Source organism: Streptomyces sp. NRRL S-340, assembly GCF_000720185.1.
Taxonomy (GTDB): domain Bacteria; phylum Actinomycetota; class Actinomycetes; order Streptomycetales; family Streptomycetaceae; genus Streptomyces.
This window is the reverse complement of the sequence record NZ_JOIY01000011.1, coordinates 114,128-161,242: the sequence shown is the minus strand read 5'-3', so window position 1 is coordinate 161,242 and position 47,115 is coordinate 114,128. Positions and strand designations below refer to the sequence as shown.

The 47,115-nt window shown below is 73.7% G+C and carries 39 protein-coding genes and 1 pseudogene (1 of these 40 running past the window's edge); 16 read left to right on the top strand and 24 right to left on the bottom strand.

Annotated features, from left to right (window positions below; translation table 11 throughout):
- Positions 1–359: 359 nt before the first annotated feature.
- The 5 genes from IG64_RS11665 to IG64_RS11645 form a co-directional block, all read right to left on the bottom strand.
- Positions 360–599: a DUF6213 family protein gene (locus IG64_RS11665; RefSeq protein WP_028423261.1), complete on the bottom strand. Its 240-nt coding sequence runs from the start codon at positions 597–599 to the stop codon at positions 360–362.
- Positions 600–624: 25 nt separating this feature from the next.
- Complete coding sequence (locus tag IG64_RS11660) at positions 625–2,010, bottom strand: NADP-dependent succinic semialdehyde dehydrogenase (protein WP_037854767.1); 1,386 nt, start codon at positions 2,008–2,010, stop codon at positions 625–627.
- Positions 2,011–2,086: 76 nt separating this feature from the next.
- Complete coding sequence (locus IG64_RS11655; RefSeq protein ID WP_037854766.1) at positions 2,087–2,635, bottom strand: NUDIX domain-containing protein; 549 nt, start codon at positions 2,633–2,635, stop codon at positions 2,087–2,089.
- Positions 2,632–4,170 carry an ATP-dependent DNA ligase gene (locus tag IG64_RS11650; protein WP_037854763.1) on the bottom strand — a complete coding sequence of 513 codons (1,539 nt, stop codon included), beginning with the start codon at positions 4,168–4,170 and terminating at the stop codon, positions 2,632–2,634. The genes IG64_RS11655 and IG64_RS11650 overlap by 4 nt, the downstream gene beginning before the upstream one ends.
- 191 nt (positions 4,171–4,361) lie before the next feature.
- Positions 4,362–5,384, bottom strand: a complete 1,023-nt coding sequence (locus tag IG64_RS11645) for an NAD(P)/FAD-dependent oxidoreductase (RefSeq protein WP_051812695.1) — start codon at positions 5,382–5,384, stop codon at positions 4,362–4,364.
- A gap of 83 nt (positions 5,385–5,467) precedes the next feature.
- On the opposite strand from IG64_RS11645, the gene IG64_RS11640 reads away from it, so the two are divergent.
- The 6 genes from IG64_RS11640 to IG64_RS38665 all read left to right on the top strand — a co-directional run bounded on the left by IG64_RS11640 (position 5,468) and on the right by IG64_RS38665 (position 11,012).
- Positions 5,468–6,061, top strand: a complete 594-nt coding sequence (locus tag IG64_RS11640) for a helix-turn-helix domain-containing protein (RefSeq protein WP_037854761.1) — start codon at positions 5,468–5,470, stop codon at positions 6,059–6,061.
- 249 nt (positions 6,062–6,310) lie between these two features.
- Positions 6,311–7,288 (top strand): NADPH:quinone oxidoreductase family protein, encoded by a 978-nt coding sequence (locus IG64_RS11635; RefSeq protein ID WP_037854818.1) that lies wholly within the window; start codon positions 6,311–6,313, stop codon positions 7,286–7,288.
- Positions 7,285–8,481 carry an acyl-CoA dehydrogenase family protein gene (locus tag IG64_RS11630; RefSeq protein WP_037854759.1) on the top strand — a complete coding sequence of 399 codons (1,197 nt, stop codon included), beginning with the start codon at positions 7,285–7,287 and terminating at the stop codon, positions 8,479–8,481. Before IG64_RS11635 ends, IG64_RS11630 begins: the two co-directional genes overlap by 4 nt.
- Entirely contained in the window at positions 8,478–9,584 is a 1,107-nt protein-coding gene (locus IG64_RS11625; protein WP_037854758.1) for an acyl-CoA dehydrogenase family protein, read from the top strand. Before IG64_RS11630 ends, IG64_RS11625 begins: the two co-directional genes overlap by 4 nt.
- 233 nt (positions 9,585–9,817) lie before the next feature.
- A complete protein-coding gene (locus IG64_RS11620; protein WP_037854757.1) occupies positions 9,818–10,693 on the top strand; it encodes a phosphatidylinositol-specific phospholipase C/glycerophosphodiester phosphodiesterase family protein in 876 nt (291 codons plus the stop codon).
- Positions 10,694–10,817: 124 nt separating this feature from the next.
- Positions 10,818–11,012, top strand: coding sequence for a hypothetical protein (locus IG64_RS38665; RefSeq protein ID WP_078883938.1), 195 nt, complete (start codon positions 10,818–10,820; stop codon positions 11,010–11,012).
- Between the two features lie 230 nt (positions 11,013–11,242).
- Here the strand turns inward: IG64_RS38665 and IG64_RS11610 are convergent, their stop codons facing one another.
- From IG64_RS11610 to xylB, 6 genes are all read right to left on the bottom strand, one after another.
- The gene (locus IG64_RS11610; RefSeq protein WP_420709910.1) at positions 11,243–12,349 is read right to left on the bottom strand and encodes a phosphodiester glycosidase family protein; all 1,107 of its coding nucleotides are present in this window, start codon (positions 12,347–12,349) and stop codon (positions 11,243–11,245) included.
- A 342-nt stretch (positions 12,350–12,691) separates the two neighbouring features.
- Positions 12,692–13,039, bottom strand: a complete 348-nt coding sequence (locus IG64_RS11605; RefSeq protein WP_037854749.1) for a VOC family protein — start codon at positions 13,037–13,039, stop codon at positions 12,692–12,694.
- 110 nt (positions 13,040–13,149) lie between these two features.
- Entirely contained in the window at positions 13,150–15,234 is a 2,085-nt protein-coding gene (locus IG64_RS11600; RefSeq protein WP_037854747.1) for a SpoIIE family protein phosphatase, read from the bottom strand.
- Positions 15,235–15,410: 176 nt separating this feature from the next.
- On the bottom strand, positions 15,411–16,016 hold the full coding sequence (locus tag IG64_RS11595) for an N-acetylmuramoyl-L-alanine amidase (protein ID WP_037854745.1): 606 nt from the start codon (positions 16,014–16,016) through the stop codon (positions 15,411–15,413).
- A 381-nt stretch (positions 16,017–16,397) separates the two neighbouring features.
- Positions 16,398–17,606: an ROK family transcriptional regulator gene (locus IG64_RS11590; protein ID WP_037854743.1), complete on the bottom strand. Its 1,209-nt coding sequence runs from the start codon at positions 17,604–17,606 to the stop codon at positions 16,398–16,400.
- Positions 17,607–17,680: 74 nt separating this feature from the next.
- Positions 17,681–19,129, bottom strand: a complete 1,449-nt coding sequence (xylB, locus tag IG64_RS11585) for a xylulokinase (protein WP_037854742.1) — start codon at positions 19,127–19,129, stop codon at positions 17,681–17,683.
- Positions 19,130–19,310: 181 nt separating this feature from the next.
- On the opposite strand from xylB, the gene xylA reads away from it, so the two are divergent.
- On the top strand, positions 19,311–20,477 hold the full coding sequence (xylA, locus tag IG64_RS11580; protein ID WP_037854740.1) for a xylose isomerase: 1,167 nt from the start codon (positions 19,311–19,313) through the stop codon (positions 20,475–20,477).
- 55 nt (positions 20,478–20,532) lie between these two features.
- Here xylA and IG64_RS11575 read toward each other — a convergent pair whose 3' ends face one another.
- From IG64_RS11575 to IG64_RS11565, 3 genes are all read right to left on the bottom strand, one after another.
- Complete coding sequence (locus IG64_RS11575) at positions 20,533–21,906, bottom strand: esterase-like activity of phytase family protein (protein WP_037854738.1); 1,374 nt, start codon at positions 21,904–21,906, stop codon at positions 20,533–20,535.
- 289 nt (positions 21,907–22,195) lie between these two features.
- Positions 22,196–23,554, bottom strand: coding sequence for an SWF or SNF family helicase (locus IG64_RS11570; protein ID WP_078883937.1), 1,359 nt, complete (start codon positions 23,552–23,554; stop codon positions 22,196–22,198).
- Complete coding sequence (locus tag IG64_RS11565) at positions 23,551–26,415, bottom strand: DEAD/DEAH box helicase (RefSeq protein WP_037854737.1); 2,865 nt, start codon at positions 26,413–26,415, stop codon at positions 23,551–23,553. Before IG64_RS11565 ends, IG64_RS11570 begins: the two co-directional genes overlap by 4 nt.
- A 262-nt stretch (positions 26,416–26,677) precedes the next feature.
- On the opposite strand from IG64_RS11565, the gene IG64_RS11560 reads away from it, so the two are divergent.
- Positions 26,678–27,736, top strand: coding sequence for a fatty acid desaturase family protein (locus tag IG64_RS11560; RefSeq protein WP_037854735.1), 1,059 nt, complete (start codon positions 26,678–26,680; stop codon positions 27,734–27,736).
- A 205-nt stretch (positions 27,737–27,941) separates the two neighbouring features.
- Positions 27,942–28,124: a hypothetical protein gene (locus tag IG64_RS11555; RefSeq protein ID WP_037854733.1), complete on the top strand. Its 183-nt coding sequence runs from the start codon at positions 27,942–27,944 to the stop codon at positions 28,122–28,124.
- Between the two features lie 130 nt (positions 28,125–28,254).
- Here IG64_RS11555 and IG64_RS11550 read toward each other — a convergent pair whose 3' ends face one another.
- Positions 28,255–29,217, bottom strand: a complete 963-nt coding sequence (locus IG64_RS11550) for a hypothetical protein (RefSeq protein WP_037854732.1) — start codon at positions 29,215–29,217, stop codon at positions 28,255–28,257.
- A gap of 266 nt (positions 29,218–29,483) precedes the next feature.
- Between IG64_RS11550 and IG64_RS11545 the strand changes: the two genes are divergently transcribed.
- Both IG64_RS11545 and IG64_RS38660 read left to right on the top strand, forming a co-directional pair.
- Positions 29,484–30,356 (top strand): oxygenase MpaB family protein, encoded by an 873-nt coding sequence (locus IG64_RS11545; RefSeq protein WP_051812691.1) that lies wholly within the window; start codon positions 29,484–29,486, stop codon positions 30,354–30,356.
- Between the two features lie 237 nt (positions 30,357–30,593).
- Positions 30,594–30,838 (top strand): annotated as a pseudogene (locus IG64_RS38660) (hypothetical protein); the annotation flags it as partial.
- A 53-nt stretch (positions 30,839–30,891) separates the two neighbouring features.
- Here IG64_RS38660 and IG64_RS11540 read toward each other — a convergent pair.
- The gene (locus IG64_RS11540; protein WP_037854816.1) at positions 30,892–31,491 is read right to left on the bottom strand and encodes a class I SAM-dependent methyltransferase; all 600 of its coding nucleotides are present in this window, start codon (positions 31,489–31,491) and stop codon (positions 30,892–30,894) included.
- Between the two features lie 225 nt (positions 31,492–31,716).
- Entirely contained in the window at positions 31,717–32,145 is a 429-nt protein-coding gene (locus tag IG64_RS11535) for a PPOX class F420-dependent oxidoreductase (protein WP_037854729.1), read from the bottom strand.
- A gap of 93 nt (positions 32,146–32,238) precedes the next feature.
- On the opposite strand from IG64_RS11535, the gene IG64_RS11530 reads away from it, so the two are divergent.
- A complete protein-coding gene (locus IG64_RS11530) occupies positions 32,239–32,652 on the top strand; it encodes a roadblock/LC7 domain-containing protein (protein ID WP_037854727.1) in 414 nt (137 codons plus the stop codon).
- Positions 32,653–32,774: 122 nt separating this feature from the next.
- Positions 32,775–33,719 carry a DUF6397 family protein gene (locus IG64_RS11525; RefSeq protein ID WP_037854726.1) on the top strand — a complete coding sequence of 315 codons (945 nt, stop codon included), beginning with the start codon at positions 32,775–32,777 and terminating at the stop codon, positions 33,717–33,719.
- A 74-nt stretch (positions 33,720–33,793) separates the two neighbouring features.
- Here IG64_RS11525 and IG64_RS11520 read toward each other — a convergent pair whose 3' ends face one another.
- Positions 33,794–34,660, bottom strand: coding sequence for an acyl-CoA thioesterase (locus IG64_RS11520; protein ID WP_037854725.1), 867 nt, complete (start codon positions 34,658–34,660; stop codon positions 33,794–33,796).
- A 61-nt stretch (positions 34,661–34,721) separates the two neighbouring features.
- Positions 34,722–37,235 carry a DEAD/DEAH box helicase gene (locus tag IG64_RS11515; RefSeq protein ID WP_037854723.1) on the bottom strand — a complete coding sequence of 838 codons (2,514 nt, stop codon included), beginning with the start codon at positions 37,233–37,235 and terminating at the stop codon, positions 34,722–34,724.
- Between the two features lie 145 nt (positions 37,236–37,380).
- On the opposite strand from IG64_RS11515, the gene IG64_RS11510 reads away from it, so the two are divergent.
- Positions 37,381–38,175, top strand: coding sequence for a metal-dependent hydrolase (locus IG64_RS11510; RefSeq protein WP_037854721.1), 795 nt, complete (start codon positions 37,381–37,383; stop codon positions 38,173–38,175).
- Between the two features lie 80 nt (positions 38,176–38,255).
- Here the strand turns inward: IG64_RS11510 and IG64_RS11505 are convergent, their stop codons facing one another.
- The 4 genes from IG64_RS11505 to IG64_RS11490 all read right to left on the bottom strand — a co-directional run bounded on the left by IG64_RS11505 (position 38,256) and on the right by IG64_RS11490 (position 43,117).
- Positions 38,256–38,525, bottom strand: coding sequence for a type B 50S ribosomal protein L31 (locus IG64_RS11505; protein WP_037854720.1), 270 nt, complete (start codon positions 38,523–38,525; stop codon positions 38,256–38,258).
- A 60-nt stretch (positions 38,526–38,585) separates the two neighbouring features.
- Positions 38,586–39,059, bottom strand: coding sequence for a DUF5709 domain-containing protein (locus IG64_RS11500; protein WP_037854719.1), 474 nt, complete (start codon positions 39,057–39,059; stop codon positions 38,586–38,588).
- Positions 39,060–39,371: 312 nt separating this feature from the next.
- Positions 39,372–41,153: an ABC transporter ATP-binding protein gene (locus IG64_RS11495; protein ID WP_037854718.1), complete on the bottom strand. Its 1,782-nt coding sequence runs from the start codon at positions 41,151–41,153 to the stop codon at positions 39,372–39,374.
- Positions 41,150–43,117, bottom strand: coding sequence for an ABC transporter transmembrane domain-containing protein (locus IG64_RS11490; protein ID WP_037854717.1), 1,968 nt, complete (start codon positions 43,115–43,117; stop codon positions 41,150–41,152). Before IG64_RS11490 ends, IG64_RS11495 begins: the two co-directional genes overlap by 4 nt.
- Positions 43,118–43,816: 699 nt before the next feature.
- Between IG64_RS11490 and IG64_RS11485 the strand changes: the two genes are divergently transcribed.
- On the top strand, positions 43,817–44,566 hold the full coding sequence (locus tag IG64_RS11485) for a L,D-transpeptidase family protein (protein ID WP_037854716.1): 750 nt from the start codon (positions 43,817–43,819) through the stop codon (positions 44,564–44,566).
- Between the two features lie 379 nt (positions 44,567–44,945).
- Here the strand turns inward: IG64_RS11485 and IG64_RS11480 are convergent, their stop codons facing one another.
- Entirely contained in the window at positions 44,946–45,401 is a 456-nt protein-coding gene (locus tag IG64_RS11480; RefSeq protein WP_037854715.1) for a MarR family winged helix-turn-helix transcriptional regulator, read from the bottom strand.
- 125 nt (positions 45,402–45,526) lie between these two features.
- On the opposite strand from IG64_RS11480, the gene IG64_RS11475 reads away from it, so the two are divergent.
- Positions 45,527–47,115, top strand: partial view of an ABC transporter ATP-binding protein gene (locus IG64_RS11475; RefSeq protein ID WP_037854714.1) — the 5' portion only. It continues 322 nt past the right edge of the window; only the first 1,589 of its 1,911 coding nucleotides appear in the window; the start codon lies at positions 45,527–45,529; its stop codon lies beyond the right edge, outside the window.

Genomic DNA, 47,115 nt, shown 5'->3' with positions numbered 1-47,115 from the left:
GGGTGGGGCCGGGGTCGCGGGGAGGGGAGGGCGCGGTGTGGCCGGCGAGGCGGCCGGCAGGCGCGGTGTGCGCGGCGCCCGGCGGTGCGGCTGTGGGCCCGGGGGGGGGCGGTGCGGCCGACGAGGCCGGCCGGGGGCGATGCGCCGGGCGGTTCGGTGCGGTGGGGCCGCGAGGCCGGCCGGGGGGGGCGCGGGGCGGTGCGGTGCGGTCGGCGTGGCGGCCGGGGCGCGACGCCCCGGGAAGTGCGGTGCGGTGCCCCGCCAGGTGCGGTCGCGCCGCCGGGCGTTGCGGGGGCCGCGCCGCCCGTCCGACGGCCGTGGTGAGGTCGCCCGCCCCGGTGCCGCCCGCGTCGCGCGCCTCAGCCCGAAGCCGCTCCGCTGCTGTGCGCGATGCACGCCACGTCGATACGGTCGGCCAGCTTGGCCAGTTCGATGGTCAGGGCGGCCACCGTGTCCTCGTCGAGCCCCTCCTGCCCGGCCTCCACCAGCCGCAGCCACCGGCCGCCCACCGTCCGCAGCAGCTTGCTCACGTCGGCCGCGGCCACCTGCAAGGTACCGCGGTCGTCGACGATCAGAGGGAGTGTCACTTCGCGGTTCACAAAGGCGATCGTAGCCGCGGAAGCCTCACGCTCCGTGCCACACCGTGGTGATGTTGCAGAACTCGCGGATTCCGTGCCCGGACAGCTCACGTCCGTACCCCGAGCGCTTCACCCCGCCGAACGGGAAAGCCGGGTGCGAGGCGGTCATCCCGTTCACGTACACCCCGCCCGCCTCCAGGTCCCGTACGAACCGGTCCACGTCGGCCTCGTCCCGCGTCCACACATTGGAACTCAGGCCGAACGGCGAGTCGTTGGCGATCAGCACCGCCTCGTCCAGGTCGGCGGCGCGGTACAGCGTGGCGACCGGGCCGAAGGCCTCCTCGCGGTGGATGCGCATCTCCCGGGTGATGCCGGCCAGTACGGTCGGCGGGTAGTACCAGCCGGGGCCGGCGGGCCGTTCGCCGCCGCACAGGACGGCCGCCCCGCCGCGACGGGCGTCGTCGACCAGTTCCTCCAGGTCGGCCCGGCCCCGCTCGCTGGCGAGCGGCCCGACCTCGGTGTCCTCCCGCATCGGGTCGCCCGTCCGCAGAGCCCGCATGCCGGCCACGAACCGCTCGGCGAAGGCGTCGTGGACGTCCGTGTGCACGATGAACCGCTTGGCGGCGATGCACGACTGCCCGTTGTTCTGCACCCGCGCGGTCACCGCGACCTGGGCGGCCCGGTCGATGTCGGCGGACGGCATCACGACGAACGGGTCGCTGCCGCCCAGCTCCAGCACCGTCTTCTTGATCATCTCCCCGGCGGTGGACGCCACCGCCCGGCCCGCCGGTTCGCTGCCGGTCAGGGTCGCCGCCCTCACCCGCTCGTCGCGCAGGATGTCGTCGACCGCACCGGAGCCGATCAGCAGCGTCTGGAAGCAGCCCTCGGGGAAGCCCGCCCGGTGGAACAGGTCCTCCAGGTACAGGGCGGTCTGCGGCACGTTCGAGGCGTGCTTGAGCAGGCCCACGTTCCCGGCCATCAGCGCGGGGGCCGCGAACCGCACCACCTGCCACAGCGGGAAGTTCCAGGGCATCACCGCGAGCACCGGCCCCAGCGGCCGGTAGCGCACCAGGGCGCGCGAGGCCCCGGAGTCCTCGACGTCGGCGGCGGCCGGTTCCTCGTCGGCGAGCAGTTCCTCGGCGTGCTCGGCGTACCAGCGCATCGCCTTCGCGCACTTGGCGGCCTCCGCACGCGCCTGCTTGACCGGCTTGCCCATCTCGGTGGTCATGACCCGGCCGATCTCCTGCTGGTCCTCGTCGAGCAGCTCGGCGGCCCGGTTCATCAAAGCGGCCCGTTCGGCGAAGGACGTCGTCCGGTACGTACGGAAGGTGGCCTCGGCGAGCTGGAGCCGGCGCTCGGTCTCCTCCTCGTCCATGGCCTCGTACGTCTTGATCGTCTCGCCGGTGGCCGGGTTCACCGTGGCGATGGACATGGCTGACCTCCCTGCAAGCGGGCTGTGCTTCGACCTTCGCGCGCCGCGCTGCCCGCCGCAACGCGTGCGGCCCTCCTCAGCGCGAGTGCTCCGCCAGCCGGTCGAGAAACGCGCTCTGTGCGGTGACGATCACCGCACGGGCACGGTCGAGGCCGAGCCACGCCACCCGGTCCAGCTCCGGGAACTCCCGCGTCCGCCCGGAGCGCGGCGGCCACTCCATCGTGAAGGTGCCGGGGACGACCTCCGCCGGGTCGAGATCGCCCTCGACCGCCCAGACGGTCACCGTCTTGCCGCCCGCCTGCCGGACCTCGCCCAGCGGCAGCGCCGGGCCGTCGGGCGGCGCCACGCCCAGCTCCTCGCGGAACTCGCGCCGGGCGGCCGACAGCGCGGGTTCGTCCGGCGCGTACTCGCCCTTGGGCACGGTCCAGGCGCCCGCCTCGCGGCGGGACCAGAACGGGCCGCCCATGTGGCCGAGCAGCACCTCCAGGCCGCCGTCTTCCGCGCCGGTGCGCCGGGCGCCGTCCCTCCCGCCGCACCGCAGGTCTTCCGCTCCGGTGCGCCGGAAGAGGAGCAGCCCGGCGCTCCGCCTGCTCCGCCGGTCCCCTCCGCCCCGTGCCTCGGTCACGGCCGTACCTCCGGGTGCGCGGCCAGCAGCGTCTGCACGGTGTCCGCGTCCTCGGGGCGCTTGTCCTCGCGGTAGCGCACGACCCGGGCGAAGCGCAGGGTGACGCCCGCCGGGTAGCGGGTGGAGCGCTGCAGGCCGTCGTAGGCGATCTCGACGACCAGTTCGGGGCGTACGACCACGCCCCACGCCTTCTCCTCGACGGCCAGCTCCCGGAGCCGCCCGGTCTGCCAGGCCAGCAGGGCGTCGGTCATGCCCTTGAACGTCTTGCCGAGCATCGCGAAGCCGCCGTCGGCGGTCCGGGCGCCCAGGTGCAGGTTGGACAGCCTGCCGGTGCGGCGGCCGTGCCCCCACTCGGCGGCCAGCACCACGAGGTCCAGCGTGTGCACCGGCTTCACCTTCAGCCAGGAAGCGCCGCGCCGGCCCGCGCTGTAAGGCGCGTCGAGCGCCTTGACGACCACGCCCTCGTGACCGCGCCCGAGGGTGTCCGCCAGGAAGTCCTCCGCCCGGCCGACGTCCTCGGGCCCGGCCACCAGCATCCGTCTGACCCGCATCGGCTCGGGGACCAGCCGGGCCAGCTCGGCGTGCCGCTCGGCGAACGGCAGGTCGAGGAGGTCACGGTCGCCGACCGACAGGGCGTCGAAGAAGACCGGCGAGACGGGAACCGCCCCGGCGGCCGTGGTCACGTCCAGCCGGGAGCCGACGCGTCCGGCGGTCTCCTGGAAGGAGCGCGGCCGGCCGTCGGCGGTGAAGGAGAGCACCTCGCCGTCCAGGACGAACCGCTCGCCCGGCAGCTCCAGGGCGGCCGCGCTCACCTCGGGCAGCCGGTCGGTGATGTCGTCCAGCGTGCGGGTGTGGATCCGGACGGTGCCGCCGTCGCGGTGCACCTGGACCCGGATCCCGTCCAGTTTCTCCTCCACGGCGCAGGCGCCCAGCTTCTCCACGGCCTCCGCGACCGAGGAGGCGCTGTGCGCCAGCATCGGCAGCACCGGACGGCCCACGGTGAGCCGGAAGCGCTCCAGCGCCGGCGGGCCCTGGGCCAGCAGCGCCTGCGCCACCGTCTGCAAGGACCCCGCCAGCATCACCGCCCGCCGTACGTCCGCCGCCGGGGCGCCCGTCGCCGCCGCCAGCCCCTCCGTCGCGACCGCGTCCAGCGCGCCCTGACGGACCTCACCGGTCAGCAGCCCCCGCAGGAACCGCTGCTCGTCCTGCGTCGCCGCGCCCATCAGCCCGGCCACCAGCCGGGCGCGTTCGCTGTGCGCACCGGCCCCGGAGACCTTGCCCAGCTCGCTGAGCCGGGCGTCCACCTCCCGCACGGTGAGGGACGGTTCGGCGGCCGGCGGCACCGGGCGGCCGAGCGCCTTCCACCCGACGCCGATCCGCCCCTGCGGGAGCCTGCCGGCCAGGTACGGGATGACGATCGGCACGTCCTGCGCCGACGCCTCCCGGAACAGCTCCGCGAGCAGGGCGGTCTTGCGGGACCGTGCGGAGGCGGCGGCGACCTCCTGGGAAACCTGTGCGAGCCGGGCGAGCAACATGCAGTAAGGGTGCACCGCGGGACGCGCTCCTACACCCCCGCGCCGGTGTGTGGTGCGGGGGCGTGTGCGCGGGGGACGGGCCGGGCGGGCCGGTGGCGCGCCCTCCCGGCGCCGCTGTCCCGCGCGCGGCGGGAGCGGGCCGCTGTCCCGGGCGCGGACGTGGGGGGCGTGCCGGCGCCCCAGGGCGCGGGCTACGCCTTCGCGGGCCGCTCCGCCTCCGCGGCCCCCGGTGCCCCGATCGCCGCGTCCAGGTCGGCGAAGAGCAGTTCGCCGTTGATCGCCGTGCCGGCGCGGTAGCCACGGCTGGCCGCGTTGATCACCTGCTCGGCGAAACCGCTGGCGTTGCCCGCCGCCCACAGACCCGGAACGGTGGTCAGGCCCCGTTCGTCGATCACCGGGTAGGCGCCGAACGGTGTCTCGCGCAGTTCCGCGCCCAGCCGCAGCAGCAGGTCGTTGCGCGGGACCGCGCGCGGCGCGACGAACAGGACGTCGCGGGGGTGCGTCGCCCCGTCCGCGAGCCGGACCCCGGTGAGCCGCCCGGATCCGCTGACGACCTCCGTCACCTCGCCCGGAACGACCTTCACGCCCGCCGCCGCGAGCCTGCGCAGGTCGGTGTCGGACAGTTCGTCCTCGCCGACCTGGTGCAGGAACAGGACCACGTCCTTGGACCACTGGCTCACCATCAGCGCCTGGTGCACGCTCAGCGGGGTGGTGGCGAGCACGCCGAAGGCCCGGTCGCGCACCTCCCATCCGTGGCAGTAGGGGCAGTGGAGCACGTCCTGGCCGAACCGCTCGGCCAGGCCCGCGATCCCGGGCAGTTCGTCCCGCAGCCCGGTGGCGAGGACCAGGTGCCGGGCGTGGACGGTGCGTCCGCTCGCCAGGGTCACGTCGAACTCGCCGTCCGCGTCCCGTACGGCGTCGACCGCCCGGTCCCGGACCAGAGCGACCCCGTACCGTGCGATCTCCTCCCGGCCGACGGCCAGGAACTCGGCCGGTGACATCCCGTCCCGGGTCAGGAAACCCTGCATGTGCGCGGCAGGCGCGTTGCGCGGCTCGCCCGCGTCGACGACCAGCGTGCGCCGCCGTGCCCTGCCGAGCACCAGCGCGGCGGACAGCCCGGCCGCGCCGCCCCCGACGACGACGACTTCGTGTCCCTCGGCCCCGGCGGCGACTCCGTGTCCCTGGGCCCCGGCGGCGTTCTCGGTCTCGGTCATGGTGACCACCTCCCTCTCCCGCACGACAGTCGCGCGAAGGCTGCGGGATTGACAAACGCGTTTGCCGAACCTGCAATGGCTGGATGACGACGGACGACGTACTGGCGGGTGTGGGACCGAGACTGCGGCGGATCCGCAGGGAGCGGGAGGTGACCCTGGCGGCCCTGTCGGAGACGACCGGAATCTCCGTCAGCACCCTCTCGCGGCTGGAGTCCGGCCTGCGCAAGCCCAGCCTGGAACTGCTGCTGCCGATCGCGCAGGCCCATCAGGTGCCGCTCGACGAACTGGTCGGCGCGCCCCCGGTCGGGGACCCCCGGGTGCGTGCCAAGCCGATCGTGCGCGGCGGGCGCACGCACTGGCCGCTGACCCGGCAGCCCGGCGGTCTGCAGGCGTACAAGGTGCTCGAACCGCAGCGCAAGGAGGAACCGGTCCCGCGCTCCCACGAGGGCTATGAGTGGCTGTACGTGCTGTCCGGGAGGCTGCGGATCGTGCTGGGGGACCACGACGTGGTGCTCGCGGCGGGGGAGGCCGCCGAGTTCGACACACGCGTGCCGCACTGGTTCGGTTCGACGGGGGAGGGTCCGGTGGAGTTCCTGAGCCTGTTCGGCCCGCAGGGGGAGCGGATGCACGTACGGGCGCGGCCGTCGCGGCGCGGCTCCGGCGGCGAGGACGACTGAGGGGGCTCGCCCCCTGGGGGTTCTTCCGGCGGGCCTGTCGGTTCCCGGCGGCCCGGCCCGACCGGGGAGACCGCGCGGAAGGCGGTCCGTCCCGCGCCCGAGCGCGGCGTGCGCGCCCGGGTGCCCCGTGCCGGGCCGGGTTCCGTGTCCGCCCGGGAAGCCTGTTCCCCTGAGAGCAAGCGACCGCTTAGTATGCCGTCGACCGGACGGACGACGCGGTTCCTGACCCAGTACCTGTGGAGGCGGCGCATGCGGGCATGGCGAGTGCACGAGAACGGCGAGCCGGGCGAGGTGATGCGCCTGGAGGAGACCGGCCGGCCCACGCCGGGCGAGGGCCAGGTCCTGCTCGCGGTGCGGGCGGCCAACATCAACTTCCCGGACGCGCTGCTGTGCCGGGGGCAGTACCAGGTCCGGCCGCCGCTGCCCTTCACCCCGGGCGTGGAGATCTGCGCGGAGACCGAGGACGGCCGCAGGGTCCTCGCCACCCCGGCGCTGCCCCACGGCGGTTTCGCCGAGTACGCCGTCGCCGACGCGGCCGCCCTGCTGCCCGCCCCCCGGTCGCTCGACGACGCCGAGGCCGCGGCCCTGCACATCGGCTACCAGACGGGCTGGTTCGGCCTGCACCGCCGGGCCCGCATCGAGGCCGGGGAGACGCTGCTCGTGCACGCAGCGGCCGGCGGCGTCGGCAGCGCGGCCGTCCAGCTCGGCAAGGCGGCCGGTGCCACCGTCATCGGTGTCGTCGGCGGCCCCGCCAAGGCGGCCGTGGCCCGTGAGCTGGGCTGCGACGTCGTCGTCGACCGGCGCGGCGAGGACGTCGTCGCCGCCGTCAAGGAGGCCACCGGCGGCCGGGGCGCCGACGTGGTCTACGACCCGGTCGGCGGCGAGGCGTACGCCCAGTCCGCCAAGGCCGTCGCCTTCGAGGGCAGGATCGTCGTCGTGGGCTTCGCCGGCGGGACCGTCCCCAGTCCGGCCCTGAACCACGCCCTCGTCAAGAACTACTCGATCCTCGGCCTGCACTGGGGCCTGTACAACACCAGGAATCCTCAGCTCGTCCGGCACTGCCACGACCAGCTCACCGAACTGGCCGCCCGGGGCGCGATCAAGCCGCTGGTGAGCGAGCGGGTGCCGCTGGACGGCGCCGCGGACGCCGTGCAGCGGGTCGCCGACGGTGTCACCACCGGACGGATCGCCGTGGTGCCCGCACCGGAGAAAGGAGCCGCCGCATGAGTGGCAACCCCCTCGACGCGGACGGACTGCGCCGCCGCACACGCGAACTGCTCGCCGCGCATCCGCCGCGCGGCACCGACCGCCTCGACTTCCTCCGTGCCCGCTTCGACGCGGGCCTGGCCTGGGTGCACTTCCCCGAAGGCCTCGGCGGCCTCGGCGCCCCGCGCCCCCTGCAGGCCGTCGTGGACGCCGAACTGGAGGCGGCGGGCGCCCCCGACAACGACCCCCGGCGCATCGGCATCGGCCTCGGCATGGCCGCCCCGACCATCCTGCGCTACGGCACCGACGAGCAGAAACAGCGCTTCCTGCGGCCGCTGTGGACCGGTGAGGAGGTCTGGTGCCAGCTCTTCAGCGAGCCCGGCGCCGGATCCGACCTGGCCGCGCTCGGCACCCGCGCCGTCCGCGACGGCGCGGGGGACTGGGTGGTCGACGGGCAGAAGGTGTGGACCTCCAGCGCCCACCTGGCCCGCTGGGCCATCCTCATCGCCCGCACCGACCCCGGGCTGCCCAAACACCAGGGCATCACCTACTTCCTGTGCGACATGACCGACCCCGGCGTGGAGGTCAGGCCGCTGCGCCAGATCACCGGCGAGGCCGAGTTCAACGAGGTCTTCCTGACCGGCGTCCGCATCCCCGACTCGCACCGCCTCGGGGAAGTCGGCGACGGCTGGCGGGTCGCGCAGACCACGCTGATGAACGAGCGCGTCTCCATCGGCGGCATGCGCCTGCCCCGCGAAGGCGGCATGATCGGCCCGGTCGCCCGCACGTGGCGCGAACGTCCCGGTCTGCGCACCCACGACCTGCACCAGCGGCTGCTGAAGCTGTGGGTGGAGGCGGAGGTGGCCCGCCTCACCGGTGAGCGGCTGCGCCAGCAGCTCGCCGCTGGACAGCCCGGCCCCGAGGGCTCCGGCATGAAGCTCGCCTTCGCCCGCCTCAACCAGGAGATCAGCGGCCTGGAAGTGGAACTGCGCGGCGAGGAGGGGCTGTTGTACGACGACTGGACCATGCGCCGTCCCGAACTCGTCGACTTCACCGGTCGCGACGCCGGCTACCGCTACCTGCGGTCCAAGGGCAACAGCATCGAGGGCGGGACCAGCGAGATCCTGCTGAACATCGTCGCCGAACGCGTGCTGGGCCTGCCCGCCGAACCGCGCACCGACAAGGGCGTCGCCTGGAAGGACCTGGCCCGATGAGCACCCAGCCGGACCTCCTCCATTCCGAGGAGGAAGAGGCGCTGCGCGCCGCCGTACGCGACCTGCTCACCGATCACTGCCGGCCGGCGGACGTGATCGCGCGGGCGGAGTCGGACACCCCGCACGACCTCCCCCTGTGGAAGACGCTCGCCGACGGCATGGGCCTCGCGGGCCTGCTGGTGCCCGAGGAACTGGGCGGCCAGGGTGCCACCCACCGGGAAGCCGCCGTCGTGGTGGAGGAACTCGGCCGCGCGGTGGCGCCCGTGCCCTATCTGACGAGCGCCGTCGTGGCCACCGAGGCGCTGCTGGCGTGCGGGGCGGACGACCTCCTCGCCGAGCTGGCGTCGGCCGCGTCGATCGGTGCGCTCGCCGTCGGCCTGCACACGGCTCCGGGCGCCCCCTGCGCCGTCGTACGGCGGGGCAACGGCCTCCTGACCGGGGAGGTGACCGCCGTCGCCGACGCGGCGGTCGCCGACGTGCTGCTGGTGCCCGCCGACGACGGAGGCCTGTACGCGGTGGAGGCCCCGGCCGCGACCGTCACCGCACAGGTGTCCCTGGACCTGACCCGCCCGGTGGCACGCGTGCGGCTGGACGGGGCCGAGGGCCGCCGGCTGGGCGATGCCGGACCCGCCGTGCGCCGTGCCCTGCGGGCCGGTGCCGGACTGCTCGCCTCCGAACAACTCGGCCTGGCCGACTGGGCCTTGACGGAGACCGTGCGTCACCTCAAGGAGCGCAAGCAGTTCAACCGGCCGGTCGGCGGCTTCCAGGCGCTCAAGCACCGGCTCGCCCAGCTGTGGCTGGAAACCGTCAACCTGCGCGCCGCCGCACGCAACGCGGCCGACGCGCTCGCCCGCGGCGAGGACGCCGACGTGGCGGTCGCCGTCGCCCAGGCCTACGCGGCGACCGTCGCCGTGCACGCCGCCGAAGAGGCCCTTCAACTGCACGGCGGCATCGGCATGACCTGGGAACACCCGGTCCACCTGTACCTGAAGCGGGCCAAGGCCGACTCGATCGCCTACGGCACCGCGGGCGCCCACCGCGAAGCGCTGGCCTCCCTCGTCGACCTCCCAGGGCCGCCCGCCGCGCACGAACCGGCGCCCTGACCGGCGCCCCGGCAGCCGCCGCGCACGGGCAGGCTCCCTGATCGGTGCCCCGACAGGCCCGTCCCCCTCGTCCGCCGTGGGGACGGGCCTTCGCGGCGCCCGCCGCCGACGGGTGAACGGACGCGTACCATCCGGCCAACTCCTCACCGGCGCCCGCCGATCGCGCACCCGCGCCCCGCATACTCCCCGGAGGTCCCGTACGTCCCCCGTACGCTCCCCAAGGGAGGCAGAGCATGGCCCTCACCACCCGTCGCAGAGCCCTCACCACCCTCGGCGCCGCCCTCGCGGGCACCGTGGCGCTGCCCGCCGCGCACGCCGCCGCAGGTGAAGGGCGGCGCGGCCCGCATCCGCTGTGGCACGCCCACGCCCACAACGACTACGCACACCCGCGGCCCCTGCTGGACGCCCTCGACCACCGCTTCAACAGCGTCGAGGCCGACGTCTACCTCGTCGACGGCGAGCTTCTGGTCGCCCACGACCCGGCCGGCCTCGACCCCCGGCGCACCCTCGCATCCCTCTACCTCGACCCGCTGGCCGCCCGCGTCAGGGCCAACCACGGCTGGGTCCACCGGGGATGGCCCAGGCCCCTGCAACTACTGATCGACATCAAGACGGAGGGCGCCGCCACCTACCTCGCACTCGACCGTCACCTGACGCGCCACCGGCACCTGTTCACCACGTACGCGCACGGGCGCGTCCGCCCCGGCCCCGTCACCGCCGTGATCTCCGGCGACCGCGCGGCCCGCGCGCCCATGGAGGCGCAGACGGTACGCCGGGCCTTCTACGACGGCCGGCTCACCGACCTCGGCGGCCCGGCACCCGCTTCCTTCGTCCCGCTGATCAGCGACAACTGGACGTCGACCTTCACCTGGCTGGGCTCCGGCCCCTTCCCGCAGGCCGAGCGGCGCACGCTGCGCGGCATCGTCGGCCAGGCGCACGCCCGCGGACAGAAGGTGCGGTTCTGGGCCACCCCGGACGAGGCCGGTCCGGCCCGCGACGCGCTCTGGGCCGAACTCCTCTCCGCCGGCGTCGACCACCTCAACACCGACGACCTGGCCGGCCTGGAATCCTTCCTGGACGCGCGCGAGGGCCGGAAGACGTGGCGGTGAGCCGGCCGTAGTCCGGCCGCAGAACCACACGTTCGGCGGACACGTCAGCCGCCCGGACGAACCCTCCGCTACGCCACACTTGCGGCCGAAAGCCGCGAAGTGGGCGTGGCGGAGGAGGTTGACGGTGGCCATTTCCATCTCTGTGGTGCTGTTGCTCGCGATCCTGGCGATCATCTTCGTGCGCAACTGCTCGCTGAAGTTCTCGCACGCCCTCGTCTGCGGTCTGCTCGGCTTCTTCCTCGCCGGCTCCAGCATGGCCCCCACCATCCACGACTGCCTGGTGGTCACCGCCGAGATGGTCAGCAGCCTGCGGCCCTGAGAACTGCGGACGAAAGTGGGTTCCGGTCAGCGGGCGGTGTCCGGTGCGTGCGGTCGCAAGGCGCCGGAAGGTCCTTGTGGCGGAGCTGCCAGGTGCCTTCCGGCAACGCGGCGAGGGCGCGTGCCGGGCGCCGGGGCCCAGTGTTGTCCGCAGCTCCAAGACCCTCGGCCCCGGCCGGCCCGGGGCCCGTTCCCCTGCTCCGAGCGCACCCCTCAGCCGGGGGGTGCGCCTCACGCGCCGGGGAACACCCCGACCCCGTTCGCGACCGCTCGTTCGGCGCCCCCGCTGGGATGGTTGAGGACGCTGACCGCCCCCGCGCCCGCTTTCCGGGCGACCAGCGTGCTGGAGCCGCCGCCGTCCAGGTTGAACCCCTCCGTCGCCCCCAGGTCCCGCAGGGTGGAGGCGACTTCCGCGACGGTCAGGCCGGCGCGGTACTCGGACGCGCCGTCCAGCGCCATGAGCAGCAGCCGGTGCCCTCCGTCCGCGATTCCCGCGGCGGTGCGCACGGCCGACGTCGTGCCGTCGAGCCCCGGCAGCGCGGCGCCCCCGCGCAGGACCGGGAACCCCCCGATCGCGAAGGTGTACGCCCGGCCGGAGGCCGCCGTCAGGCGGTGCCCGACGCTCACCGACTCGCCCTTCGACAGCTTGCGCAGCCGCTGCGCGCCCGCCTCCCTGCCCACCAGGACCGTGGTGCCCGGGGAAATGCCGCCGCTGCCGGGTCTGCCGGCCGTCGCGACGACCCGCCCGTCCCTGACCGTCACCTCGTAGGTGTCCGTGCTGCACGGAGCGCCGCGGTCCCCGTCCGTGCCGCACACGGCCCGTTCCCGGGAGAGACCGCCCCAGTCGGAGGTGTACGCGCCGATCGAACCGACCGGCAGCGCGTACTGGTTGAACCCGCCGAGCCCCAGCTCCGCCTCGGGCGTGGTCACCGAGCCCGACAGGGCCAGCCGGTCGAGGCGGGCCGTACGGTCCGTGCCGACGCCGAGCACGTCCTCGGTGGTGGTGCCGGACGGCAGGGCGGGCCCGAAGCGCTGCCCGCGCGGCACGGCGGCTTTGAGTGCCTTCCCGTCCGCGATCTCCGGGCCGACCGAGGAACCGGTCGCCGGGACGCCCGGGTGCTGGGTCTCGGTGATGTCGAAGAAGTCGCCGTTGACGCCGGCGAGTGCTCCCTGGGAGTCGGCGAGCCGGGACACGGTGCTCCGCGCCGCCACGGCGCCCGGGTGCAGCAGGCCGACGCGGACGTGCTTGTTGTCCAGATCGACGCTGACCAGGTGCGCGCGGGCCTTCCCGTGGGCCCCGGAAAGGTCGATCTCGCGGTACTCCACACCCGGTGCGATCTCCTCGGCGCGGTGCGTGCCACCGGTCCGTCCCGCCGAGCCCGCGAGGCCCGCTCCCGGCCCGCCCTGTGCCGTTCCCGCGTGGGCCGTTCCCGCGTGGGCCGTTCCCGTCAGTGCGCCGCCGGCGAGGAGAACGGTCACCACCGCCGCGAACCGCCCGGCGCGGCGCCTCACCACACGTCCCGCTGTGCTCACCCTGCCCCCTGATGCCTCGTCAACTCCGTTTGGACTCAGGGAAGTGCAGCAGAAGCCGGCGGCCCGGGCGGTGACCGGCGGCCGACGGCACGGCGACGGACGGGAAAACGCACTCCTTCGGGTGTCTTCGCGTGTCCCCGGCTGCCGTCAGCGGTGTCCCAGCACGTTGACGACGCGGCCGTTGGGATCCCGGACGAAGAACCGGCGTACACCCCACTCCTCGTCGGTGAGCGGGTGCACGATCTCCGCGCCGCGCTCCCGCAGCGCGGCGTGCGCCGCGTCGACGTCGTCGACCTCGATGCTCAGGTCGGGCGTGACGGGAGCCGTCCGGTCCTCACCCATGAAGCTGATCTGCGCGGCCGGGTTCACCGCGGAGGCGAGCGTCCGGATCCAGCCGTGGTTCATGACCTCCTCGAAGCCCAGGAGTCCGTAGAAGTCCGCACTCTCCTCCAGGGCCTCGGAACGGACGTTGGGGACGACACGACGGACCTGCATCGGGCGGCTCCGGAGATCGCCGGCGGGCCGCGTACCGCGATGCGGTGGCCCCGGAAGGGCACCGCAGGCGCGCACGCGGAGGGGCGCGGTCAGCGTAGCGGAGCGGCGCGTCAGTGGTCGTCGTCCGGCAGGGACTGCTCGGTCCACACGGTCTTGCCCGCCGCCGTGTACCGCACGCCCCAGGCCCGGGCCAGCCGGGCGGCGACGAACAGGCCGCGTCCGCCCTCGTCGGCGGTCCGGGCGTGGCGCAGGTGCGGAGCGGCCTGGCCCGCGTCGCGCACCTCGCAGGTGAGCGTACGGTCGTGGATCAGCCGGAGTTCGATCGGCGCGCTCCCGTACCGCAGCGCGTTGGTGACGAGTTCGCTGACGATGACCTGCGTCTGGTAGGCGGTCTCCTCGTCCACGCCCCACTCGGCGAGCTGGGCGCGGGCGCGGGCGCGGGCGGTCGCCACCGACGCACGGTCGTCGTCGAGCCGCCAGTCGGCGAACGCGCCGGGCGGGAAGGGCCGGGTGCGGGCGACGATCACCGCGGCGTCCCCCGCACCGAGGCTGTCCGGCAGGGCGTAGACGAGGGCGTCGCACAGGTCCTGCAACGGCCGCTCGGCATAGTCCGAGAAGGCCCGCAGCCGCCGGCAGGAATCGGCGAGGTAGGCCGTGACCAGGGGGTGGCTGGTGAACACCAGCACGCTCCCGGCGGGCACGTCGATCTCGGTGGTCGCGAACGGTGAGTCCTCCGCCACGCCCAGGGGCGGTCCGGCCGGTGTGTCGGGGACGCTGACGGTGCGGTCGGGACGGATCACGAGGGGCGCCAGCTCACCGGCCGCAGCCATCACGCAGGTACCGGTCAGCGGATCATGGACCGCGTACACGCAGTTCGCCGTGAGCGCCTCCCGGCGCAGGGGATCACCCGGCGGCAGACTCGCCCGTTCCCGGGCCAGATGGGCCGCCGTGTCGTGCAGCCGGGCCAGCAGCTCGTCGGGAGGCAGGTCGAACGCCGACAGCGACCTCAGCACCGTGCGCAGCTGGCCCATGCCGGCCGCCGCGTTCAGCCCCCGTCCCGAGACGTTCCCCACCACCAGCGCGGTACGGGCGCCGGACAGGGCGATGGTGTCGTACCAGGCGCCGGGATCGGCGCCGGTGACCGACAGGTAGGCGGTCTCCAGTGACGCGTGGGACTCGGGGCGGCGGGGCAGCAGCCGGCGCTGGACCGTGGCGGCGATGGTGTGTTCGCGGATGAAGCGCCGGGCGTTGTCGACGCACAGGGCGGTGTGCGCGGCCACCTCGACCGCGAGCCGCCGGTCACCCGTGTCGAACGGCGGCGAGTCACCCGACCGGTACAGGCTGACCAGGCCCAGGACCGTGTCCCGCAGGGCCAGCGGCACCACCAGCAGCGTATGGGTGTCCGCGGAGCGCATGGCGTGCGTGCGCGGCGGGTCGGCGGGCATCCACTCGGCCCCCGGGTGCAGCGGGACGATCCGGGGGCGCAGGTCGGTCAGGGCCTGGGTGAAGGGCGTGGGCGCCGGCAGCCGCCGCACGTCGCCGACCGGGTGCGCCTGCGGCGGGTGCGCGGTGCGGCTGCGGAAGGCGGTGCGCATCAGCGGTGTGCCCGGCGGCAGCGGGGCCGGCGGCGGCTCGTCGCCCCGGATCACCGATTCCACCACCTCCACGACCGCGATGTCCGCGAACTGCGGGACCACGGCCTCCACCAGCTCCTCACCGGTCACCACCGGGTCCAGCGTCCGCCCCACCCGGCGCCGTACGGCGTCGAGGACCCTGGTGCGGGCTCGTCCCCGTTCGCGTTCGGTGACGTCGACCGCGGTGACCGCCACACCCAGTACCTCCCCTCGCCGGCTCTCCAGACGCATGGCGGTCGTCTCGAAGCAGCGCTCCTCGGGCGGATCCCCTTCGACACGCGCCCGCACCAGCCGCTGCCGCAGGGGCTCGCCGGTCTTCAGCACCTCACGCAGCGCGGCCTCCATGCCGTTGTCCTCGACCATGCGGTAGACCTCGCGCATCGGCCGCCCGGTCGGATCACCGGCGGACTTTCCCCGCACGGCGGTCGCCCCGGTGGTCAGCCGCACCACCCGCAGCTCGGGGTCCAGCAGATGGAGTCCGACCGGTGAGCCGGTGAAGAGCGCCTCCAGCATGGCTGCCGAGGTCTCGTCCACGGTCCGTCCGGGATCGCCGTGCGCCACTGGGACCTCCTTCGGCCGCGCCGGTCCGTCCGCTCGCGCCGCACGCCGGCGGCATGCCCCGAGGGTGCGGGCTTCCAGCGTGCTCCGCCCGGGGGCCCGCCGCACGCGCAGCGCGCGGGTGGCCCGGCGCGGCCGCGCGCGGGCCGGGCGCCGCGCGGGCGGGCGGACGGCCCCGGTCAGTCGAAGTTGACCATTCTCAGGTAACGGACCCAGTCCCAGTTCGGCCCGGGATCGGTGTGGTCCGTGCCCGGCACCTCGTAGTGCCCGATGATGTGCGTGCGGTCCTTGGGGATCCCGTACCGGTCGCAGATCGCCGAGGTGAGCCGGGCCGACTGCTCGTAGAGTGCGTCGGTGAAGTACGCCGGTCTGTCCACCCACCCTTCGTGTTCGATGCCGATGCTGTGGGTGTTGTAGTCCCAGTTGCCCGCGTGCCAGGCGATGTCCGATTCGCGGACGCACTGGGCGATGTGTCCGTCGGCGGACCGGACCAGGTAGTGCGCGGACACCTTCTTCTGCGGGTTCTGGAAGATGGCCAGGGTGTTGGCGTAGGTCTCCTGGGTGACGTGGATGATCACCCGGTCGAGGGAGTAGCTGGTGGGCCGGTCGGACGCCGTGTAGTTGGAACTCGAGGCGGGCTGCCAGTCGGTGGGCGGGTAGTCGGCGGCCAGGGGACGGGGGCGCGCGGTGGCGCGGGCGGCGGGGAGCAGGGCGGCGGGGACGGCGGCGAGGGCGGCGCCCTTCAGGAGGCGCCGTCGGCTGGGCTGGGATCCTGCCCGGTCCATGGGCGACGACCTTTCTCGTGTGGGGGGAGTCCCGCTTGTCTCGGGGGCTCGTTCTTCGTGGAGGTCCGTGTTCCGAGGAGGTTCGCGTTCCGTAGAAGTCCGTGCGGTTTCGTGGGGGTGTGTCCGCCGGTGGCGGTGAGTCTCGCGCACAGCCGGGCGCTCCGTGCGGAGCCCGGCCGCGTGTCCGGTTGGTGTCGCACACCTCGGTGGCGGTGGTGCGACCGGGTGGGTGCGGGTCGCCGTCGTGTGCCCGCGGGCGGCGCCTCGCGTGAATCACGGTACGGCGCGCAGGGGTTGGGCAGAAGAGCCCGGCAAGGATCCGTGGACGGGAGGTGAATTGTGGACAACGCCACCACTCGGACGAGTGAACTGCGCCGGGTTTCAGGCGCGTTCGGCCACTGCCGCCGGGTCGTCGAGAACGGCTCGGACCACCGAGTGCGCGGCGCCGAGCAGCGGGCCCTCGGGGCCGAACCGTGAGACGGTCACCGGGCAGGCCGGTCCCGCGGTGCGCCGGTCCAGTTCGGTCTCCAGCGCGGGCAGCAGCCAGGGAGCGAGCCCGGCCAGCGCCCCGCCGAGCACGACGGACCGGGGGTCGAGGAGGTTGACCGCGCCGGTCAGGGCCACACCGAGCGCCCTTCCGGCGTCGTGCAGGGCCCGCCGTACGTCCTCGTCCCCCGCGGCGGCGCGGGTGGCGAGCAGCCCGACCCGGCCCTCGCCCGCCGCCATCCCGGCGGCCCGCAGCACGGCCTCCTCGCCCGCGTACTGCTCCAGGCAGCCCCGGCCGCCGCACGGGCACGCGGGTCCCTCCGGCTCGACCGGGACATGCCCCAGTTCGCCGGCGAAGCCGCGGGTGCCGCGCAGCAGCCGGCCGTCGACCACCAGCGCCGCGCCGATGCCGATCTCCGCGGACACGTGCAGGAAGTCCGGCGGCGTGTCCACGCCGAGCCAGAGTTCGGCCAGGGCGCCGAAGTTCGCCTCGTTGTCCACCGTCAGGGGGTAGGCGCCGGGCAGCAGGGTGCCGAGGTCGGTGTCGCGCCAGTCCAGGTTGGGGGCCCGGACGACGGTGCGGCCGTCCCGCGCGACCAGGCCCGGCACGGCGACGGCGACTCCCGCCGGCCACAGACCCTGCTCCTCCGCCTCGGCGACGACCTGGGATATGAGCGCGGTGAGGTCCTCGGCCACCGGTTCCGGGGCGCGTCCCCGGTTCGTGCCGTGCCGTACGGCCCGTGCCCGGACCGTCCCGCGCAGGTCGACCACGCAGGCCGCGAGGTGGTCCACGCCGACCTCCGCCCCGATCCCGGCCGGTCCGCGTCCGCTGACGGCGAGCGCCGAACCGGGGCGGCCCACCCGGCCGGGCCGCTCGGGCCCCAGTTCCTCCAGGAGCCCCGAGCGGACGAGTTCGTCGACCAGCGTCGACACCGCCGCACGGGTGAGCCCGATGCGCGAGGCGACCGCGGCCCGCGACAGCGGCCCCTCGGCGCTGACGGTGTGCAGGACCCGGGCGAGGTTGCGGCGGCGCATGCCCTGCTGGGTGTCGGACAGCGCACGTCCCGGACCGGTCGGGCGGGGCTCGTTCAGCGGTGCGGTCATGCCTGCGTCGTCCTCGGTCGGTGTACGGCGGCGGGGCCGCACGGTCGTGCCCGGCCGCGGCCCCGCCGGTCCTGTCAGTGCTCCCGCGTCCCCCGCTCCAGCAGCGGCGCCGCGTCGGAGAGTACCCCGGAGATCCTCTCCAGCGTCGCCTCGTCCCGCTCCACCGGGTCGAGCACCGGCCCGTCGGCCGTCCTCCAGCGGCGGGCCACCGCGGCCGGGTCCTCACCGGTCAGCAGCCCGGCCGCCTGGGCCGCGGCCCCCAGCGCGACCAGTTCCCTGGCCTCGGGGATGCGCACCGGGCGCCCCGAGAGCCGGCGTACGGTCTGCTGCCACGCCGTGCCCCGGGCGCCCCCGCCGATCAGGACCAGGGGGGTGGTGCGGTCGGCGTCCCGGTCCAGCACCAGGTCCAGCGCGCCGAGCAGGGAGTGGACGGCCCCGTCGTAGGCGGCCTGCAGCAGCTGTCCGGCGGTCGTGTCGTGGCGCAGCCCGTGCAGCAGGCCGGAGGCGTTCGGCAGGTCGGGGGTGCGTTCGCCGTCGAGGTAGGGAAGCAGGGTGACGCCGCCGGCGCCGGGCTCGACGGCCTCGCGGTCGAGCCCCAGCAGCGTGGCGATCCGGTCGACGGCGAGCGTGCAGTTGAGGGTGCAGGCCAGCGGCAGCCAGTCGCCGCGCGCGTCGGCGAAGCCCGCCACCGTGCCGGAAGGGTCGGCGGGGCGGTGCTCGGAGACCGCGTAGACCGTGCCCGACGTACCGAGGCTGAGGACCGGGGTGCCCGGGCGCAGCCCGAGGCCGAGCGCCGCGGCGGCGTTGTCCCCGGTGCCGGGCGCCACCAGGGTGCCCTTGGAGAACGGCAGGTCGTGGATGTCGCGCACCGTCCCGGCCACTTCCCCCGGGCGCACCACCCGGGGCAGCAGAGCGGGGTCGAGGCCGACCCGGGTGAGGATCTCCTCGTCGTACGCCTCGTCGGCGGACGCCCACCAGCCCGTCCCCGAGGCGTCACCGCGGTCGGTGGTGCCCTGGCCGGTCAGCCGCTCGGTCAGGTAGTCGTGCGGCAGGCGCACGGCCGCCACCGACCGAGCCGCCTGCGGCTCGTGCTCGGCGAGCCAGGCCCATTTGGTGACCGTGAAGGACGCGCCCGGCACGCTGCCCGTACGGTCCGACCAGGCCTTCGGGCCGCCCAGCTCGGCCACCAGCCGGCGCGCCTGCGGGGCCGAGCGCACGTCGTTCCACAGCAGGGCGGGCCGTACGGGGTCCCCGTGCGCGTCCAGGGTGACGAGCCCGTGCTGCTGGCCGCCGATCGACACGGCGGAGGCCTCGTGCGCCGCGTCCCCGCACTGGTGCAGCGCCGCGACCAGCGCCTCCCACCACTGGCGCGGGTCGCTCTCCCGGCCGGCTCCGGTGGAGACCGTGTGCGGTGCCTGGCCGCTCGCCACGACCCGACCGGTGGCCGCGTCGACGACGAGCGCCTTGGTGGACTGGGTGGACGAGTCCACACCGACGACGAGCGGACCCTCGGCTGCTGACATCGGCTCTCCTCTTTTTTCGCGGCTCATGGAGGTCTGACCTGCGGTTTTCCTGCTGCGCCGGGGGCTGATCCGGCCGCTGCGGACCGGTCGGCGCCCCGTTGTCCCTTCCCGGGGACGCGTCGGCATACTAATTTGTAAATCGCCATGACGAAATAGTCGCAAGCGAGCAAGGAGCCGCGGCATGAACTACCAGCCCACCCCCGAGGACCGGTTCACGTTCGGTTTGTGGACCGTCGGCTGGCAGGGACGGGACCCCTTCGGCGACGCCACCCGCCCCGCCCTCGACCCGGTCGAGTCGGTCCAGCGCCTGTCCGAACTGGGCGCGTACGGCGTGACCTTCCACGACGACGACCTGATCCCCTTCGGGTCCTCGGACAGCGAGCGCGAGGCCCACGTCAAGCGTTTCCGGCAGGCCCTGGAAGCGACCGGCATGACGGTCCCGATGGCCACCACCAACCTCTTCACGCACCCCGTCTTCAAGGACGGCGCGTTCACCGCCAACGACCGCGACGTGCGCCGCTACGCGCTGCGCAAGACGATCCGCAACATCGACCTGGCGGTGGAGCTGGGCGCGAAGACCTACGTGGCCTGGGGCGGCCGGGAGGGCGCCGAGTCCGGGGCGGCCAAGGACGTGCGCGCGGCACTGGACCGGATGAAGGAGGCCTTCGACCTGCTCGGCGAGTACGTCACCTCCCAGGGCTACGACCTGCGCTTCGCGATCGAGCCCAAGCCGAACGAGCCGCGCGGCGACATCCTGCTGCCCACCGTCGGCCACGCCCTGGCCTTCATCGAGCGCCTGGAACGCCCCGAGATGTACGGCGTCAACCCGGAGGTCGGCCACGAGCAGATGGCCGGTCTGAACTTCCCGCACGGCATCGCCCAGGCCCTGTGGGCGGGCAAGCTCTTCCACATCGACCTCAACGGCCAGTCCGGCATCAAGTACGACCAGGACCTGCGCTTCGGCGCCGGTGACCTGCGCGCCGCGTTCTGGCTCGTCGACCTGCTGGAGAGCGCCGGCTACGACGGCCCGCGTCACTTCGACTTCAAGCCCCCGCGCACCGAGGACTTCGACGGCGTGTGGGCCTCCGCGGCCGGCTGCATGCGCAACTACCTCATCCTCAAGGAGCGCGCCGCCGCCTTCCGGGCCGACCCCGAGGTCCAGGAAGCGCTGCGCGCGGCCCGCCTCGACCAGCTCGCCCAGCCCACCGCCGCCGACGGCGTGCAGGCGCTGCTGGCCGACCGGTCCGCCTACGAGGACTTCGACACCGACGCCGCCGCCGCGCGCGGCATGGCCTTCGAGCACCTCGACCAGCTCGCCATGGACCACCTGCTGGGCGCCCGGGGCTGAGCCGGGACGCCGGGTGGGGTGCACGCGCGCGTGCACCCCACCCGGCGACGCGGCCTCAGATGCGGTGCGGCAGCCGCACGTAGGTCACCGTCGTCTCGACACCGCTGTCCACCAGACGCCCCCGCGCGTCGAACGCCTCCGCGCCGTCCGTCATCCCGAAGTCGTTGTCGTTGACGAGGGCGAGCGTCCGGTCGTCCACGCGCGCGACCCCCTCGATCTTCCCCGGCACCCCGGGGACCCCGCCCAGGTCCACGACCAGCCGCTTGCGCAGCACCGGCACACCGGCCGCCGCCGGGTCGTCGAGCTGTTCAAGAGACGGCGAGGCGGTGTCGTCGTCCCACCGGCCGCCGAGGATGTCCGCCCGGCGCTCCAGCCGCACCAGGTGCAGCCGCGCCGTCCTGTCGGTGCGCTCCTCCACCAGCAGCCGGTCGGGGCCCACCGCGACCACTGAGGAGATCTTCAGCTCGGAGGTGTCGTCCTCGCCGGGATCGACCACGTCCACCGGGTCGAAGCGGTACGCGTACTCGGCGGTGACCGCCCGCTCGCCGGGCGAGAAGCGCAGCAGCCGGGTCGTGCGCGAGGCGTCGCCCGCGTCCGCGTCGGGCAGCGACAGCGGGCTCTGCAGGGCCATCACCAGGTCACCGCCCGGCAGTTGCGCCAGACCCTCGAAGCCGCGGTTCGTCTTCCGGTGCAGGAGGACGGACGGCAGTGCCTCCACCACCGGGTAGTCCGCGCCGGTCAGGCCCAGTCCCTCGGGCACGTAACGCGTGAGCACCCTCCCGCGCGCGGAGACGTGGACGAGGGAGGGTCCGTACTCGTCGACGAGCCAGAACGAGCCGTCCGCCGCCCGGACGATGCCCTCGGTGTCCAGACCGTCCGGGTCGTACGCCAGCGCTGTCCGGGCGTCGTAGGAGTACGGCGCCTCGTCGCGGCCCGCCTGGTCGGGCAGGCCGGTGACCGCCCTGCCGGAGGCTGTCGTCAGGGGGATCGCGTCCAGCACCCGCACCTTGTCGCCCGACACGCGGATCTTCACGATCGCCGGGTCGAAGCCCGGCACGGGGAACGTACGGCGCTTCTTTCCGGCCACCTTGATCTGGCCGTTGGGCCCGCGGTCGGTGACGGTCCAGAACTCGCCCTTGCGGCCAGCCGGGTAGATGTCGCTGCCGATGCCACCCAGGTCCACGCCCCGGTCGTCGTCCACCGTGCCGGGCAGCAGTCCGTTGCTGAACGCGCCGAGCGGGATGTCCGGGAGCGTCGCCGTGCGGATCACGCGGGCGTCGCCGGTGCGGTCCGTCCGCGCGGCCCCGGCAGCGCCGGCGGGGGTGGCCGCTGCCGTGCCGGCGGCGGCGAGCGCGGCGAGCAGGGCGAGCGGGAGCCCCGCCGCGAGAGAACGGTGGACGCGCCGCCGGCCGGGGGCGTGCGAGGACATCGGGCCTCCTGGGAACACAAGTGCGCTGACTGCGGCCAGCGTCGGGCCACACGTGCAACGGCCGCCGACGGGCGGGTGAACGACGGGCGTCCGCGGGCGGTCGGCCTGGGGACGGCCGGGCGCGCCGCCGTCCGGGGAAGGGGCATCCCCTGCCCCGGACGGCACGGCCCCCCGCATCAGCCCCCGCGACCAACCCCTACTGCGCCGGACCGGGCTGTCTCAGGCGGGCACGTGCCGGCTCGGGCGACGCACGCGCGGTGCCGGCCCTTCACGCGGTCGGGGCGCGTGGTCAGGGGCCTTCCAGGGCGGGGTCCGGTGCGGTGGTCTCCTGTGCTGCCGCGTCCTGCGGCGGCGTGTCCCCCGCGGGGGTGCCCTGTGCGGTGGCGAGTGCGGTGGCAGGGTCCTGGGCGGCGGCGCCGGCCGGCTCCCAGTGGCCGTTCTCCTTGTGGAAGGGCCACCAACGGCCGTCCTGGCCGAGCCGGAGCTGGTGGGCCGTACCGACGACGGTCCACCGGTTGCCCGTGGCCCGCAGCGAGGGCCGGTCCTCCTCCCAGGCCGACGTCAGTGCGGCACGCGCGCGGGCCTGTGCCTCGCCGTCGGGGGTCCACTCCTCCTCCAGCACGGACAGCCCGGCGGCGCCGCCCGCGAGCCAGGCCCGCACGGCCCGCGCGAGCTGTGCCCTGCTCCGTCCCGAGCCCTTTGCCAGCCGGTCCAGCAGGACGTCGTCCGCGCCCCCGGGGTGGCCGGTGCCGTCGATGCCCTCCCACCGGCCCGCGGCAAGGCGCACGGCGTCCTGCGCGGCCGTGAGGCCGTCGTCCGCCGGATAGCCGGGGGGCGCGGCCTCCCGTACCCCGACGAGCCACCTGTGAGCCGTGGCCGCGGTGTGCGCGGCCAGGAACTCCAGGGCGGCCGGGTCGACCCCGGGCGGCGGTGCCGCGTCGGTGCCGAGCGACGGCGGCAGGCCCGGTCCGGCCAGGGGCCCGGGCGGAGGCGGCAACGCCGGCAGGGTGCGTCCCGGTGCGTAGGCCGCCGCTGCGTCCACGCCCTCCGGCGCGCTCGGTGCCTCGTCCCGCGCGGCGTCCCGCGCGCGCAGCTCGCCGAACAGGGTGCGCTCGTCGCAGCCGCGCATCAGCAGCAGCACGAAAGGATCCTGGTCCAGGAGGCGGGCCACGAGGTGGCACAGCGCGCTCGTGTGCCCGCAGTGGTCCCAGGCCTCGCAGTCGCACCGCGGTTCCAGGTCGCCGATCCCCGGCAGCAGCTCGATGCCGGCGGCCGAGGCGTCCTCGACGAGATGGGGAGGCAGGTCGCGGTCGAGCAGGGCCGCCAGGTGCCCGGACCGTTCCACGGCCAGGTCGAGGAACCGGGCCCACTGGGCGTCGGACAACCGCTCCAGCAGGACGTCCGCACGGTGCGCCGTGCGGTCCCGGTCGTGCACGACGGCGGTGATGCGGCCGGGGCGCACCGACACCGCGCCCACCGCTCCCGAGCGGGCGAGGCGCCGTCCGGTCCGCACCTGCTGTCCGTCCAGCGCCGTGTCCTCCAGCGCCTTCAGCCAGGCGTGACCCCACCAGGTCTGCGCGAATCCGCGTCCCTGCGCGGGAGGCAGCGCGGCGAAGGTCCGCTCCGGGTCGGTGTCGTGGTCGGTCATCGGGGCCCTCCTCGCAGCTCCACCAGCGCGGCCAGTTCGGCGTCGGTCAGTTCGGTCAGCGCGGACTCACCGGATCCGAGGACCGCCTCCGCGAGGCCGCGCTTGCGGCGCAGCAGGTCGGCGATGCGGTCCTCGACCGTGCCCTCCGCGATGAGCCGGTGCACCTGCACGGGCCGGCGCTGACCGATGCGGTACGCCCGGTCGGTGGCCTGCGCCTCGACCGCCGGGTTCCACCAGCGGTCGTAGTGCACGACGTGTTCCGCGCGCGTGAGGTTCAGTCCCGTGCCCGCGGCCTTCAGCGACAGCAGGAACACCGGGACCTCGCCGTCCTGGAAACGGCGGACCGACGCCTCCCGCTCGGCGACCGGTGTGCCGCCGTGCAGGAACAGCGGCCGTACCCCGCGCGCCGCCAGGTGGCGTTCGATCAGCCGCCCCATCCGCACGTACTGCGTGAAGACCAGCACGCTCGCGTCCTCGGAGAGGATGGTGCCGAGCAGCTCGTCCAGCAGCTCGAGTTTCCCCGACCGCCCGGTGAGCACGGACCGTTCCTCCTTGAGGAACTGCGCCGGATGGTTGCAGATCTGCTTCAGGCCGGTCAGCAGCTTCACGACCAGTCCGCGCCGGGCCATGCCGTCCGCGCCGGAGATCTCGGCGAGCGTCTCGCGCACCAGGGCCTCGTACAGCCCGGCCTGTTCCGCGGTCAGCGCGACGGCGTGATCGGTCTCGGTCTTCGGCGGCAGTTCGGGCGCGATACCCGGATCCGACTTGCGGCGGCGCAGCAGGAACGGTCCGACCAGCCGCGCGAGGCGTTCGGCGGCGGCCGGGTCCCGTCCGCTCTCGACGGCCTGCGCGTACCGGCTGCGGAAGGTGCCGAGCCGGCCGAGCAGACCCGGAGTCGCCCAGTCGAGGATCGCCCACAGCTCGGACAGGTTGTTCTCCACTGGGGTGCCGGTGAGCGCCACGCGCGCGCCCGCGCCGATGGTGCGCAGCTGACGGGCCGTGGCCGAGTACGGGTTCTTCACGTGCTGGGCCTCGTCCGCCACGACCATGCCCCAGGCCACCTCGGCCAGTCGCGGCGCGTCCAGGCGCATCGTGCCGTACGTGGTCAGGACGAACTCGCCGTCCGCGAGGCCCGCCAGGTCGCGCCGGGCCCCGTGGAAGCGGCGCACGGGCGTACCCGGCGCGAACCTCTCGATCTCGCGCTGCCAGTTGCCCATCAGGGACGTCGGGCACACCACCAGTGTCGGGCCGCCGGCCGTCGGGTCCTGCTGCCGGTGCAGGTGCAGCGCGATCAGCGTGATCGTCTTGCCGAGGCCCATGTCGTCGGCCAGGCAGCAGCCGAGTCCGCCGGCCGTCATCCGTGCCAGCCAGCCCAGGCCGCGCAACTGGTAGTCGCGCAGCCGGGCGGCGAGCGCGGCCGGCTGTGCGACGGGCTCCTGGGCCTGCGGTCCCGTGAGGCGGTCCCGCAGAGCTGCCAGCCACCCGGTGGGCCGGACCTCGACGCTGTCGCCGTCGACCTCGGCGGAGCCCGTCAGCGCGGCACCCAGGGCTTCCACGGAGGTGATCTTCCGGTCCTGCCGGGCTCTGGCGCGCCGCAGTTCGCCGGGGTCGACGAGCACCCAACGGTCGCGCAGTCTGACCAGGGGCCGGTTCGCCTCCGCCAGGCGGTCGAGTTCGCCGCGCGTGAGCCGCTGACCGCCCAGTGCGAACCACCAGTCGAAGGCGAGCAGGGCGTCGGCGGACAGCGCCGCTCCGGGCCCCGGCGCGGCGCGCCGGGAACCGTCCGCGCCGTCCGGCGGCCCGACGGTCGCACCCGACGTCAGCCCGCGGGCCGTCTCCGCGGGCCAGTGCACCTCCATCCCGGCCGCGGCGAGCGCCCGCGCGCCCTCCCCGAGCAGGCCGGCGACGTCCTCGTCGGCGAGTTCGACGGTGTCCGGCACGGTCGCCGACAGCAGCGGGGCCAGGGGCGGCCAGGCCCGGACGGCCCGGCGCAGCGCCAGCAGGACGTCCGTCCTGGCCCCCGGTCCGAACGTCGCGCCCATGGCCTTGGGCTCGTCCCAGATCCGCACCGCGTCGGCGACCCGCGCGGGGCCGCTCACACTGTGCACCTGCAGTACGGCGCGGAACCGCGGATCCGGGCCGCCCGGTCCGGCGGTGTCCAGCCCCGTCACCTCGACGCGCAACGAGACGCGCACCCCCGCGTCGTGGCCCGCGGCCACCTCGGCCGCCCATGCCCGGTGCTGCGGTACGTGCTGCGGTTCCCGGACCGCGTAGGCCGCCGCGCCCGTGACGAGGGGCGCGGCCGGTGACCGGGGCAAGGTGTCGGCGACGGCGTCCAGGAAGGCACGCAGCAGACGCTCGGGGCCGGGCAGCAGCAGCCGCCCGGTGTCATCGAGCGGCACGGCGTGCGCCTCGGGCGGCATCGCGGCGGCCAGCGCCTCGACCTGCTCCGCGTCGACGCCGTGCAGCGAGGCCGCGCGCCAGGCGTCGTGATCGCCCGCCGACAGGCCCGGCAGCAGCAGGCCGCGCGCCGTGAGGTGCAGGCCCAGCACGGCTGCCGCGCCCCAGAAGACGGTGGCCCGGTGGCCCTGCCCGTCCCCACGCGCGCGCGTGAGGACGGGCAGGGCCACCCGCAGGGGGAGAGTGACGGCGGGAACGGTCACCCGCGCGACCGTGTCGTCGCGGGGAAGGACGACCGTCAGGTCCGTCACGGGCACCTCGGCCGGCGCCGCGGGAGCCGAGCCGTCGGGCCGCCAGAAGGCGACCCGGCCGGTGCGCGCGGGGTCCGAAGGCAGGAACACGGCACAGCAGCGGGCGAGTTCGGAGAGGTCGGGCGGTGTTGCCGGGAAGATCCTCTGCACGGCGACGCTGATTCCTCAAATTTGACTACTGGTGAGCCGCCGAGGGTACAGCACCATGGCGCCGCCCGGGGGCGGTGCGGCAGTGACGTGCGCCACCGGAGGCAGAGGTGCTGCCAGCCCCCCGTCCCCCCTGGGGCGGCCCCCCGCCCCGCCTGCAGGTGACCCCCCGGCGTGCCCGGGTGCTGGCGCCATGGTCGGCACAGGACCTCGATCCCTACGTTTGCTCAGGTCAGGCCGATACCGAGAGACCGGAGACCCCGCCATGCCACAGCCCGCCGCAACCGTCGCGGACGGTATCGCCGAAAGGGCCGGCGGACCGTCCGCCGGCGGCAGCGAATTCGCGCCCCTGCTCCGCACCGTCAGGAGCCAGGAACTGCTGGGCCGACGCCATGGCTGGTACGCGCGCGTCATCACCGGCAACGCGCTCGCCCTCGCCGCGGTCGTCGCGGGGCTCTTCCTGATCGGCGACTCCTGGTGGGCCCTGCTCCTGGCGGTGCCCTTCGCCGTGCTCTTCGCCCGTACCGCCTTCATCGGCCACGACGCCGGCCACGCGCAGATCACCGGCCACAAGGCGGTGAGCCGGGTGATCGGGCTGGTGCACGGAAATCTCCTGCTCGGCCTGAGCTTCTCCTGGTGGAACGCCAAACACAACCGGCACCACGCCAACCCCAACCACATAGAAAAGGATCCGGACGTCGCCGCCGACGTACTCGTCTTCACGGGCGGACAGGCCGGTGTCCGGCAGGGCTTCCGCCGCTGGCTCACCCGCAACCAGGCCTGGCTGTTCTTCCCGCTCACCCTCCTGGAGGGCATCGCGCTCAAGGTGCACGGCTTCCAGGACCTGCGCCGCCAGTCCCCCCGGGAGCGCGCGGTGGAGGGCACCCTCCTCGTCGCCCACGTGGTGGTCTACTCGGCGCTGCTGCTGGCCGTCCTGTCACCGGGCAAGGCCCTGGCGTTCGCCGCCGTGCACCAGGCGCTGTTCGGACTGCACCTGGGGCTCGCCTTCGCGCCCAACCACAAGGGCATGGAGATGCCCGACCCGAACGGTGACCGCTGGGGGCACCTGCGCCGTCAGGTGCTCACCTCCCGCAACATCCGCGGCGGCGTCCTGACGGACTGGTTCCTCGGGGGACTCAACTACCAGATCGAGCACCATCTCTTTCCCAGCATGCCGCGCCCGCACCTGCGGCTCGCCCAGCCCCTGGTGCGCGCCCACTGCCGGGACCTGGGCATCCCCTATGCGGAGACCGGCCTCGTCGACTCCTACCGGCAGGCCCTGCGCCACCTGTACGAGGTGGGGGAACCGCTCAGGGCGGAGTAGCCGGGGCGGAACAGCCGTCGGTGGAGCGGCGCGGCGGCCGCCGTTCGTACCGGGCGCCCCGTCCAGGGGCAGACCCGTAGGGGACGGGACTCCGGGATCTCTCAGGGGTATCCAGGGGACGTCTTGGGGGTGCGGCCCGGAACCGCCCGAGCCGCGCAACCGTTTCCACGACAGAGAGCGGCAGTGGCCGCGAAGGAGGCGACAGATGTCGAAGAACGCGAAGATCGCTGTGGGCGGAGTGGCGGTCGGACTGATCCTGTGGATCTGGCTGCCCTGGTGGGCCGCGCTCCTCATAGTCCTCGGCGTCCCGGCCGCCGCCTACCTCGCGCTGGACCCCTCCCAGCGCCGCAGGCTCCGCCGCGTCACCCGCAAGGAACTCGGCCGCTGAGGCACGGCTGCCCGGCCCCCGGCCGTCGCCGCGCAGGGTCAGCCGCGCGTCCGCCCGGCGGTTGCCCGTCCGGGCGGGGAGCCGCGTGAGCCGCCCCGCCCGGGACGTCGGCCAGGGACGGCGCAGCTGTTCAACTGGGGCGTACCGCCAGCTTGTCGAGGGCCTGCAGCAGGCCGGGCAGCTCGGGCCCCCGGCCGACCGGATGGACCTCACCGGGCTCCTCGTCGAGGAGGACGAACGCGATGTCGTCGGTCCGGGCCACCATCGACCAGCCCGGTCCGTCGGCGCGCAGGGTCCGCGCCTCGCCCGGGGCGAAGGAGGACCGGACGCGGCCCACCGGAGGCGGCGAGTCCAGGTACGCACGCGCCTCCGCCAGGACACGCCGGACGGCCCGGTGCCCCGGGAGAGCCTCATCCCCGGGTCCGCTCGGCGTGCCGCCCCCCGTCGCGGACCCGCGCCCCTGGTCGCTTTCCCGCGCTCTGTCGTCTTGCCCGTCTTCCCGGGCCGCGCCGGCGTCTGCCTCCCGGTCCGCTGCGCCGGCGTCGCCGCTCGCGCCCGGCGCATCGCCGCTCCGCCCGCGCGGGGCGGCGAAGGCGTCGTCGTCGAGCTGTTCCCGCCACGCCGTCCAGCGCAGGGCTATCTCGTCGGCGCCCAGGCGCCGCTGCGCCGGCCCCCAGGTGCTGGTGTCGGGCGGCACCAGCAGCGGACCGTACCCCGCCTCCGGGGCGGGATCATGGGGTGCGGGCACACCCGGCGCCGCGACCGCGACGGCCAGCGGCCAGCCCGGCAGCGCGGCGACGACCGTGCGCTCGTCCGGCGACAGGTCGTACTCCATGCCGCAGTCCCAGGAGGCGATGGCCACGGCCACCAGTGACACGTCGTCGACGACGACCGTCCACCGTGCCCCCGCACCGTCCTGACCGAGCACCAGCCCGTATCCGTCCGCCGCCGGGGCCAGACCGAGCGCCGCGCAGGCTTCGGGATAGTCGTCGCCCAGCACGCTCGGGAACTGCGCCGGCGTCAGCAGCACCGCCGTGAGCACATAGAGCGCGTCATCCGCGGCGGTGACGGCCTCCTCGTCCGTCCCGGCCATCCCAGCCTCCCCATCGGTTCGTCCAACGGCGCGCACCCTAGTGCGCGGGGAAGGCGGTTGTCACGGCCCGCGTCACCTGTCGGACCTGCAGTTTTCCTCCCCGGAGGGGGCAAACGACCGCACCGCGTGCCGACTGCTGCGCACTTCGCGCACCGCTTCTCCACCGATGGCTCATATGCCGCTACGCACAGTAGAGTTGAAGGGCGACCGGGAAGAAGGGGTGCGGCGTGCAGAAGCGGTACCAGAGGCTGGAGCAGATCCGCCGGATGGACCCGGTGGCCGAGGCGACCGAGATCCACCGGCTCACCGCGGCGTACGAGTTCCCCTGGGACTTCACCCGCGCCCTGGAACTGGCCCTCTACCGGACGTACGCCGTCCCGAGCATCGGCAGGCTGCTGGCCGAGACCGCGGAACTCACCGACCGCGCCCAGAAACGGTACGACGACACGGCACTGCTCCTGGACACCGTCGTCGAGCACGGTTTCACCGGTGAACCGGGCCGCACCGCGATCCGGCGCATCAACCAGATGCACCGCAGCTACGACATCAGCAACGACGACATGCGCTATGTGCTGTGCACGTTCGTCGTGATGCCCAAGCGGTGGATCGACGCGTACGGCTGGCGCAGGCTCTCCCGGCACGAGACCGTGGCCGCCGCCGTCCACTACCGTACGCTCGGCCGCCACATGGGCATCAAGGACATCCCCGAGTCGTACGAGGAGTTCGAGGCACACCTCGACGCCTACGAGAAGGCGCACTTCGGCTGGGACGAGCAGGCCCGCACGGTCTCCGACGCCACGCTCGACCTGATGACGTCCTGGTATCCGCGCCCCCTCGCGCCCCTCCTGCGCGGCGCCACCCTCGCCCTGCTCGACGAACCGCTGCTCAGGGCATTCCGGTACGACCCGCCGTCCGAGCTGACCCGAGCGCTCGTACGCCGTGCGGTCCGCGCGCGGGGCCGCGCCGTCAGGCTGCTGCCACCGCGCCGCGCACCGCATTTCGCGCGGCAGAACTGGGAGATCAAGAGCTATCCGGACGGCTACCGGGTGGCCGACCTGGGGACCCGTCCGGTGCCCGGGCTCCGGGGCTGCCCCGTGCGGCACATCAGCGACTCGGCGGGCGACCGCACCGGCCAGTGAGCCGGCCGTGGCCCGCGGCCGGGCCGGTTCCGCCCGGGGCGCGGCCCGCGCGACGGTGAGGATGCCCCGCCGGAAGGGGGCGTCCAGTTCCTCGGCCCGAAGGGCCGGTCACCTGTGGAAGAGGCTCGACGGCGTCTCGACGAGGACCGGCCTGCGCCGCGCACGGTCGCCTGGGCGGCGGGATCGTCCAGGTGTCTGAGGAGGGCCGGGGCGGTGGACCAGCGGTTCCCGTCGGTGATGTCCCGCCGCACCGGTTCGGCGCACCGACGGAGGGTGAGCACGAGGGTGACCGAGTTCGACGATGCGGGCGGCCGGATCCGCTGGACCGGGACACCCGGCGCGAACCAGCCCGGGTGCACGGGCACTGGCTCGGTGCGGACTCGTCCGTCTGCCACCCGCACATCGCGGCGCGCCCGGAACTCGTGGGCAGGCGCAGCGTCTTCGTCGACCTGCCCGGACACGGCATCGGCGACCGGCCCGCGTGAGCCGCTGGTGTCGGCGGTGCGGGTGCGGGTGCGCGGGGACGCGGTCGGCCTCAGTCCTCGCGGACGGCCAGCGCGAGGAAACGGGCGTCCTCGTCGGCGTACGACGTCATGCGCCACCCCGCCCCCGCCAGCAGCGGCCCGAGGTTGGGCTCCGCGCGCAGGTCGTCCGGCGTGACGCGCCGCCCCTGTCGTGCCGCGAGCGCCGCCCGGCCGATCGGGTGGAACAGCGCCAGGCTGCCCCCGGGCCGCACCACGCGCCGCAACTCCCGCAGGTTTTCGGCCGGGTGAGGAAGATGTGCGACGAGACCCGCCGCGAACACGGCGTCGAACGACTCCGAGCCGAACGGCAGCGCCGCGACATCGGCGAGCACCAGTCGCCCGCCCCGGTCGCGGCCGGCCCGTAGGGCCGCCTCCAGCATCGCGAGGGTCAGATCGGCCCCCACGACCACGCCGGAGCCACCCACGGCGGCGCGCAGCGGCGGCAGGGCGCGTCCGGTCCCGCATCCGGCGTCGAGCACACGGCCGCCCCGGCAAAGCCCCAGCTCGGCGACCGCGGCGGCATAGGCGGGCCCGTCGTCAGGGAACCTGCTGTCCCAGTCCGCGGCGCGGGCGGTGAAGAACTCCTGTACGCGCGTGTGGTCGTCACTCATGCCGTGCATGATTGCCCACCGCATCGGGTGATGTCACTGCGCGCATGTGCGGGCGGGGGGCGATCCGACCCGGCCCGTCGGGTACGAGCGGGTCCGGTACTTCGTGGCGTACTCGATGGTCATGCGGCCCCTGCCGAACGGATGCGCACCGTAGGCAGGCCGCGACCCGCCGGGCTGAAGGGGGCCGCGGACGCATGGCCTGCCGGGGCCGGGAAGCGGACCGGATCAGTCCGCGACGTCCCGCACCGCCACGACCTTGTCGATCCTGGCCCGGACCAGCAGTTCCCCCGGGACGCCGTTGCGCGCACCGAACTCCTCCGCGCGCTCCTCGCCCATGTACCGGGCGCCGATCCGGGCGGCCCAGTGCCGGACCTGGTCCAGATCCTCGGACAGATGCGCGCGTCCCTGCACCACCACGAAGGCGAACGGCGGCCGGTCGTCGTCCACGCACAACGCGAACCGGCCGTCACGTGCCAGATTGCCGCCCTTCACCGTGTCCTTCCCGGTGTTGAAAACCACGTCGTCCCCGTCGAGCAGAAACCAGATCGGCGCCACGTGTGGGCTTCCGTCGGCCCGGACGGTCGTCAGCTTGGCGGTGCGGGTGCCGTACGAAACGAACGCCCGCCATTCCTCGTCGGTCATCTTGTCTGCCATGCCCCCATCCTCCTTGCCGGGGCAGTGACAGTGGTGAAGGCTGGCGGGAGATCCTCCGGCCAGGAGGAGACCACACAGGGGGGCGACAGCATCATGGAGCAGAAACACACACTCGGTTGGCTGCTGGACGACCTGACCGAACGGGTGGAACACGTCCGGCACGCCTTACTCCTGTCCACCGACGGGCTGGTCACGGGAGCCAGCACGGGCCTGCGGCGGGAGGACGCCGAGCATCTCGCCGCCGTCTCGTCCGGGCTGCACAGCCTGGCCAAGGGCTCAGGACGTCACTTCGGCGCGGGTTCGGTGCGGCAGACGATGGTCGAGTTCGACGACGCGGTGCTGTTGATCACCGCGGCCGGCGCGGGCAGCTGCCTGTGCGTCCTCAGCGGCGCCGAGGCCGACATCGGGCTGATCGCCTACGAGATGACCCTGCTGGTGAACCGGGTCGGTGAGCACCTCGGCGTGGCGACCCGGCGACGTGAAAGCGGCCCTGCGACAGACCTCTGACCAGCGCGTTCGCTTCTTCCCCGGAGTTGTCCACAGGCCCGAGCGGAGATTCGCCGCCGCGGCTACCGTTTTTCACAGGCGAGCGCGGCAGACGCGAGCCACTCACTCCACGGGGGACGAACATGTCCGGCGACACCATCACGCATGAGTCCACACCCGCGCCCCGCCCCGCCGCGGGGAAGCGCGACACGACGACTTTCAGTCAGAGCCGGGCCGCCCGCGAACTCGGCCTCAACCGCCGCCAGTTCGACATCGCCGTGCGCCTCGGCCACATCCGCACGCTCCCCGACGAAGGCGGAGGCGGCCGCCGGGTGGCACGCGAGGAGATCGAGCGGCTCCGCGCTCAGCAGGACTTCCCCGAGGCACTGCGCAAGCGGGCGGAAGCCGTCGTCGGCACCCGGCAGGCCACGGAGGTCATGGGGGTGACCAGAGACCGGTTCACCCGCCTGGCCCGCCTCGGCCTGGTGGTGCCCGTCGACTTCTACGTCAACAGGTACCTGGCCGTGGTGTGGCTGTACCTGGCCGACGAACTCGAGGGATTCGCGGCCGACCCGAACAACGCCCCGCTGCTGAACCGGCCGCTGCCGGAGTCACTGCGGGACCAGCTGCACGCGGGCCTGGACCTGCGCCCGCGCAACTGGCGCGGCCGGTACCTCGGCTTCCTGCTGCGGCAGGCCGGGGATCCGTGGGAGCGGGCCGCCGCGCTCGCCTCACTGCTCGACCCGCTCCAGGTCGCCGAGACCGTCGGCGACCCCTGCGAACGCGCCCACCTGAACCGCTTCCGAGCCCGGCCGCCCGCGCACGGGCCCCACGGTTCGCCCACCGCCCACCTCACCGAGCGGATCACCACGGCGGAGGACCCCGATGAGATCGCCTGGCTCCGGGCGGACCTGGCGGGCGCGGTGACGGAGGCGCGCGAACACCGTCCCGCGCCGCGCCCGGCGCTCCGGCATTCCGACGGAGGAGCGGCGCAGGACGCACGGCCCGCACCGGACGGGAGGCGGGAGCCCACCCGGGAGGACCCGTCGAGGGGTCTGCTCGGGCGGTTCTTCCGCAGAGGCGCCTGACCTCCCCGGTCACGCTCCCGGCGCCGCCCGGAGCCGGCGTCCGCCACCGGCGCCGAACGGCGGCGGCCGACCGTCTACACCGGGCGGAACAGTCCCTCCTGGACGACCGAGACGAGCAGACGCCCCTCCGTGTCGTAGATGCGACCGCGGGCCAGACCCCGCCCGCCCGTCGCGACCGGGGACTCCTGGTCGTACAGGAACCATTCGTCCGCCCGGAAGGGCCGGTGGAACCACATGGCGTGATCCAACGAGGCCATGTCGAAGCCGCGCGGACCCCACAACGGCTCGACGGGCAGACGCACCGCGTCGAGCAGCGTCATGTCGCTGGCGTAGGTCAGCGCGCAGGTGTGCACCAGAGGGTCGTCGCCGAGCGGCCCGACCGCGCGCATCCACACCGCGCTGCGCGGTTCGGCGTCCTCGATCTCCTCGGCGGTCCAGCGCAGCCGGTCCACGTACCGGATGTCGAAGGGCTGGCGGCGTGCCATCCGCTCCAGTTGCTCGGGCAGCACGCCCAGGTGCTCGCGGACCTCCTCGGCGACCGTCGGCAGGGATTCCGGGGGCGGAACCTTCCGGGCGGGCGGCAGCTGGTGCTCGAAACCACCCTCTTCGGCGTGATGAAAGGAGGCGGTCAGATTGAAGATCGTGCGGCCTTGCTGCACCGCGGTGACCCGGCGGGTCGTGAAGGACCGTCCGTCCCGCACCCGCTCGACCTGGTACACGATCGGCACCCCCGGCCGGCCGGGCCGCAGGAAGTACGCGTGCAGGGAGTGCACCGGGCGGTCACTGTCCGTGGTGCGTCCCGCGGCCACCAGGGCCTGGCCCGCCACCTGGCCGCCGAAGACCCGTTGCAGGGACTCCTGCGGGCTGCGGCCACGGAAGATGTTGACCTCGATCTGCTCCAGGTCGAGCAGATCGACAAGCCTCTCGGCCGGGTTCGTCATGGGTGGGATTCTCCTGTGCTCACGGCTGACCGGGACGCGTTCCCGGCTGACCGACGTCCCTTCAGAGCTGTCCGACAGCGGTCACCCGGACGACCGCCCGGCCCTCGGCGTCCGAGGCGGCAAGATCGACCTCCGCGCTGATGCCCCAGTCGTGATCGCCGTTCGGGTCGTCGAAGATCTGCCGTACGCGCCACAGCCCGTGCTGGGGCTCCTCCTTGATCACCAGCAGCTTGGGGCCGCGGGCGTCGGGGCCGGTGCCCAGATCCTCGTACTCGTCCCAGTACTTGTCCATGGCCTCGCCCCACGCCTCGGCGTCCCAGCCGGTCTCCGCGTCCATCTCGCCCAGCTCCTCGACCTGGTCGAGGGCGGCGAGTTCCACGCGGCGGAACATCGCGTTGCGGACCAGGACACGGAAGGCGCGCGCGTTGGAGGTGACCGGCTTGACCTGATCGGCCTTCTCCTGTGCCTCCTCGGCGGTCATCTCCTCCGGGTTCGCCAACTGCTCCCACTCGTCCAGCAGGCTGGAGTCGACCTGGCGCACCGTCTCGCCCAGCCAGGCGATCAGGTCCTGCAGGTCCTCGGACTTCAGGTCGTCCGGGACGGTGTGCTCCAGCGCCTTGTAGGCACTGGCCAGGTACCGCAGGACGATGCCCTCGGTCCGCGCCAGTTCGTAGACGGACACCAGCTCGGTGAAGGTCAGGGCCCGTTCGTACATGTCCCGGATCACGGACTTGGGCGACAGCGGGTGGTCGCCGACCCACGGGTGGCTCTTGCGGTAGGTGTTGTACGCGTGGAAGAGGAGTTCCTCCAGCGGCTTGGGGTAGCTGACGTCCTGCAGGCGCTCCATGCGCTCCTCGTACTCGACGCCGTCCGCCTTCATCGCGGCCACGGCCTCGCCGCGCGCCTTGTTCTGCTGGGCCGCCAGGATCTGCCGCGGGTCGTCCAGCGTGGACTCCACGACGGAGACCATGTCCAGCGCGTAGGACGGCGATTCGGGATCGAGCAGCTCGAACGCGGCCAGCGCGAAGGTGGACAGCGGCTGGTTGAGCGCGAAGTCGTGCTGGAGATCGACGGTGAGGCGGACGATCCTGCCCTCGGCGTCCGGCTGGTCGAGCTTCTCGACGATGCCGCCGTCCAGCAGCGACCGGTAGATGGCGATGGCCCGCCGGATGTGGCGCAGCTGCTGCCTGCGCGGCTCGTGGTTGTCCTCCAGCAGGTGCCGCATCGCCTCGAAGGCGTTGCCGGGGCGCGCGATCACCGACAGCAGCATGGTGTGCGTCACGCGGAAACGGGAGGTCAGCGGCTCCGGCTCGGAGGCGATGAGCTTGTCGAAGGTGGTGTCCGACCAGGCGACGAAACCCTCGGGCGCCTTCTTGCGGACGACCTTGCGACGCTTCTTCGGGTCGTCGCCGGCCTTGGCGAGCGCCTTCTCGTTCTCGATGACGTGCTCGGGGGCCTGTGCGACGACGAAGCCCTCCGTGTCGAAACCCGCACGCCCCGCCCGGCCCGCGATCTGGTGGAACTCCCGGGCGCGCAGCGTGCGCACCCGGCTGCCGTCGTACTTGGTCAGGGCCGTGAACAGCACCGTACGGATCGGGACGTTGACACCGACGCCCAGCGTGTCCGTGCCGCAGATCACCTTCAGCAGACCGGCCTGCGCCAGCTTCTCCACCAGCCGCCGGTACTTGGGCAGCATGCCGGCGTGGTGGACGCCGATCCCGTGCCGGACGTACCGGGAGAGGTTGCGGCCGAACTTCGTGGTGAAACGGAAGTTGCCGATCAGCTCGGCGATCTGCTCCTTCTCCTCACGGGAGCACATGTTGATGCTCATCAGCGCCTGCGCCCGCTCCACCGCCTGTGCCTGTGTGAAGTGGACGATGTACACGGGCGCCTGCCGCGCCTGCAGCAGCTCGGTGAGCGTCTCGGTGAGCGGGGTGCGCCGGTACTCGTACGACAGGGGCACCGGTCGGGTCGCCGAGCGGACCACGGCGGTGGGCCGGCCGGTGCGGCGGGTGAGGTCCTTCTCGAAGAACGAGACGTCGCCGAGCGTGGCCGACATCAGGACGAACTGCGCCTGCGGAAGTTCGAGCAGGGGAATCTGCCAGGCCCAGCCGCGGTCCGGTTCCGCGTAGAAGTGGAACTCGTCCATGACGACCTGGCCGACATCGGCGTTCTTGCCGTCACGCAGGGCGATCGAGGCAAGGACCTCGGCGGTGCAGCAGATGACGGGCGCGTCGGAGTTCACGGAGGCGTCGCCGGTGAGCATGCCGACGTTCTCGGTGCCGAACAGCTTGCACAGCTCGAAGAACTTCTCGGACACCAGTGCCTTGATCGGCGCCGTGTAGAAGGTGACCTCGTCCCTGGCCAGGGCCGCGAAGTGCGCACCGGCGGCGATCATGCTCTTGCCGGAGCCGGTGGGCGTCGACACGATCACGTTCGCCCCGGAGACCGCCTCGATCAACGCCTCCTCCTGATGGGGGTAGAGCGTGAGACCCCGCTCCTGGGCCCACGACTCGAAGGCTTCGTAGAGGGCGTCGGGGTCGGCGGTCGGCGGCAGCTGATCGATGAGGGTCACGCACCCATCTTGCCTGGCCGCCCGGCCCGGACGGGAATCGGCTGCCGGAAGGAAGATCACGACCGCTACGCTGTGTGGCCGGCGCCCTCACGGCGTACCGGGCCAACTGGGCGGCAGCACACGACGAATGGGGCGGACAACGGCCATGATGGGACCAGCACACTCACTGTCGGGCGCCGCGGCCTGGCTCGGGGTCGGAGCGGCGACGGCTGCGGCCGGGCACGCGATGCCCTGGCCCGTCCTGCTGGTCGGTGCGCTGATCTGCGCCGGGGCGGCACTCGCCCCGGACCTGGACCACAAGGCCGCCACCATCTCACGGGCCTTCGGCCCCCTGTCGCACTGGCTATGCGAGATCGTCGACAAGCTCTCCTACGCCGTCTACAAGGCGACCCGGAAGAAGGGCGACCCGCGCCGTTCCGGTGGACACCGGACGCTGACCCACACCTGGCTGTGGGCGGTCCTCATCGGTGCCGGTGCCTCGGCCCTGGCGATCACCGGCGGACGCTGGGCGGTGCTCGCCATCCTCTTCGCGCACATGGTGCTGGCCATCGAGGGCCTGCTGTGGCGGGCGGCCCGCGGCTCCAGCAGCGACGTCCTGGTGTGGCTGCTGGCCGGAACGAGCGCCTGGATCCTCGCAGGCATCCTCGACCGGCCCGGCAACGGCTCGGACTGGCTCTTCACGGCGCCGGGCCAGGAGTACCTGTGGCTGGGGCTGCCGATCGTGCTGGGCGCGCTGGTGCACGACATCGGGGACGCGCTGACCGTCTCCGGCTGCCCCATCCTGTGGCCGATACCGCTGGGCCGCAGGCGCTGGTACCCCATCGGACCGCCCAAGGCCATGCGTTTCCGGGCGGGCAGCTGGGTCGAGCTGAAGGTGCTCATGCCGGTGTTCATGCTGCTGGGTGGGGTGGGCTGCGCGGCCGCGCTGAACGTCATCTGAGCCGCTCGTCGCCCCTGCGGTCCCGCGCCCGCGCCGTGCGCGGACGGCGGACCGGACCGCAGTGGTGGCGGTGGCCGCTGTCAGCTCTCGTCCCGGCTCTGCCCCGAGCCGCCGCCGTAGCGGCGTTCGAACCGGGCGACGCGGCCCTCGGAGTCCACCGTGCGGGCCTGGCCTGTGTAGAAGGGATGGCTCTCCGAGGAGATCTCCACGTCCACGACCGGGTAGCTCTTCCCGTCGTCCCAGTCGATCGTCCGGTCACTGACCGCGGTCGAACGGGTCAGGAACGCGTAGCCCGCCGCCCGGTCGCGGAAGACCACGGAGTGGTAGTCGGGGTGCTTGTCCTGCTGCATGGATGCTCCTCGTCGTGCGGCGGTGGCGCGGGAAGCGGCGACGGCGGCGGGCGGGCCGCGTCAGCCGTACAGGGTGTCCTCGTCGACGACGTGCATCGCCGCCTCCTCGGCGGAAGCGGCCGCGCCGTCGATCCCGACGTCCATGGCGACCAGCGCGCTCTCCTCGTCCTCGTGGGCGCCCTCGTCGGGGGCGACGAGGCGGCCGGAGCGGGCGGCACCGACCTCGTTGTCCAGGAGTTCCCCGTCGGAGCCGTCGCAGTCGCCGATGCCGTCGCCGTCCGGCGGAGCGAGGTCGGGCAGCTCCTCGGCCAGACGCTGCTCCAGTGTCTCGCCCTGCCGGCGCTCCGCCGCGGTCACCCCGGTGTGCTCCACGGCCCACGGCCGCTCGGGAGGCGACCAGCCACGGTCCAGCGGATCGTCGACACCGTCGTACTCGAGGGTGTCCTCCGAGTCCAGCACTCCGGTGTCTTCCTTGATCTCGGAGTCGTCATCGGGCTGGTAGACGTCGTCTCCCCATCCGTCGGCGCTGTCCACGGGTACCTCCAGGTGGTGGGGACGGGCCCGTTCTCTCGCCGCCCGGCGCGCGCCGGACGGTTCCAGGGCGCTCCCCGAGCCGCTGCCTCATTCCAGCCTTCCACCCCTGTTCGGCACCGCGCAACGGCACGGCCACGGCACGCCGCCCACGGGCCCTGCTCCGCCCGTGCACCTTTCGTCGACGGCGTCCCCGGGGCCACCCGTGCCCTGTCCGACCCGTGCGGTGACCGGCGAGTGCCACGGGATGCGGCGCCCGCCGAGGCGGGCGGCCGCCCGCCTCGGGCCGCCCGGACCCCGGTCCCGCTCCTTGGCTCAGCCGTGCCAGGAGCGCCACAGCGCCGCGTACGCGCCGTCCGCCGCGACCAGTTCGTCGTGGCTGCCCAGCTCGCTGACCCGGCCGTTCTCGACCACGGCGATCACGTCCGCGTCATGTGCGGTGTGGAGCCGGTGGGCGATGGCCACGACCGTGCGCCCGTCGAGGACCCGGGCCAGGGACCGTTCCAGGTGGCGGGCCGCCCGCGGGTCCAGGAGCGAGGTCGCCTCGTCCAGGACCAGGGTGTGCGGGTCGGCCAGGACCAGCCGGGCCAGCGCGATCTGCTGCGCCTGGGCCGGAGTGAGCGTGAGGGCGCCCGAGCCGACCTCCGTGTCCAGACCTTCGCCGAGGGCGCGGGCCCAGCCGTCGGCGTCCACCGCGCCCAGCGCCGCCCACAGCTCGGCGTCCGCCGCGTCGGTGCGGGCGAGCAGCAGGTTGTCGCGCAGCGAACCCACGAACACGTGGTGCTCCTGGTTGACGAGGGCCACGTGGGAGCGGACCGCTTCCGCGGGCATCCGCGACAACTCGGCGCCGCCGAGGGTGATCCGGCCGTCCCGGGGTGCGTAGATACCGGCGAGCAGCCGTCCCAGCGTGGACTTGCCGGCGCCCGAGGGACCGACCAGGGCCAGCCGGGTGCCGGGGGCCACCTTCAGGGACACCTGGCGCAGTACGTCGACGCCCTCGCGGTAGCCGAAGCGCACCCGGTCCGCGTGCACCTCCCGTCCGTCAGGCGCGAGCGACCCGTCTCCGCCCTCCGGCTCGATGTCACGGACGCCGACCAGCCGCGCGATCGACACCTGAGCGACCTGGAGCTCGTCGTACCAGCGCAGGATCAGCCCCACCGGGTCGATGAGCATCTGCGCGACGAGGGCACCGGTCGTGAGCTGGCCGACCCCCATCCAGCCCTGCAGCACGAACACGCCCCCGACCATGAGCACGGAGGCGAGGACCGTCACATGGGTGACGTTGATGACCGGGAAGAACACCGACCGGAGCCACAGCGTGTAGCGCTCCCACGCCGTCCACTCCTTGATGCGGCGCTCCGACAGAGCGATCCGGCGCGCGCCGAGCCGGTGTGCCTCCACGGTGCGTCCCGCGTCGACCGTCTCGGCGAGCGCGGCGGCCACCGCGGCGTACCCCGCTGCTTCCGACCGGTAGGCGGACGGCGCCCGCCGGAAGTACCAGCGGCAGCCGGCCACCAGCAGGGGCAGGGCGAGCAGCACGGCCGCGCCGAGCGGCGGCGCGGTGACGACCAGGCCACCCAGCAGCAGTGCCACCCACACCACGCTGATCGCCAGCTGGGGCACGGCCTCGCGCATCGCGTTGGCGAGCCGGTCGATGTCCGTGGTGATGCGCGAGAGCAGGTCGCCGGTGCCGGCCCGCTCCAGCACCCCCGGCGGCAGACCGACCGCCCGGACCAGGAAGTCCTCGCGCAGGTCGGCCAGCATCCGCTCGCCGAGCATCGCACCGCGCAGCCGCACCTCGCGCACGAACGCGGCCTGGACGAGCAGGGCGATGACGAACAGTGTGGTGGTGAGACCGAGGCGGAGTTCCCTGCCCCCGTCCGAGACCCGGTCGACCAGGCCGCCGAGCAGCCACGGACCTGCCATGGAGGCGAGGACCGAGACCGTGTTGACCGTGACGAGCAGGCCGAACTCCCGGCGGTGCCGGTGCAGCAGCTCCTTCACGTAGGCGCGTACGGTCGCGGGGGCGCCGACGGGCAGGGTGTCGGCCGTCGTCGGGGCCGCCGGGTCGTACGACGGCGGGGCCACGCCGATCATGCGGTCTCCTCGATCTCTTCCAGCTCGTCGATTTCTTCCAGCTCTTCGAGCGCGCCCCGGAGGGCGGGCCTGCCGTCGTGGTGCGGTCCGCCGGCCGCCGCGGGTTCCGTGTCACTCGTGTCGCCCAGGGCGCGTCGCCCGTCACTCAGGCCGTGTTGCCCGTCTTTCAAGGCGCGTCGCTCCGCACCGTGGTCGTGTGCCGCGCGCTCCTGGTCCGTCTCGCGTGTCACCACGGCCCGGTACCGGGGGTCGGTGTGCACGAGGTCGCGGTGGGTGCCCACCGCGGCGACCGTCCCCTCGTGGAGCAGCACCACGCGGTCGGCGCGCTCCAGGACCAGCGGGGACGAGGTGAAGACCACGGTGGTGCGCCCGTCACGGAGGTCCCGCAGGCCCTGCGCGATCCGGGCCTCGGTGTGGGAGTCGACGGCGGAGGTCGGTTCGTCCAGGACCAGTACCTCGGGGTCGGTGACGAGGGACCGGGCCAGGGCCAGCCGCTGGCGCTGGCCTCCGGACAGGGAACGGCCGCGTTCCGTGATCCGGACGTCCATCGGGTCCCCGGCGACCGGTGATGCCTGCGCCAGGGCCTCCAGGACGTCACCGCACTGGGCCGCCCCGAGCGCCGCCTCCGCGGTGACCTCACCCGAGGCGGGCACGTCGAGCAGCTCCCGCAGCGAACCCGACAGCAGCACCGGATCCTTGTCCTGCACCAGGACGGCCGTACGGGCCAGGTCGAGCGGCAGTGCGTCGAGGGGTGTGCCACCGAGGAGCACCGACGGGCCGGGCTCGCCGGGGTGGCCGCCGAGGCGTTCCGCCAGCCGGCCCGCCTCGTCCGGGTCGCCGCAGACCACGGCGGTCAGACGTCCACCGGGCGCCAGCAGCCCCGTCGCCGGGTCACGCAGGTCCCCCGCGGGGGCCTGCGCCGGGCAGGAGGGGGCCCGCTCGTCCGCGGGAGCCGCTTGCGGGGCGGCGGTCCGCTCCAGCGACAGCACCCGTGCCGCGCGTTTGGCCGACGGCCGGGAGAAGGAGTACGCCATGGCGATCTCCTCGAAGTGCCGCAGCGGGTAGGTGAGGACCATGACGGAGCTGTAGACGGTGACGAGTTCGCCCACCGTGATCCGGCCCGCGCGGGCCAGGTGCACGCCGTACCAGACGACCGCGATCAGCAGCAGTCCCGGAAGCAGCACCTGGACGGCGGAGATCAGGGACCACATGCGAGCGCTGCGCACGGCTGCCTGCCGGACTTCCTGGGAGGCGCGGCGGTAGCGGTCGAGGAACAGTTCCTCGCCGCCGATGCCGCGCAGGACCCGCAGGCCGGCCACGGTGTCGGAGGCCAGCTCGGTGGCGCGGCCCGCCTTCTCGCGCTGCACGTCGGCGCGCCGGGTGGCGCGCGGGAGCAGCGGGAGCACGGCGAGTGCCAGGACGGGCAGGCCCACGGCGACGACCACGCCGAGCGCCGGCTGGTAGACGAGCAGGGCGACGCAGACCAGCACGATGGTGACGGCGGCCGCGGTGAAGCGGGACACGGCTTCCACGAACCAGCCGATCTTCTCGACGTCCCCGGTGGAGACGGCCACCACCTCGCCGGCGGCTACCCGACGGGTCAGGGCCGAGCCCAACTCGGCGGTCTTGCGGGCCAGGAGCTGCTGGACGCGGGCCGCAGCGGTGATCCAGTTGGTGACGGCGGCACGGTGCAGGAAGGTGTCGCCGAGCGCGTTGCCCGCGCAGGCCAGCGCGAGCAGGCCGCCGCTGAGGGCGAGCCGGGTGCCCGAGCGGTCGACGACCGCCTGGACGGCGAGTCCTACGCAGAACGGCAGCGCGGAGACGGAGGAGAAGTGCAGCAGCCCCCAGGCCAGCGCTCTCAGCTGGCCGCCGATCTGGTTCCGCCCCAGCCACCACAGGAATCGGGGACCCGAGCGCGCGTCCGGCACGCCCGGGTCGGGATACGGAAGGTCGTGAATCTGCATGACGTCCCAGTGGTTCGGGTCAGGGGCGGGGGAGGGCCGCGACGGCGGCGACGAACCGTGACAGGTTCGCTTCGCCGAGTCGTCGAAGGCAAGCGGTTTTCCACCGCGGGGCAACGGGATTGACGTCCGCGCACGCCGAGCGGGCCGCGACCGGGCCGACGCCACGCGTACGCCGGCCGCGGTGACCGGCCCCGTGTTCGGCGATCGGATCGGTGGGTTCACGTGCGTGTCGGTCGCGGCGGTCGGCCCACCCTGCACGGCGATCGGATCGGTGGGTTCAGGCGCGTGTCGGTCGCGGCGATCGGTCCCGTGCACGCCGACCGGATCGGTAGGTCCGCCCGCGCGCCGGCCGTGGCGATCGGCCCCGTGCAGCCGGGCATGCGGCCGGTGACGCGCGCACCGCCATCCCGGCCTGCCACGCGCGCACGTGGGCCGTGCCGACAGGCCACGCGTGCGCTGCCGTGCCGGACGGCCGCCCGCGCGCTCGGCCCACGGGTGCGTGTGCGGCCGCCCGGGTGTCGCGCAGGGGGCTCGGATCCGTGACGGCCGTCCGGGACCCCTGCGGCCGTGTTCCCGTACCTCCTCGACCCCCGCTCCGGGCCTGTCCGGCGCGCCCGGCACCCCCCAAAGAGAAGCGAATAAGGCTGTTTGGACCAACGTCGAGTAGATCGTCAGGTCCACGGTGCCCACCATGGGTTCATGCGAAGAGGCGGCGTAAGGCATGCGATGGTCGCGATGACGGCCTGTGGATTCTTTCTGACGGCTCTGGCCGCGTGTGGTGGCCCGCGGACCGAGGTCCGCCACGGAGACGTCCCCCGACCGGGAGGCCCCACGGGGACCGCCCGGCCCAGTCCCACGGCGAAGCCGGCCCGCGTTCCGGGGGTGGGCGAGCGGATGTGGCAGCGGGTCCCGGCGGACACCCGGCAGGTGGTGGTGGTGTACGGAGAGGGCAAGAACTCCCCGGACTCCACCCTGGTGTTGTACGAGAAGCACGGCACGGCGTGGCAGCGGGTCGACAGTTGGGCCGCGCACAACGGCAAGCAGGGGTGGAACCCCAACCACCGCGAGGGTGACGAGCGCAGCCCCGTGGGCGTGTTCACGCTCTCCGACGCCGGCGGTCTCCTCGACGACCCCGGCACCAGACTGCCGTACACCCAGGACGAGGACGCCTTCGCGACCCCGTACTACTGGGACGAGGCCCACTGGCACGACTTCGACTACGTCATCGCCATCGACTACAACCGCAGGCCGGGCACGCGCCCCGACGATCCGACCCGCCCGCAGGGTCAGAAGAAGGGCGGTGGCATCTGGCTGCACCTGGACCACGGCGACGGCACGCTGGGCTGCGTCAGTGTTCCGGAGTCGGCCATGGAGTACCTGCTGCGCAGGCTGGATCCGAAGGACAAGCCGGTGGTCGTGATGGGGGACAAGGCCGAACTGCGGGCGTAGCCGCCGCAGGCCGGTCGGCGGGCCGTTCGCCGGTCCGCACACGGGACACGAACAGTTCGGCGGTCCCGCGTACAGCACAGTCAGCCGGTCCGGCCAGAGGCCAGTCGGCCGGTTCATCTCCAGGAACGGTTCGGCCGGTCCGGCCACAGGACAGGCGGCCCGTTCACCTTCAGGAACAGTTCGACCGGTCAGGCTCCAGGAACAGCAGGCCGGGCCACGTACGGGAGCAGTTCGGCGGTCCGCGTGCGGACCGGCAGGCGCGGTGCCGGTGTTCCGGCCGAGTAACCGCAAGATCGAGCCTGTTGCCGACACGCCCGTGGCCGCGCCCCGCCCCGTAGGCGTTCAGGCGCGCGCCCTCCATCGCGCCATCGTGCCCCCTTCAGCAGCGGTGCCCCCGTGCGGGCGTCGTGCCCACGAGGGTGTCCAGCAGCTCACCGAGGGCCGCACGCTGCGGGTCGGTCAGCGGCGCGAGGATCTCCTCGGCGGCGGTCCGGCGCACTCCGTGCAATTCGCGCAGTGCGCCGTGCCCGTCGTCGGTCAACTCGATGCGGGTCACACGGCGGTTGGCGGGGTCGGGAACCCTGCGCACCTTCCCGCTCGCCTCCAGTCCGTCCACCAGCGTGGTCACCGCGCGCGGCACGACCTCCAGCGACGCGGCGAGATCCGCCATGCGCGGCGGCTCCCCGAAGCGCGCGAGGGTGCGCAGGAGCCGGGACTGCGCCGGGGTGATGCCGAGGGAGCGCTGTTCCAGATGGCGCTTCTGGATGCGGTGCACCCGCCGGGTGAGCAGCAGCAACTGCTCGGCGAGGAGGCCGTCGGCGTCGGGGGTCGTCATACGGGAACAATATCAGGATGACGTTCATTATGAGCATAGGTAACAATGAGCTAGCATCAGGAAAGCCGCCGCCGACCGCACGCCCGGCCGGTGCGCGCAGAGCCCACTCACTCCCGTAGGAGCCCATGCACCCCGACCGTCAACCCTCCTGGACCCCGCCCGCCGACGCGAAGGAACAGCCCCGGCAGGTCCGCCGCATCCTCGGGCTGTTCCGCCCCTACCGCGGCCGTCTCGCGGTCGTCGGCCTGCTCGTCGGCGCGGCGTCGCTGGTCTCCGTCGCCACGCCCTTCCTGCTGAAGGAGACCCTGGACGTCGCGATCCCGCAGGGCCGCACCGGCCTGCTCAGCCTGCTCGCCGCGGGCATGATCCTCAGCGCGGTCCTCACCAGCGTCTTCGGTGTGCTGCAGACCCTGATCTCCACGACCGTCGGCCAGCGCGTCATGCACGACCTGCGCACCGCGGTCTACGGGCGTCTGCAGCGCATGTCCCTCGCCTTCTTCACCCGCACCCGCACCGGTGAGGTGCAGTCCCGCATCGCCAACGACATCGGCGGGATGCAGGCCACCGTCACCTCCACCGCCACCTCGCTGGTCTCCAACCTCACCAGCGTGGTTGCCACGATCGTGGCGATGGCCGCGCTCGACTGGCGGCTGACCGTCGTCTCCCTGCTGCTGCTCCCGGTGTTCGTGTGGATCAGCCGCCGGGTGGGCAACGAGCGGAAGAAGATCACCACACAGCGGCAGAAGCAGATGGCCGCGATGGCCGCGACGGTGACCGAGTCGCTCTCCGTCAGCGGCATCCTGCTCGGCCGGACGATGGGCCGCTCCGACTCGCTGACCGCGTCGTTCGCGGCGGAGTCGGAGAGCCTGGTCGGTCTCGAAGTGCGGTCGAACATGGCCGGGCGCTGGCGCATGGCCGTCATCACCGTCGTCATGGCCGCCATGCCGGCCGTCATCTACTGGACCGCGGGCGTCGCGCTCCAGGTCGGCGGTCCGAAGGTCTCCCTGGGCACGATCGTCGCCTTCGTCTCGCTCCAGCAGGGCCTGTTCCGGCCGACCGTGAGCCTGCTGGCGACCGGTGTGCAGATCCAGACCTCCCTCGCCCTCTTCCAGCGCATCTTCGAGTACCTCGACCTCCCGATCGACATCACCGAGCGAGAGCGGCCGGTCCGCCTCGACCGCGTCAAGGGCGAAGTCCGTTTCGAGAACGTCACCTTCCGCTACGACGACAGCGGCAGCCGGGACGGCCGGGGACAGAGGGGCGACAGGGGCGGGAAGGGTGACAGGACGGACCTGGGGGTCAAGGCGGGCCTGGGGTACCAGAAGCACCAGGGCTCCCAGGAGGCGCCGATTCTCGACGGCATCGACGTCACGGTCCCGGCGGGCAGCAGCCTCGCCGTCGTCGGTCCGACCGGAGCCGGCAAGTCCACGCTCGGATATCTGGTTCCCCGGCTGTACGACGTGAGCGGGGGCCGGGTCACGCTGGACGGCGTGGACGTGCGGGACCTGGACTTCGACACGCTCGCCCGCGCGGTGGGGGTGGTCTCGCAGGAGACGTACCTCTTCCACGCCTCGGTGGCCGAGAACCTGCGGTTCGCCAAGCCGGACGCCACGGACGAGGAACTGCACGCGGCCGCGAAGGCGGCCCAGATCCACGACCACATCGCCGCCCTTCCCGACGGCTACGACACCGTCGTCGGCGAGCGCGGCCACCG

What these genes read in the sequence shown, in the direction of transcription:
- IG64_RS11575 (WP_037854738.1), bottom strand. Translation starts at nt 21,906, where the DNA reads ATGTCCTCGCACGCCCCCGGCCGGCGGCGCGTCCACCGTTCTCTCGCG.
- IG64_RS11520 (WP_037854725.1), bottom strand. Translation starts at nt 34,660, where the DNA reads ATGACGAACCCGGCCGAGAGGCTTGTCGATCTGCTCGACCTGGAGCAG.
- IG64_RS11490 (WP_037854717.1), bottom strand. Translation starts at nt 43,117, where the DNA reads ATGCAGATTCACGACCTTCCGTATCCCGACCCGGGCGTGCCGGACGCG.
- IG64_RS11645 (WP_051812695.1), bottom strand. Translation starts at nt 5,384, where the DNA reads ATGACCGAGACCGAGAACGCCGCCGGGGCCCAGGGACACGGAGTCGCC.
- IG64_RS11535 (WP_037854729.1), bottom strand. Translation starts at nt 32,145, where the DNA reads ATGGCAGACAAGATGACCGACGAGGAATGGCGGGCGTTCGTTTCGTAC.
- xylA (WP_037854740.1), top strand. Translation starts at nt 19,311, where the DNA reads ATGAACTACCAGCCCACCCCCGAGGACCGGTTCACGTTCGGTTTGTGG.
- IG64_RS11540 (WP_037854816.1), bottom strand. Translation starts at nt 31,491, where the DNA reads ATGAGTGACGACCACACGCGCGTACAGGAGTTCTTCACCGCCCGCGCC.
- IG64_RS11560 (WP_037854735.1), top strand. Translation starts at nt 26,678, where the DNA reads ATGCCACAGCCCGCCGCAACCGTCGCGGACGGTATCGCCGAAAGGGCC.
- IG64_RS11510 (WP_037854721.1), top strand. Translation starts at nt 37,381, where the DNA reads ATGATGGGACCAGCACACTCACTGTCGGGCGCCGCGGCCTGGCTCGGG.
- IG64_RS11555 (WP_037854733.1), top strand. Translation starts at nt 27,942, where the DNA reads ATGTCGAAGAACGCGAAGATCGCTGTGGGCGGAGTGGCGGTCGGACTG.
- IG64_RS11505 (WP_037854720.1), bottom strand. Translation starts at nt 38,525, where the DNA reads ATGCAGCAGGACAAGCACCCCGACTACCACTCCGTGGTCTTCCGCGAC.
- IG64_RS11545 (WP_051812691.1), top strand. Translation starts at nt 29,484, where the DNA reads ATGGACCCGGTGGCCGAGGCGACCGAGATCCACCGGCTCACCGCGGCG.
- IG64_RS11550 (WP_037854732.1), bottom strand. Translation starts at nt 29,217, where the DNA reads ATGGCCGGGACGGACGAGGAGGCCGTCACCGCCGCGGATGACGCGCTC.
- IG64_RS11570 (WP_078883937.1), bottom strand. Translation starts at nt 23,554, where the DNA reads ATGACCGACCACGACACCGACCCGGAGCGGACCTTCGCCGCGCTGCCT.
- IG64_RS11625 (WP_037854758.1), top strand. Translation starts at nt 8,478, where the DNA reads ATGAGCACCCAGCCGGACCTCCTCCATTCCGAGGAGGAAGAGGCGCTG.
- IG64_RS11640 (WP_037854761.1), top strand. Translation starts at nt 5,468, where the DNA reads ATGACGACGGACGACGTACTGGCGGGTGTGGGACCGAGACTGCGGCGG.
- IG64_RS11530 (WP_037854727.1), top strand. Translation starts at nt 32,239, where the DNA reads ATGGAGCAGAAACACACACTCGGTTGGCTGCTGGACGACCTGACCGAA.
- IG64_RS11630 (WP_037854759.1), top strand. Translation starts at nt 7,285, where the DNA reads ATGAGTGGCAACCCCCTCGACGCGGACGGACTGCGCCGCCGCACACGC.
- IG64_RS11605 (WP_037854749.1), bottom strand. Translation starts at nt 13,039, where the DNA reads ATGCAGGTCCGTCGTGTCGTCCCCAACGTCCGTTCCGAGGCCCTGGAG.
- IG64_RS11595 (WP_037854745.1), bottom strand. Translation starts at nt 16,016, where the DNA reads ATGGACCGGGCAGGATCCCAGCCCAGCCGACGGCGCCTCCTGAAGGGC.
- IG64_RS11650 (WP_037854763.1), bottom strand. Translation starts at nt 4,170, where the DNA reads ATGTTGCTCGCCCGGCTCGCACAGGTTTCCCAGGAGGTCGCCGCCGCC.
- IG64_RS11485 (WP_037854716.1), top strand. Translation starts at nt 43,817, where the DNA reads ATGCGAAGAGGCGGCGTAAGGCATGCGATGGTCGCGATGACGGCCTGT.
- IG64_RS11525 (WP_037854726.1), top strand. Translation starts at nt 32,775, where the DNA reads ATGTCCGGCGACACCATCACGCATGAGTCCACACCCGCGCCCCGCCCC.
- IG64_RS11635 (WP_037854818.1), top strand. Translation starts at nt 6,311, where the DNA reads ATGCGGGCATGGCGAGTGCACGAGAACGGCGAGCCGGGCGAGGTGATG.
- IG64_RS11590 (WP_037854743.1), bottom strand. Translation starts at nt 17,606, where the DNA reads ATGACCGCACCGCTGAACGAGCCCCGCCCGACCGGTCCGGGACGTGCG.
- IG64_RS11620 (WP_037854757.1), top strand. Translation starts at nt 9,818, where the DNA reads ATGGCCCTCACCACCCGTCGCAGAGCCCTCACCACCCTCGGCGCCGCC.
- IG64_RS11495 (WP_037854718.1), bottom strand. Translation starts at nt 41,153, where the DNA reads ATGATCGGCGTGGCCCCGCCGTCGTACGACCCGGCGGCCCCGACGACG.
- xylB (WP_037854742.1), bottom strand. Translation starts at nt 19,129, where the DNA reads ATGTCAGCAGCCGAGGGTCCGCTCGTCGTCGGTGTGGACTCGTCCACC.
- IG64_RS11660 (WP_037854767.1), bottom strand. Translation starts at nt 2,010, where the DNA reads ATGTCCATCGCCACGGTGAACCCGGCCACCGGCGAGACGATCAAGACG.
- IG64_RS11480 (WP_037854715.1), bottom strand. Translation starts at nt 45,401, where the DNA reads ATGACGACCCCCGACGCCGACGGCCTCCTCGCCGAGCAGTTGCTGCTG.